45 protein-coding genes, 1 tRNA gene and 2 pseudogenes (2 of these 48 running past the window's edge) are annotated in these 57671 nt (G+C 74.5%); 28 read left to right on the top strand and 20 right to left on the bottom strand.

Annotated elements, in window-relative coordinates:
- The 10 genes from ACSHWO_RS22205 to ACSHWO_RS22160 all read left to right on the top strand — a co-directional run.
- A protein-coding gene (locus ACSHWO_RS22205; protein ID WP_438314144.1) for an ROK family transcriptional regulator crosses the window boundary here: on the top strand, positions 1-343 show its 3' portion. It extends 896 nt beyond the left edge of the window; the window shows 343 of its 1239 coding nt (coding positions 897-1239); its start codon lies off the left edge, out of view; its stop codon occupies positions 341-343.
- Positions 344-424: 81 nt separating this feature from the next.
- Positions 425-1708, top strand: a complete 1284-nt coding sequence (locus ACSHWO_RS22200) for a 6-phospho-beta-glucosidase (protein ID WP_438319222.1) — start codon at positions 425-427, stop codon at positions 1706-1708.
- A complete protein-coding gene (locus ACSHWO_RS22195; protein ID WP_438314141.1) occupies positions 1699-2754 on the top strand; it encodes an N-acetylglucosamine kinase in 1056 nt (351 codons plus the stop codon). The genes ACSHWO_RS22200 and ACSHWO_RS22195 overlap by 10 nt, the downstream gene beginning before the upstream one ends.
- Positions 2755-2966: 212 nt before the next feature.
- Positions 2967-4361: a hypothetical protein gene (locus tag ACSHWO_RS22190; protein ID WP_438314138.1), complete on the top strand. Its 1395-nt coding sequence runs from the start codon at positions 2967-2969 to the stop codon at positions 4359-4361.
- A 149-nt stretch (positions 4362-4510) separates the two neighbouring features.
- The gene (locus ACSHWO_RS22185; RefSeq protein WP_438319220.1) at positions 4511-5458 is read left to right on the top strand and encodes a glutamate ABC transporter substrate-binding protein; all 948 of its coding nucleotides are present in this window, start codon (positions 4511-4513) and stop codon (positions 5456-5458) included.
- 71 nt (positions 5459-5529) lie between these two features.
- Positions 5530-6789: a hypothetical protein gene (locus ACSHWO_RS22180; RefSeq protein ID WP_361084889.1), complete on the top strand. Its 1260-nt coding sequence runs from the start codon at positions 5530-5532 to the stop codon at positions 6787-6789.
- Positions 6786-9608 carry a tetratricopeptide repeat protein gene (locus ACSHWO_RS22175; RefSeq protein WP_438314135.1) on the top strand — a complete coding sequence of 941 codons (2823 nt, stop codon included), beginning with the start codon at positions 6786-6788 and terminating at the stop codon, positions 9606-9608. Before ACSHWO_RS22180 ends, ACSHWO_RS22175 begins: the two co-directional genes overlap by 4 nt.
- Before the next feature lie 438 nt (positions 9609-10046).
- Positions 10047-11480, top strand: coding sequence for a protein phosphatase 2C domain-containing protein (locus tag ACSHWO_RS22170; RefSeq protein ID WP_438314132.1), 1434 nt, complete (start codon positions 10047-10049; stop codon positions 11478-11480).
- A 99-nt stretch (positions 11481-11579) separates the two neighbouring features.
- Positions 11580-12905, top strand: coding sequence for a vWA domain-containing protein (locus tag ACSHWO_RS22165; protein WP_438314129.1), 1326 nt, complete (start codon positions 11580-11582; stop codon positions 12903-12905).
- A gap of 61 nt (positions 12906-12966) precedes the next feature.
- The gene (locus tag ACSHWO_RS22160) at positions 12967-13956 is read left to right on the top strand and encodes an FHA domain-containing protein (protein WP_438314126.1); all 990 of its coding nucleotides are present in this window, start codon (positions 12967-12969) and stop codon (positions 13954-13956) included.
- On the opposite strand, the gene ACSHWO_RS22155 is transcribed toward ACSHWO_RS22160, so the two are convergent.
- Positions 13937-15046, bottom strand: a complete 1110-nt coding sequence (locus ACSHWO_RS22155) for a methyltransferase domain-containing protein (RefSeq protein WP_438314123.1) — start codon at positions 15044-15046, stop codon at positions 13937-13939. The genes ACSHWO_RS22160 and ACSHWO_RS22155 overlap by 20 nt on opposite strands.
- A gap of 129 nt (positions 15047-15175) precedes the next feature.
- On the opposite strand from ACSHWO_RS22155, the gene ACSHWO_RS22150 reads away from it, so the two are divergent.
- Together ACSHWO_RS22150 and ACSHWO_RS22145 are read left to right on the top strand one after the other, a co-directional pair.
- Positions 15176-15580: a globin gene (locus tag ACSHWO_RS22150; protein WP_438314120.1), complete on the top strand. Its 405-nt coding sequence runs from the start codon at positions 15176-15178 to the stop codon at positions 15578-15580.
- 404 nt (positions 15581-15984) lie between these two features.
- A complete protein-coding gene (locus ACSHWO_RS22145) occupies positions 15985-16338 on the top strand; it encodes a DUF1036 domain-containing protein (RefSeq protein WP_361084260.1) in 354 nt (117 codons plus the stop codon).
- Positions 16339-16410: 72 nt separating this feature from the next.
- Here ACSHWO_RS22145 and ACSHWO_RS22140 read toward each other — a convergent pair whose 3' ends face one another.
- From ACSHWO_RS22140 to ACSHWO_RS22105, 8 genes are all read right to left on the bottom strand, one after another.
- A complete protein-coding gene (locus tag ACSHWO_RS22140; RefSeq protein WP_438314116.1) occupies positions 16411-17142 on the bottom strand; it encodes a hypothetical protein in 732 nt (243 codons plus the stop codon).
- A complete protein-coding gene (locus ACSHWO_RS22135; protein ID WP_361084266.1) occupies positions 17139-17615 on the bottom strand; it encodes an acyl-CoA thioesterase in 477 nt (158 codons plus the stop codon). Before ACSHWO_RS22135 ends, ACSHWO_RS22140 begins: the two co-directional genes overlap by 4 nt.
- 7 nt (positions 17616-17622) lie before the next feature.
- Entirely contained in the window at positions 17623-19287 is a 1665-nt protein-coding gene (gene ettA, locus ACSHWO_RS22130; RefSeq protein ID WP_438314113.1) for an energy-dependent translational throttle protein EttA, read from the bottom strand.
- Between the two features lie 162 nt (positions 19288-19449).
- The gene (locus ACSHWO_RS22125) at positions 19450-21375 is read right to left on the bottom strand and encodes a bifunctional phosphatase PAP2/diacylglycerol kinase family protein (protein WP_438314110.1); all 1926 of its coding nucleotides are present in this window, start codon (positions 21373-21375) and stop codon (positions 19450-19452) included.
- Between the two features lie 90 nt (positions 21376-21465).
- Complete coding sequence (locus ACSHWO_RS22120) at positions 21466-22593, bottom strand: thioester domain-containing protein (RefSeq protein ID WP_438314107.1); 1128 nt, start codon at positions 22591-22593, stop codon at positions 21466-21468.
- A gap of 248 nt (positions 22594-22841) precedes the next feature.
- Positions 22842-23249, bottom strand: a complete 408-nt coding sequence (locus ACSHWO_RS22115; RefSeq protein WP_361084277.1) for a single-stranded DNA-binding protein — start codon at positions 23247-23249, stop codon at positions 22842-22844.
- Positions 23250-23407: 158 nt separating this feature from the next.
- Positions 23408-25420 carry a GTPase gene (locus tag ACSHWO_RS22110; protein WP_438314103.1) on the bottom strand — a complete coding sequence of 671 codons (2013 nt, stop codon included), beginning with the start codon at positions 25418-25420 and terminating at the stop codon, positions 23408-23410.
- A gap of 4 nt (positions 25421-25424) precedes the next feature.
- Positions 25425-27059 carry a dynamin family protein gene (locus ACSHWO_RS22105; protein ID WP_438319218.1) on the bottom strand — a complete coding sequence of 545 codons (1635 nt, stop codon included), beginning with the start codon at positions 27057-27059 and terminating at the stop codon, positions 25425-25427.
- Positions 27060-27392: 333 nt separating this feature from the next.
- Here ACSHWO_RS22105 and ACSHWO_RS22100 point away from each other — a divergent pair.
- Positions 27393-27465: transfer RNA gene (locus tag ACSHWO_RS22100), tRNA-Arg, on the top strand.
- A gap of 152 nt (positions 27466-27617) precedes the next feature.
- Here the strand turns inward: ACSHWO_RS22100 and ACSHWO_RS22095 are convergent.
- A complete protein-coding gene (locus ACSHWO_RS22095; protein WP_438314100.1) occupies positions 27618-29168 on the bottom strand; it encodes an AMP-binding protein in 1551 nt (516 codons plus the stop codon).
- A gap of 182 nt (positions 29169-29350) precedes the next feature.
- Between ACSHWO_RS22095 and ACSHWO_RS22090 the strand changes: the two genes are divergently transcribed.
- The gene (locus tag ACSHWO_RS22090) at positions 29351-30103 is read left to right on the top strand and encodes a class I SAM-dependent methyltransferase (protein WP_438314097.1); all 753 of its coding nucleotides are present in this window, start codon (positions 29351-29353) and stop codon (positions 30101-30103) included.
- 43 nt (positions 30104-30146) lie between these two features.
- On the opposite strand, the pseudogene ACSHWO_RS22085 reads toward ACSHWO_RS22090, so the two are convergent.
- Positions 30147-30628 (bottom strand): annotated as a pseudogene (locus tag ACSHWO_RS22085) (phospholipase).
- Positions 30629-30947: 319 nt separating this feature from the next.
- Here ACSHWO_RS22085 and ACSHWO_RS22080 point away from each other — a divergent pair.
- Positions 30948-31529, top strand: a complete 582-nt coding sequence (locus ACSHWO_RS22080; protein ID WP_438314094.1) for a hypothetical protein — start codon at positions 30948-30950, stop codon at positions 31527-31529.
- Between the two features lie 20 nt (positions 31530-31549).
- On the opposite strand, the gene ACSHWO_RS22075 is transcribed toward ACSHWO_RS22080, so the two are convergent.
- A complete protein-coding gene (locus ACSHWO_RS22075) occupies positions 31550-32317 on the bottom strand; it encodes an alpha/beta fold hydrolase (protein WP_438314091.1) in 768 nt (255 codons plus the stop codon).
- A 71-nt stretch (positions 32318-32388) separates the two neighbouring features.
- Between ACSHWO_RS22075 and ACSHWO_RS22070 the strand changes: the two genes are divergently transcribed.
- The 5 genes from ACSHWO_RS22070 (at position 32389) to ACSHWO_RS22050 (ending at position 37673) form a co-directional block, all read left to right on the top strand.
- The gene (locus ACSHWO_RS22070; RefSeq protein WP_438314088.1) at positions 32389-33093 is read left to right on the top strand and encodes a 4'-phosphopantetheinyl transferase family protein; all 705 of its coding nucleotides are present in this window, start codon (positions 32389-32391) and stop codon (positions 33091-33093) included.
- A 137-nt stretch (positions 33094-33230) separates the two neighbouring features.
- Complete coding sequence (locus tag ACSHWO_RS22065; protein ID WP_361084298.1) at positions 33231-33644, top strand: GNAT family N-acetyltransferase; 414 nt, start codon at positions 33231-33233, stop codon at positions 33642-33644.
- Between the two features lie 77 nt (positions 33645-33721).
- Entirely contained in the window at positions 33722-34921 is a 1200-nt protein-coding gene (locus tag ACSHWO_RS22060; protein ID WP_438314085.1) for a S8 family peptidase, read from the top strand.
- Between the two features lie 239 nt (positions 34922-35160).
- Entirely contained in the window at positions 35161-36453 is a 1293-nt protein-coding gene (locus ACSHWO_RS22055; protein ID WP_438314082.1) for a hypothetical protein, read from the top strand.
- A 143-nt stretch (positions 36454-36596) separates the two neighbouring features.
- Positions 36597-37673: a WxL protein peptidoglycan domain-containing protein gene (locus tag ACSHWO_RS22050; RefSeq protein ID WP_438314079.1), complete on the top strand. Its 1077-nt coding sequence runs from the start codon at positions 36597-36599 to the stop codon at positions 37671-37673.
- Positions 37674-37763: 90 nt separating this feature from the next.
- On the opposite strand, the gene ACSHWO_RS22045 is transcribed toward ACSHWO_RS22050, so the two are convergent.
- Genes ACSHWO_RS22045 through iolC form a run of 4 tightly spaced genes read right to left on the bottom strand, consistent with a single transcriptional unit; the run spans position 37764 to position 42964 of the window.
- Positions 37764-39263: a CoA-acylating methylmalonate-semialdehyde dehydrogenase gene (locus tag ACSHWO_RS22045; RefSeq protein WP_385847866.1), complete on the bottom strand. Its 1500-nt coding sequence runs from the start codon at positions 39261-39263 to the stop codon at positions 37764-37766.
- Positions 39264-39276: 13 nt separating this feature from the next.
- Positions 39277-41145, bottom strand: a complete 1869-nt coding sequence (gene iolD / locus ACSHWO_RS22040; RefSeq protein ID WP_438314075.1) for a 3D-(3,5/4)-trihydroxycyclohexane-1,2-dione acylhydrolase (decyclizing) — start codon at positions 41143-41145, stop codon at positions 39277-39279.
- On the bottom strand, positions 41142-42059 hold the full coding sequence (iolB, locus tag ACSHWO_RS22035) for a 5-deoxy-glucuronate isomerase (protein WP_438314072.1): 918 nt from the start codon (positions 42057-42059) through the stop codon (positions 41142-41144). The genes iolD and iolB overlap by 4 nt, the downstream gene beginning before the upstream one ends.
- Positions 42056-42964 carry a 5-dehydro-2-deoxygluconokinase gene (iolC, locus tag ACSHWO_RS22030; protein WP_385847914.1) on the bottom strand — a complete coding sequence of 303 codons (909 nt, stop codon included), beginning with the start codon at positions 42962-42964 and terminating at the stop codon, positions 42056-42058. The genes iolB and iolC overlap by 4 nt, the downstream gene beginning before the upstream one ends.
- 81 nt (positions 42965-43045) lie before the next feature.
- Here iolC and ACSHWO_RS22025 point away from each other — a divergent pair, with 81 nt between their 5' ends.
- The 5 genes from ACSHWO_RS22025 to ACSHWO_RS22005 all read left to right on the top strand — a co-directional run bounded on the left by ACSHWO_RS22025 (position 43046) and on the right by ACSHWO_RS22005 (position 48364).
- On the top strand, positions 43046-43960 hold the full coding sequence (locus ACSHWO_RS22025; protein WP_438314069.1) for a sugar phosphate isomerase/epimerase family protein: 915 nt from the start codon (positions 43046-43048) through the stop codon (positions 43958-43960).
- 66 nt (positions 43961-44026) lie between these two features.
- Entirely contained in the window at positions 44027-45037 is a 1011-nt protein-coding gene (locus ACSHWO_RS22020) for a Gfo/Idh/MocA family protein (protein WP_438314066.1), read from the top strand.
- A gap of 228 nt (positions 45038-45265) precedes the next feature.
- A complete protein-coding gene (locus tag ACSHWO_RS22015) occupies positions 45266-45463 on the top strand; it encodes a helix-turn-helix transcriptional regulator (RefSeq protein WP_361084325.1) in 198 nt (65 codons plus the stop codon).
- Between the two features lie 214 nt (positions 45464-45677).
- Positions 45678-45911 (top strand): heavy-metal-associated domain-containing protein, encoded by a 234-nt coding sequence (locus tag ACSHWO_RS22010; RefSeq protein ID WP_361084328.1) that lies wholly within the window; start codon positions 45678-45680, stop codon positions 45909-45911.
- A 143-nt stretch (positions 45912-46054) separates the two neighbouring features.
- The gene (locus ACSHWO_RS22005) at positions 46055-48364 is read left to right on the top strand and encodes a heavy metal translocating P-type ATPase (protein WP_438314061.1); all 2310 of its coding nucleotides are present in this window, start codon (positions 46055-46057) and stop codon (positions 48362-48364) included.
- Between the two features lie 420 nt (positions 48365-48784).
- Here the strand turns inward: ACSHWO_RS22005 and ACSHWO_RS22000 are convergent, their stop codons facing one another.
- Positions 48785-50074: a citrate synthase gene (locus ACSHWO_RS22000; protein WP_361084331.1), complete on the bottom strand. Its 1290-nt coding sequence runs from the start codon at positions 50072-50074 to the stop codon at positions 48785-48787.
- Positions 50075-50240: 166 nt separating this feature from the next.
- Positions 50241-52484, bottom strand: coding sequence for an SF1B family DNA helicase RecD2 (recD2, locus tag ACSHWO_RS21995; RefSeq protein ID WP_385847835.1), 2244 nt, complete (start codon positions 52482-52484; stop codon positions 50241-50243).
- A gap of 341 nt (positions 52485-52825) precedes the next feature.
- On the opposite strand from recD2, the pseudogene ACSHWO_RS21990 reads away from it, so the two are divergent.
- Positions 52826-53323 (top strand): annotated as a pseudogene (locus tag ACSHWO_RS21990) (GNAT family N-acetyltransferase); the annotation flags it as partial.
- Here ACSHWO_RS21990 and ACSHWO_RS21985 read toward each other — a convergent pair.
- Positions 53274-54269 carry an EamA family transporter gene (locus ACSHWO_RS21985; RefSeq protein WP_438314057.1) on the bottom strand — a complete coding sequence of 332 codons (996 nt, stop codon included), beginning with the start codon at positions 54267-54269 and terminating at the stop codon, positions 53274-53276. The pseudogene ACSHWO_RS21990 and the gene ACSHWO_RS21985 sit on opposite strands and share 50 nt — an antisense overlap.
- 82 nt (positions 54270-54351) lie before the next feature.
- Here ACSHWO_RS21985 and ACSHWO_RS21980 point away from each other — a divergent pair, with 82 nt between their 5' ends.
- Both ACSHWO_RS21980 and ACSHWO_RS21975 read left to right on the top strand, forming a co-directional pair.
- Positions 54352-55308: a LysR family transcriptional regulator gene (locus ACSHWO_RS21980; RefSeq protein ID WP_438314054.1), complete on the top strand. Its 957-nt coding sequence runs from the start codon at positions 54352-54354 to the stop codon at positions 55306-55308.
- Between the two features lie 10 nt (positions 55309-55318).
- Positions 55319-57205, top strand: a complete 1887-nt coding sequence (locus ACSHWO_RS21975) for a glycoside hydrolase family 3 protein (protein WP_385847824.1) — start codon at positions 55319-55321, stop codon at positions 57203-57205.
- A gap of 35 nt (positions 57206-57240) precedes the next feature.
- On the opposite strand, the gene ACSHWO_RS21970 is transcribed toward ACSHWO_RS21975, so the two are convergent.
- Positions 57241-57671: the 3' end of an aminopeptidase gene (locus ACSHWO_RS21970; protein WP_438314051.1), read on the bottom strand. It continues 1036 nt past the right edge of the window; 431 of the gene's 1467 nt are visible here — the last part of the coding sequence; the start codon falls outside the window, past its right edge — the gene reads right to left on this strand; its stop codon occupies positions 57241-57243.

The following is a 57671-nucleotide window of genomic DNA, read 5'->3' as shown; positions in this document are numbered from 1 at the left end:
CGGGGCGACGGTCGGCCCGGCGGTGGCGCTGCTCCGGCACGCCGCCGCGCACCCCGGGGGCGTGCAGCTGAGGCTGCTCCGGCGGTACGCCACCGCCCTGGCGACGGGACTCGCCTCGCTGGTGGCCGTGGTGGACCCGGAGGTCGTGGTCCTCTCCGGCGCGGTGAACGACGCCGGCGGGGACGTCCTGCGCGAGCTGGTCGCTGCCGAACTCGACGACCTCGCCCCCTCCCGGCCCCGCCTGGTGTCCGGGACCGTACGCGAACGGCCCGTGCTGCGCGGTGCGCTGGAGAGCGCCCTCGCCGCCGCCCGCGACGAGCTGTTCGACACCTCCCGCCGCTGACCCCTTCCCCCCGCGCCCGTGCCGGCGCGTCCTTCCGCAGGCGTCACCCGACCCCCGACCGAAAGGCTGGCGACCGTGACCATGAAACTCGCAGTGGTGGGCGGCGGTTCCACCTACACCCCCGAACTGATCGACGGGTTCGCCCGGCTGCGCGAGACCCTGCCGATCGGCGAGCTGGTGCTGATCGACCCCGCCGCCGAGCGCCTCGGACTCGTCGGGGCGCTGGCCCGGCGGATCTTCGCCCGGCAGGGCCACCCCGCCACGGTCACCACCACCGGCGACCTCGACGCGGGGGTCGAAGGAGCCGACGCCGTACTGCTCCAGCTGCGCGTCGGCGGGCAGACGGCCCGGCTGGGCGACGAGACCTGGCCGCTGGAGTGCGGCTGCATCGGGCAGGAGACCACCGGTGCCGGCGGGCTCGCCAAGGCGCTGCGCACGGTCCCGGTGGTCCTGGACATCGCCGAGCGGGTCCGGCGGACCAACCCCGCCGCCTGGATCATCGACTTCACCAACCCGGTCGGGATCGTCACCCGGGCCCTGCTGCGGGCCGGGCACAAGGCGGTCGGATTGTGCAACGTGGCCATCGGGCTGCAGCGGAAGTTCGCGGCCCTGCTGGGCCTGGCCCCGGGCGAGCTCCACCTGGACCACGTCGGCCTCAACCACCTCACGTGGGAGCTGGGCGTGCGCCGGGGCGGCCCGGTCGGCGAGGACCTGCTCCCGGAGCTGCTCGCCGCCCACGGGGAGACCGTGGCCGCCGAACTGCGGCTGCCGCACGCGGTGCTGGACCGGCTCGGCGCGGTGCCCTCGTACTACCTGCGCTACTTCTACGCGCACGACGAGGTGGTGCGGGAGCTGGGCGGGAAACCGTCGCGGGCCGCCGAGGTGGCCGCCATGGAGCGGGAGCTGCTCGCCCTGTACGCGGACCCGGCGCTGGACGCGAAGCCGGCCCTGCTGGCCCGGCGCGGCGGGGCCTTCTACTCGGAGGCGGCCGTGGACCTGGCGGCGGTGCTGCTCGGCGACGGAGCCGGCAGCGCCGCGGGGGCGGCCTCCGTGCAGGTGGTCAACACGCTCAACAACGGGACGCTGCCCTTCCTGCCGGACGACGCGGTCATCGAGGTCCAGGCCCGCGTCGACCGGTCCGGGCCGGTGCCGCTGGCCGTGCCCCGGCTGGACCCGCTGTACGCCGGGCTGATCGGGCACGTGACGGCGTACGAGGACCTGGCGCTGGACGCGGCCCTGCGCGGGGGCCGGGAGCGGGTGTTCCGGGCGCTGCTCGCACACCCGCTGGTCGGCCAGTTCGACCGGGCCGAGGGGCTGACGGACCGGCTCCTCGCGCACAACAAGGAGTACCTGCCGTGGGCGTGAGCCGACCGCCTGCGGCGGAGCGGCCCGCGGTCCTCGCCCTCGACGCGGGCAACAGCAAGACGGACGCGGCCCTGGTCGGCGCGGACGGCCGTGTGCTCGGCACCGGGCGGGCCGGCGGCTTCCAGCCGCAGCGCACCGGGATCGGCGCGGCCGTGGACGTACTGGAGCAGGCCGTCGCGCAGGCCGTCGCGCAGGCATCCGCGTGGATCGGCGCGCAGGCCTCCACGCGGGCCGGCGCGCCGGCTGCGGCGGTCGGGCTCCCGTACGCCGACCTCGTCTCGGCCTGCCTGGCCGGCGCCGACTTCCCGGTGGAGGAGCAGCAGCTCGCCGACGCGATCGCGGCCCGCGGCTGGGGTGCGGCCACCCTGGTCCGCAACGACACCTTCGCGCTCCTGCGGGCCGGTCTGCCGGGGGCGGAGCCGCCCCGTGGGGTGGCGGTGGTGTGCGGGGCGGGCATCAACTGCGCGGGCGTGCTGCCCGACGGGCGCACCGCCCGGTTCCCGTCGGTCGGCCCGATCTCCGGCGACTGGGGCGGCGGGGGCGGCCTGGCGCGGGAGGCCCTCTGGTGGGCGGCGCGGGCCGAGGACGGCCGGGGCGGTCCCACCGCCCTGGCGGCGGCGCTGCCGGGGCACTTCGGGCTCGGCTCCATGGCCGCGCTGATCGAGGCGCTGCACCTGGGGCACCTCGCGCAGCGGCGGATCCACGAGCTGGTGCCGGTGCTGTTCGCGGTGGCCGCGGCCGGCGACCGGGTGGCCGAGGCGCTCGTGGAGCGGCAGGCGGAGGAGGTGGTCACCCTGGCATCGGTCGCGCTGGCCCGGCTGGACCTGCTCGCGCAGGAGGCTCCGGTGCTGCTCGGCGGGGGCGTCCTCACCGCCGGACACCCGCAGCTCGACGGGCGGATCAGGGCGGGGCTGGCCGAGCGGGCGCCGCTGGCCCGGGTGTCGGTGGTCGCGGCCCCGCCGGTGCTGGGAGCCGCCCTGCTGGGGCTGGACGCGGTGGCGGCGCCGCCCGCGGCCCACGCGCAACTGCGTGCCCATTTCGGGTGAACCTCCCCGCGGCGGCCCCGCATCTGGAACCGTGACGGGCGGGCAGACGTATGGACGGCGAAGGGGTGGCGGGCGAGCCGGGGGCGCGCAGGGGGGCGCGCAGGGGGCGGAGGGCGCGGGACGGGGCACCGGGTGCTGTGATCCACCGCCCTTCCGGCCATACTGCTGCGAAGCATTTCAGGACAAGGGGCAGCACCGAGGGGGAGGTCAGGGTGGCCATCACAGCACGCGCTCATGCGCCCGGCGGCGACGCGGGACCACCCGCGGTACCGCCGGGGGGCCCTGCCCGGCCCGGTACGGCCTGGGCCGAGGGCGTGGAGCGGCTGCGCGCCGCCGCCACGACCGAGCCCGGCCGGCTGCGCACCATCGGGGCCGTACTGGCGGCGCTGGTGCTGCTGTTCGGCGTGGTGACGGTGTGGGAGGTCTCCGACCGGGTGGCCGCGGCGGAGGACGTGGTGGGCCGCAGCCAGCCGCTGAGCGCGGACGCGGCGAGCATCTACCGTTCGCTCGCGGACGCCGACACGGCGTCGTCCAGCGGCTTCCTGGCCGGGGCGGACGAGCCGCGCGAGGTCCGGGGGCGGTACGAGAAGGACATCGCCAACGCCTCCCGGCTGCTGGTGAGCGCGGCCGCGAACACCACGGCGGACGAGGACTCCCGCAAGCAGATCGCCCTGCTCGGCGAGCAGCTGCCCCGCTACACCGGGCTCATAGAGCAGGCGCGGGCCACCAACAAGCAGGGGCTGCCGCTCGGCGGCGCCTACCTGCGCCACGCCAACGAGCAGATGAGCACCCAGCTCCTGCCCGCCGCGCAGCGGCTGTACGAGGCGGAGACGGGCCGGCTCCACCGGGACCACGACGAGGCCCGGGCGCTGCCGCTGGCCTCGCTGGGCACCGGGCTGCTCGCGCTGGCCGCGCTGGTGTGGGCGCAGCACCGCACCTACCGGCGTACGAACCGGGTCTTCAACCACGGCCTCGTCGCGGCGACCGCCGCCTCGCTGGTGGTGCTGCTGTGGCTGGTGGTGGGGCACGGGCTGGCGCGTTCGGCGCTGACCGAGGCGCGCACGGACGGCCAGGAGTCCCTGAAGGTCCTCAACGACGCGCGGATCGCGGCGCTCCAGGCCCGCGCGAACGAGAACCTGACGCTGATCGCACGGGGCGCCGTCCTGGCCGAGGACAAGAAGTCCGACAAGTACGACGTGGACTTCGCGGCCGACATGAAGGACCTGGACGCCGGTCTGGCGAAGGCCCTGCGGCTCGCCGACGACGCCCCGGGCCGGGAGCCGGTCACGGCCGCGGCGGACGCCGTCCGGCAGTGGAAGCAGCGGCACGCGACCGCCCGGGAGACGGACCTGCGGGGCGACTACCAGGACGCGCTGCCCCAGGTCATCGGGGACAAGGGCCACAAGGACAGCAGCGGGGCATCGTTCGACCGGGTGGACGCCTCCCTGGAGCGGGCCCTCGCCCACGAACAGCAGGAGTTCACCCTGGCGGCCCGGGACGGCCTCGGCGCGCTGGGCGGTCTGATGGCGGGTTCGGCGGCCCTGGCCGTCGTCGGCGCCGGCGCGGCCCTGCTCGGCATAGGGCGCCGGCTTTCGGAGTACAGGTGACAGCGATGCGGATACGCGTGGGCGGGGACGGAAGCGGGGACGGGCGGGGCGCTGCCGGAGCCGGCGGCGGCCCGGCCGCCGGACGTGCCCGCACGTCCGGGCTGCGCCGTCTGGCGCGCCGGCTGCGGGGCTGGGGCGGCGTCAGCGCGATGGCCGGCGCCTGCGCGGTGACGGCGGCGACCGTACTGCCGCCCCTGGCCCAGGCCTCCCCCGACGGCGGCCGCCCGGCCGTGGTCCACCCGCTGCCCGACGCGGTGCCGGCCGCCCCGCAGACGCCCTGGACGCTCACCGACACCTGCCCGGACCCGGAGGCCAGCCTCCGCCCGTCCGGTGGGGACGGGCCCACGATCGAGCGCATCCGCAAGGCGGGCAAGCTCGTCGCGGGCGTCGACCAGAACAGCTTCAAGTGGGGGTACCGCAACCCGGTCGACGGCCGCCTCGACGGCTTCGACATCGCCCTGGTCAAGGCCATCGCCAAGGACATCCTGGGCGACGAGGACGCCGTCATCTACCGGGCCATCCCCACCAGCCAGCGCATCCCCGCGCTGCAGGACGGCCGCGTCGACGTCGTGGTCCGCACCATGACCATCAACTGCAAGCGGCTGGAGGACGTCGCCTTCTCTACCGCCTACTTCGAGGCCGGGCAGCAGGTGCTGGCCCCCAAGGGCTCGCCGATCACCGGCTACAACACCTCACTGAAGGGCCGCAGGATCTGCACGGCCGCGGGCTCCACCGCCGAGGCCGCCCTGAAGGGCCAGTCCTACGGTTCGGTGCCGGTCACCGTGCCCAACCAGCTGGACTGCCTGGTCCGGCTCCAGCTGGGCGAGGTGGACGGCATCATCACCGACAACGCGCTGGCGGCCGGCCAGGCCGCGCAGGACCCGTCCGTGCGGCTGGTCGGCTCCCCGTTCACCAAGGAGTTCTACGGGGTGGCCATGAACAAGGAGGCCCCCGACCTGGTGCGGCGGGTCAACAAGGTGCTGGAGGGCTACCGCGCCGGCGGTGACGGCAGCCCCTGGATGCAGGCCTACACCACCCACCTCAAGCCGGTGCTGCCCGGTGTGGCCGGGCCGCCCGCGCCCAGGTACCGGGACTGAGGCCGGTGGCACACGGGAAGCCCGACGGCTGGAACGCGGAGGCAGGTCAGGTGGAGACTGGTTCGGCCGTGATGAACCGGGACGACGTCGACCGCGCCCTGGCCCGGCTCGGCGCGGAGCACGAGGCCGTGGAGACCTCGCTGCTCGCCCTCCAGGACCACGCCGGGCGCCGGCTGCTGGAGGGCGCCGACCTGACGGGCGTCACCAAGGAGCGGTGGGCGGCCGCGGACGCCGCGATCACCCTGCTGTGGACGTACTTCGACGCCTACAGCGGGGCGCTGCACGCCGCCCGCGAGATCCGGGAGCGGCGCCGCTGGCCCGCCCGCGAGGAGCTGGTCGAGCTGACCGAGCGGCTGCGCGGGCCCGGCGTGCTGATCGCCGGGGCCGCGGCGGAGGGCGCGGCGATGGCGGAACGGCTCTCGCTCGCCGAGCTGGTGGCCCGGATGAACGAGCTGTACGCACGCTCGCTGGACGTGGTGGTGGCCGCCGACGCGGTGTGGTCGGCGCTGCCCGCCCGGATCGACCTGCTCTCCGCGGAGCTGCGCCGCACCCGCTCCCTCGCCCACTCGGTGGGGGTCCGCCCGGGCGAACACCCCTCGGGCGACGACCTGGAGGCCATCACCGCCGAGCTGACCGGGCTCCGCGCCCTGGTCATCGCCGACCCGCTGGCGTTCTGGCAGCCGGCGGCGGGCAGCTCCGCGCCCGGCGGCGGACGCCCGGACACCACCCGCTACGACCGGGCCGCGCTCGCGCTGGAGGACGTACGCCGGGAGATCGAGGCGGTGCTGTCCGTCCGGCAGGACGCCGAGCAGCGGCTGATCAGCCTGCGGGACGTGCTGTCGCGGGCCGACCGGACCCTCTCGGAGGCCCGCACGGCCCGGACCGAGGTCCTCGCGAAGATCGCGGCGTCGGAGGTCCCGGTGGTGAGCGGGCCGCCGACCGCGCTCCAGGAGCAGCTGGCGCTCGCTTCCGACCACCGGCGCAACGCCCGCTGGCACCGGCTCTCGCCGCTGCTGGACGCGCTGGAGGAGCGGGCCGAGGAGGAACTGCAGCGGGCCCGCGACTCGTTGACCGCGGTGACGGCGCCGCTGGCGGTACGGGCCGAGCTGCGCGGGCGGCTGGACGCGTACCGGGCGAAGGTGGCCCGGCTCGGTCTGGCCGAGGACCCGCTGCTGATCGAGCGGTACGACACGGCCCGGCGGATGCTGTGGAGCGCCCCGTGCGACCTGCGGGCCGCCGAACAGGCCGTGCTGCGCTACCAGCAGGCGGCCGCGGAATCACTGGCACCGCAGCAGGACCGGCCCGCCGGGCCGGATGAGGAGGACGCATGAGCCTGGCCGGAACCGCGTGCGGGCGCCCAGGATGCCCGGGGTCGTACGAGGACATGGGCGGCGGCGGGCTGTACTGCGACACCTGCGGGCTGGCGCCCGTCGGTGCCGTCGCGGGGGGCGCGGAGGACCTGGTGTCGCCGCCGACGGGGATGACGAGCCCGGCGCGCCACGCCGACCCGCGGGGCTCGCAGGGCTCGGGCCGGACGGGGTCCGCGCCGAACTCGTCCTCGGCGCGCTCCTCCCGCTCCTCGGGGTCCGGGCGCTCCTCCCGCTCGTCGCGGTCTTCGCGTTCCTCGTCCTCGCGGCGCTCGGTGTCGGGCCGGCTGCCGTGTGTCGCGTCGACCCGCTCGGTGTCGGTGCGCAGTTCGGGCTCTTCGGCCGGCTCCTCGGGCCGCAGCAGGCTCGGGGCCGGGCTGGTGAACGTACCGGAGGTGCCGCGCCCGGACCCGTCGACGGCGGTGCTGGAGAACCCGGAGGTGCCGGAGCGCAAGCGGTTCTGCTCGCGCTCGGACTGCGGGGCCCCCGTGGGGCGGGCCCGCGGGGACCGGCCCGGCCGGACCGAGGGGTTCTGCACCAAGTGCGGGCACCCGTACTCCTTCGTCCCGAAGCTCCGGCGGGGGGACGTGGTGCACGGCCAGTACGAGGTCGCGGGCTGTCTCGCGCACGGCGGCCTCGGCTGGGTGTACCTGGCGGTGGACCGGGCCGTCGCCGACCGCTGGGTCGTCCTGAAGGGCCTGCTGGACACCGGGGACCAGGACGCGATGGCCGCCGCCATATCGGAGCGGCGCTTCCTGGCCGAGATCGAGCACTCCAACATCGTGCGGATCTACAACTTCGTGGAGCACCTGGACCAGCGGACCGGTTCGCTGGACGGGTACATCGTCATGGAGTACGTCGGCGGCAAGTCCCTGAAGGAGATCGCGAACGAGCGGCGCCGGCCCGACGGCCGCCGCGACCCGCTGCCGGTCGAGCAGGCCTGCGCGTACGGCATCGAGGCGCTGGAGGCCCTCGGGCACCTGCACAGCCGCAACCTCCTGTACTGCGACTTCAAGGTCGACAACGCGATCCAGCAGCAGGACCAGCTGAAGCTGATCGACATGGGCGCGGTCCGCCGCATGGACGACGACCAGTCGGCCATCTACGGCACGGTCGGCTACCAGGCGCCGGAGGTGGCCGAGCTCGGCCCGTCCGTCGCCTCCGACCTGTACACGGTGGCGCGCACGCTGGCCGTCCTCACCTTCGACTTCCAGGGCTACACGACCGTCTTCGCGGACTCGCTGCCGGACCCCGAGCACATCGAGGTGTTCCAGCGGTACGAGTCCTTCTACCGGCTGCTGGTACGGGCCACCGACCCGGACCCGGACCGGCGGTTCTCCTCCGCGCAGGAGATGGCGGACCAGCTGACGGGCGTGCTCCGCGAGGTCGTCGCCCTCCAGACGGGCTCGCCGCGGCCGCAGCTGTCCACGCTGTTCGGGCCCGAGACCCGGGTCCCGGACACCCGGCTGTTCGCGGACCCGGCGGCGGAGGAGGTGTCCCGGCTGGGCGTCCGGGAGGTGGCGGGGCGGGGAGCCGCCGGAACCGGCTGGTCCGCGCTGCTCGGCAGAGCGGGCCGGGCGAGCCGGGCGGGCCGGGCCGGAGTGGCCGGCCGCGGCCCCGGGTCCGGCTCCGGCTCCGGGTCCGGCTCCACCCCGGCGGTGGGGCCGGCCGCCGCTGCCGCTGCCGTGGTGCCCCAGGGGGCTCCCGCCGGCCCCGGATCCGCCGGTGCTGCAGCGCCGCTGGGCTCCGCGGCCACCCGCAGGCACCGCCGGGGCGGAGCCGCCGCGTCCGTGCCCGCCCCTCGGCAGGCCCCGGCCCCCGCCCCCGTTCCGACCCCGGAGCCGCCGGTGCGTACGCGGCTGGCGCCGCTCGACGCCCGCGACACGGCGCTGGCCCTGCCCGTACCGCTGGTCGATCCGGGGGACCCCAACGCCGGCTTCCTGGCCGGGCTGCTCGCGTCCGCGCCGGCCGACCTGCTGACCGCCCTCGGCGCGGCACCCGCCGACTCCGCCGAACTTCGGCTGCGGGAGCTGCGGTCGCACCTGGAGCTGGGCGAACTGGACGCGGCCGGGGTCGTCCTGACGGACCTGGAGGCCCGCCACCCGGAGGACTGGCGGGTGGTGTGGGCCCGCGGCATCGCCTCGCTGGCCGCCGGCGACGACGCGATCGCCGCCCTGTCCTTCGACGCGATCTACGACGCCTTCCCCGGCGAACCCGCGCCGAAGCTGGCGCTCGGCCTGTGCGCCGAGGTCCTGGGGCAGCTGGACAACGCCGCCGAGTACTACCGGCTCGTGTGGATCACCGACCCCGGTTTCGTGAGCGCGGCCTTCGGCCTGGCCCGGGTCCAACTGGCCGCCGGCGACCGGAACGCGGCAGTGCGCACGCTGGAGTCCGTGCCGGAGTCATCCATCCACTACACGGCCGCACGGGTGGCAGCGGTACGGGCACGTCTGCGCGACCGGTCTCCCGAAGAGGCCCTGCTGCCTGACCTGACGGCAGCTGCCGTGCAGGTGGAGGCACTTGAGCGGCTCGGCCTCGACGCGGTCCGCCACCAAAGGCTGTCGACCGAGGTTCTGGGCTCGGCCCTGGACTGGGTACTGTCGGGTAGCCGGGGCAGTGACCCCGGCCGTACCACGCTGCTCGGCAGCCAACTGGACGAGCAGGGCCTGCGCTTCGGCCTGGAGCGCTCGTACCGCGTTCTCGCGCGGCTGGCGCAGCGGGGCGAGGACAGGATCGAACTGGTGGAGCGGGCCAACCGCCTCCGCCCCCGGACGTGGGTGTGAGTGATGTCGATGCATCGGCTGTCTGGCTGCCCCAGCTGCGCGGAGCCCCTGGAGGAGGGGGACCGTTTCTGCGGTTTCTGCGGCTCCCCCGTCAGCGCGTTCCCGCCCCCCCTCCCCCCGGACCAGCCGACGCTCGCCCTCCCGGCGCCGGCGCCGCCCGCCGGTTCTGCCGGAGCCGTCGCCGGCCAGTGGCACCCGGCCCAGGCCCCGGTCCCGCCCCCGACGGCCGGACCTGCCGCGGCGCCCGCCGCGACGCGGGCTCCCGCCCCGTCCGGAGCTTCCGGAACCTCCGGATCGGCCGCGGAGGTGCCGGCTCCTGCCCCGGCACCGGGCCTCCCGGCCGACGGGTATCCGCTTGCGAGCCCCGAGCCCGGGGGGAGCGGGGCCGCGGCCCCGGCCGCCTGGTCCGCTCCGGCGGGGCGGCCCGCGCAGGGCGCGGTGTTCGGCGTCGAGACCCGCCACGACCGGCCGGGCGGCGGTGCGCCGTCCTGGGATGCGGAGGAGTCCCCGTACGGCGGCCGGCCCGCCGGCCGGGACAGCCGTTACGCCGGATCCGCCGCGGCCGGCCACGAGCCGCGGCAGCCGGTCACCCCCGGCGGGCACGAAGACCCGTACGCGGCGGCCCCGACGGCGCCGGAGCCCGGGTACGCCGGTCCCGCGCCCAGCCAGGAGAACCCGTACGGCGCCCCCGCTGCGGCGGCCGCGCCCCCCCATGGAAACGGCCCCGTCGTGTACGACGCCCCGTACGGCCCGAGCTCCCGCCGTGAGGCCGACGTCCCCCCCGCGAGCGGCGAGCCTCCGCACGGCACCGGCCCCGCCGCGTACGAGTCCCCGTACGGCGCGGGCGCCCCGCAGGGGGCCGGTGGGAAGACGTGTGTGGCCTGCCGGGCCGGGCGGGTCGACACCGACGGGTACTGCGAGCACTGCGGGCACGCCCAGCCCCGGGAGCGCGACCACGTCGAGGAGGCCCTCGGCAGTGTGGCCGCCGTCAGCGACCGCGGGCTGCGCCACCACCGCAACGAGGACTCGTTCGCGGTGGCGGCCACCGCCCTGGCCGACGGCTCCACCGCCACCGTGGCCATCGTCTGCGACGGCGTCTCCTCGGCCAGCCGCCCCGACGAGGCGTCGGCCGCCGCGGCCGCCGCGGCCAACGAGACCCTGCTGGACGCGCTCCCCCGCGGCACCCACCCCCAGGAGGCCATGCACGACGCCATCCTGGCCGCGGCGGCCGCGGTGACCGCCCTGGCCCCGGAGGTCCCGGGCGCCCAGAACGCCCCCGCCTGCACCCTGGTCGGCGCCGTCGTCTGCGGCGGCCTGCTGACCGTCGGTTGGGTCGGCGACAGCCGTGCCTACTGGGTGCCGGACGACCGCAACGCCCTCCCGCGTCGGCTGACCGAGGACGACTCCTGGGCCGCCCAGATGGTCGCGGCGGGCCTGATGGGCGAGGCCGAGGCGTACGCCGACGTCCGCGCGCACGCCATCACCGGCTGGCTCGGGGCCGACGCCTACGACCTGGAGCCGCACACGGCCTCCTTCAAGCCGGACCACCCCGGCGTCGCGGTCGTCTGCACGGACGGCCTGTGGAACTACGCCGAGTCGGCGCTGGAGATGGCCCGGGTCCTGCCCGGCGACGCCGCGTCCCGGCCGCTGCACAGCGCGCAGGTCCTGGTGGGCCACGCCCTCGACGGCGGCGGCCACGACAACGTGACCGTGGCCGTGGTGCCGTTCGCGCCGCCGCCCGGCGGCGAGCCGGAGGCCGCCCCGGACGGCACCGCCCGCACGGCCCCGAGCGCAACCCCCGGCGCGGACACCGACGCACGCACCGACGCGGAACCCGAAGCGGAAGCGGAGGCGGCCCGCCCGCAGGCCTGACCGGCCCTGCCGGACCTGACCGGACCCGCTGGATCTGACCGGACCCGACCGGGCCGGAGCCGCCCCGTTCCCCGACACCCCTGCTCTAGGAGTCCCCCGATGGCGAACTTCGCCAAGCCGAGCGCCCCGCGCTTCAGCGTGGAGGTGTACCAGAACGAGTTCCTCCCCGAGGGCGGGCGCGAGGTCCACGCCATCGTCACGGTGACGTCCACCGGCGGCGCCACGGCCACCCGTGCGGCGGTCGCCCGCGGCCCGGCAGCCGTCGTGATCATGGTCGACTGCTCGGGGTCCATGGAGTACCCGCCGGAGAAGATGCGCGGGGCCCGCGAGGCCACCGCCGCCGCGATCGACACCCTGCGCGACGGCACCTCGTTCGCCGTCATCGCCGGCACGCACGTGGCCAAAGAGGTCTACCCCGGCCGGGGCCGCCTCGCCGTCGCGGACCCGGCCACCCGCGCGGAGGCCAAGGAGGCCCTGCACGGCCTCGAAGCGGGCGGCGGCACCGCCATCGGGACCTGGCTGCGCCTCGCCGACGGCCTGCTGCGCGGCTCCACCGCCCCGATACGGCACGGCATCCTGCTGACCGACGGACGCAACGAGCACGAGGACCCGGCCGTGCTGCGCGCCACGCTCGACGCCTGCGCGGGCCGCTTCACCTGCGACGCCCGCGGTGTGGGCACGGACTGGAAGGTCGGGGAGGTCACGGGCATCGCGGGCGCGCTGCTCGGGACCGCCGACATCGTGGCCGATCCGGCGCACCTCACCGAGGACTTCACGCACATGATGGAGAAGGTCATGGGCAAGGAGGTCGCGGACGTCGCGCTGCGACTGTGGACGCCGGTCGGCGCGGAGATCCAGTACGTCAAGCAGGTCGCCCCGGCGGTCCAGGACCTCACCGGCCGCCGCACCGCGGCCGGCCCGCGCGCCGGGGACTACCCGACCGGCTCCTGGGGCGACGAGAGCCGCGAGTACCACGTGTGCGTGCACGTGCCCCCGGCGGCGGTGGGGCAGGAGATGCTGGCGGCCCGTGCCTCGATGGTGCTGCCCGGACCGCCCGGCGGGCAGCCGACCGTGCTCGGCCAGGGCCTGGTCCGGGCGGTGTGGACCTCCGATGCGGCCGCCTCCACCGCCATCAACCCGCAGGTCGCCCACTACACGGGACAGGCGGAGCTGGCGCAGGCTATCCAACAGGGCCTCCAAGCACGCAAACTGGGCGATGTCGGCGGTGCCACGGCCAAGCTGGGGCGAGCGGTACAGCTGGCGAGCGTCTCCGGGAACGCGGACACGGCCAAACTGCTGGCGAAGGTGGTGGATGTGGTCGACGCCTCGGCGGGTACTGTGCGGCTGAAGGCGAAGGTCGCGGATGCCGACGAGATGACTCTCGAAACGCGTTCGATCCAGACCGTCCGAGTGAAGAAGACCTGAAGAAGCAGAAGATCTCAGAAGGCCTGACGCAGTGGCGCAGGCCGAAGGGGGAAGAGCCGCCATGCCGACCTGCCCGAACGGGCACCAGTCCGCCTCCGACGACTGGTGCGAGGTCTGCGGCCACCGCATGTCTGCCGCCCAGGGGGCACCCGCCGCCCCCGCCGCGCCCTCCTACGGCTACGGCTACCCTCCCACCACCGGCGAGCCGACCGCCCAGGCCGAGCTCTGCCCCCGGTGTCGGACGCCGCGCGAGGCCATGGCGCCCTTCTGCGAGGAGTGCCGGTACAACTTCCTGACCCGCTCGGCGACCTCGTACTCCCCGCTCGGACAGGAGGACGGGGCCGCCGCCGTGCCGCCGCCCCCGCCGCCGGCCCCCGCGCCGTCGCCCTTCCCGCAGGACCCGTTCGACTACCAGGGCTCGCGGCCGTCCCGGGTCAACCGGCCCGCCGAGCCGCTGCAGCGGGAGGACGACTGGCTGCTCCAGCCGCCCGCGCACGAGTCGCAGCAGGCCCCGCAACTGCAGCAGTACCGGCAGCCGGAGTACCAGCAGCAGCACGCGTCGCAGGCACAGGCGCAGGCGCAGGTGCACCAGTCGCAGGCGACCCACCAGTCGCACGCATCGCAGCCCTTCCCGGCGCAGAACAACGGCTCCTGGACCGCGACGATCGGCCCCGACCGCTCCTACTTCCTCGCGATGATGCAGCGCAGCGGCCCCGAAGCGGCGAGCCTCAGCCTGCCCGCCTACTCCCCGGAGCAGCACCTTCCGCTGACCGGCGGCCAGATCACCATCGGCCGCCGCCGCGCCTCCACGGGCGAGTCCCCCGACATCGACCTGTCCGTCCCGCCGGAGGACCCGGGCGTCTCGCACCAGCACGCGGTGCTCGTCCAGCAGCCCGATCTGAGCTGGGCCGTGGTGGACCAGAACTCCACCAACGGCACCACCATCAACGGCGGCGAGGACCCGATCCAGCCCTACGTGCCGGTGCCGCTCTCCGACGGCGACCGCGTCCACGTCGGCGCCTGGACCACGATCACCATCCGCCGGGGCTGACCCCCGCGGCCGCACCGGGCCCGCCCGTCTCCCCCAGGGGCCACACGTACGGGCCCCGGGGGTCGTCGAGCCACGACCACTGCCCCTCGGCGCTGACCGTCACCCCGAACCGCTCCCGGGCCGGCCGGCCCTCGCCGCGCCACAGGTCCAGGGCCTCGCGGGGGTGCAGGGCGCCGGCGGTCAGCATCAGCATGAACTGGAACCGCTCGTTGTCCACCAGTTCGTACGGGAGCCCGTGCGCGGTCCACGCCCCCGCGCCCCCATCTGCCCCGTCCCTCCCCCTCGCCCCCCTCCCGGGCTCCGCCGCGGCAGCCTTGGCCGCCGTGGCCCCGCGCAGCGGCACGAAGTAGGCCGCGGTGTGCAGGAACCGGCCCTCCGCGAAGTCGGCGTCGCGGACGCGCAGCGCGATCAGGCCGGTCGACAGCGGGGCCAGGATCCGCGCCCCCGGCCGGCACTGGCCGAGCCAGGCGTGCGGGATCGTCGGCAGCGTGCAGGTCACCAGGATCCGGTCGAACGGCGCCCGGGCCGGGCAGCCGCGCGCCCCGTCGCCGGTGACCACGGTCGGCCGGTAGCCGAGCCGGGCCAGATGGGACCGGGCGGACTCGGTGATCTCCTCGTCGAGGTCCACGGTGGTGACGTGGTCGTCGCCGAGGCGGTGGCAGAGCAGGGCCGCGTTGTAGCCGGTGCCCGTGCCGATCTCCAGTACGTCGTCGCCGTCGCGCACGTCCAGCGCGTCGAGCATCTTCGCCATCAGGGACGGCTGGCTGCTGGAGGAGACCAGCTCGCCGTCGCGCAGCCGGGTCGCGAGCGGTGTGTCCGTGTAGACCCCGCGCAGCCAGCGGGCCCGGCGGGCCGGGTCCGGGTCCTCGCCCCACAGCCGCTCGTGCCCGGCCCCCCGGCCGGTGAAGAACCAGGGGACGAAGACGTGCCTGGGCACCGCCGCGAACGCCGCCCGCCAGGCGGGGTCCTCCAGCACCCCGGCCGCGGTCAGCTCGCGCACCTGGGCGGCGTGCGCGGTGGCCCGCAGGTCCCGCGCCCCGGTGTGCGCGGCCTGCGCGGACCGCGCGGACCGCGGGGAATGTGCGCCCATGGCTCCACTGTCCTGCGGCCGCCCGCCGGAGGCGAACCGTGGTCCGCCGCATGGCCGCCGCCCGGTCCCCCGGGCCCCGGGGGTCCTAAGACCTCCGTCCTCCGTCCGGGTGTCTGAGACGATGGTCGGGTGAATGAGATTCCACGGGAAACGCTTCAGGAGCAGACCTTCTACGAGCAGGTGGGTGGCGAGGAGACGTTCCGCCGTCTGGTCCGGCGCTTCTACGAGGGGGTGGCGCAGGACCCGGTGCTGCGCCCGATGTACCCGGAGGAGGACCTCGGGCCGGCCGAGGAGCGGTTCGCGCAGTTCCTGATGCAGTACTGGGGCGGCCCCACCACGTACAGCGAGAACCGGGGCCACCCCCGGCTGCGGATGCGGCACGCCCCCTTCCAGGTGGACCGGGCCGCGCACGACGCCTGGCTGCGCCACATGCGCGAGGCCGTCGACGAGCTGAGCCTGGCGCCCGAGCTGGAGGCTCAGCTGTGGCGCTACCTGACGTACGCCGCCGCGTCGATGATCAACACCGGCGACTAGCCGGAGCTCTCGTCCCTTCCGCTCCCCCGCGCCGGTGCCACCGGGCCGGCGCACCGCTGTGCACGCGCCCGTACATGCGGCCGTACAACAGCCCCCGTACGAGCGCCCGCACCGGGCCGTACGGGGCACAGGACCGCGGCTCCCGATACGCGGCGCCCGCTCCCGGGAACCTCTCCGCCGGACCCGACCGACGGAGATGGGAGGTCCCATGACCCAGGAGACGGACGAAGCCGTGACTCCGAAGACCGACGCGGACGAAGCAGCGCTGGAGAGTGCTCTCACAGCAGGCCGGTCCGGCGCTCCCCCCGGCCGGACGGACAACGGCAGTCCGGCAGGCGAACTGACCCGGTCCGACGGAAGCCCGGCTGCCCGCAGGCAGCCCGGCGGGGAGTAGGAGGCCGACCATGGCGCTGAGGTTCAAGAACAACTACGAGCGCGAAGTCTGGGCGATGGTCGAGCGCTACCAGCCCAACTGCTCCGCCAGCAGCAACTGGTTCAAGGAGGGCTGGTGGAAGATCGCGCCCCAGCAGACCGTCGTCGTCTACAGCGGTGACGCCCGCGCCGTGAACCCGATCTGGTACTGCTACGCGTACTCCCAGGACGGGGTCGAGTGGCGGGACAAGTACCAGGAGTCGGTCCCGTCCCGGGTCTTCGAGTGGTGCTCGAACGTCTCGGACTCGACCTGCCGGACGATCCACATGCTGGAGTTCACGGCGACCGCCCCGAACTTCACGTTCAACTTCAACCCGCCGTCCTGACCGGACGGACGCACCGCCAGGGCCCGACCCGTCCGCCCGCCCCGCACCCGTCGGGGCGGGCGGCCGGCCGTCTCAGACCGGACGGACCTGGAACGCGCCCAGCCCGCCGAGGCCGCCGGGGCGGCGCAGGGCGACCGAGCCGTACGGGGTGCGCAGGCGCAGCCAGCCGCCGGACGCGAGCAGCGCCACCGGGTCGGTGGCTGCCGGGGGCGCCGGGCAGGCCGCCGCGGCGGGCCCGGCCGCTACGGCGGAACGGACGGGCCGCAGGAAGCCGAGGGACTGCGCGGCGTGCACGGCGCGCAGCGGGAGCTCGGTGTCGCCGAGCGTCCGGGACCAGATGTCACGGCCGATCCGGTCCCGCTCGGACCGGGTGCGGTGCTGCGGGGGCAGGGCCTCGTCACGGGCCCGGAATTCGGAGACGGCGCCGGCCACGGCGGCCCGCATCGCCTCCGCGCCGGGCAGGCCGGCCACCTGCCGCCAGCCGCCGCGGGGCGGGAGGACCCCGGCCCAGGGCGGTCCGGTCACGGCCGCGGGCACGACCGCGCCCGCGGTGTCCTCGTCCACGGATTCCAGCAGCTCACCGGCGGAGACGGTGATGTCCAGCGGGGTCGCGACGGGGACGGCGAGCCGCACCGTGCGGATGGCCAGGACGTCGAACGACGGCGGCCGTCCGAAGACGGCCAGCGCGCCGCCGCCCGCCTGGAGGCGGACCGCGGCGGCGCGGTCGTAGTGCACCAGCCGGCCCAGGAAGGCGGCCAGGTCGGCCGCCTCCCCGGGGTCGGCGAAGCGCAGCTGCCCGGTCATGCCGCCAGGCGCCCTTCGGAACGCTTGGCGGACGACGCCTTGGGCGCGGGCTCGTCGAGGTACTCCTCGAGGAAGCGGCGCTCCTCCTCGCTGATGCGGCGGGGCCGCCCCTCGGCGAGGTTGTACGGCACGACGACGGTCTCGGCGCGCACGTACACCGTCTCGGGACGGTCCTCGGTCGCCTCGTCCTTGACCTCGTAGCGGATGGTCAGGGACGCGGCGCCGATCCGGGTCACCCAGGACTCGATGAGCACCGGCTCGTGGCGGTGGACGAGGGGCAGCTTGTAGTCGATCTCGTGGCGGGCGACGACGGAGCCGCCCGTGAACGAGTCACTGCCCTCGCCCGGCGCGAGGCGGAACATGAAGTCGATCCGCGCCTCTTCCAGGTAGCGGAGGAAGACGACGTTGTTGACGTGCCCGAAGGCATCCATGTCCGCCCAGCGCAGGGGGCACCGGTAGTGGTGTCTGGCCATTGCCTGCTCAGCCCCGGGTGAGCTTCTTGTAGGTCGCGCGGTGCGGACGGGTCGCGTCCGGGCCGAGCCGCTCGATCTTGTTCTTCTCGTAGGACTCGAAGTTGCCCTCGAACCAGAACCACTTCGAGTCGCCCTCGTACGCCAGGATGTGCGTGGCGACCCGGTCCAGGAACCAGCGGTCGTGGGAGACGACCACGGCGCAGCCCGGGAAGTCGAGCAGCGCGTTCTCCAGGGAGGAGAGGGTCTCGACGTCGAGGTCGTTGGTCGGCTCGTCGAGGAGCAGCAGGTTGCCGCCCTGCTTGAGGGTGAGCGCCAGGTTCAGGCGGTTGCGCTCACCGCCGGAGAGCACACCGGCCGGCTTCTGCTGGTCCGGGCCCTTGAAGCCGAACGCGGAGACGTAGGCGCGGGACGGCATCTCGACCTGGCCGACGTTGATGTAGTCCAGCTCGTCCGAGACGACGGCCCACAGGGTCTTCTTCGGGTCGATGTTGGCACGACCCTGGTCGACGTAGGAGATCTTGACGGTCTCGCCGACCTTGATGTCGCCGGCGTCCGGCTTCTCCAGGCCCTGGATCATCTTGAACAGCGTGGTCTTGCCGGCGCCGTTCGGGCCGATGATGCCGACGATGCCGTTGCGCGGCAGGGTGAAGGACAGGTCGTCGATGAGGACCTTCTCACCGAACGCCTTGGAGAGGTTGTTGACCTCGACGACGATGGAGCCCAGGCGGGGGCCCGGCGGGATCTGGATCTCCTCGAAGTCCAGCTTCCGCATCTTCTCGGCCTCGGCGGCCATCTCCTCGTAGCGGGCCAGACGCGCCTTCGACTTGGCCTGGCGGCCCTTGGCGTTGGAGCGGACCCACTCCAGCTCTTCCTTGAGGCGCTTCTGGCGCTTCTCGTCCTTCTTGCCCTCGACCTTGAGGCGCTCGGCCTTCTTCTCCAGGTAGGTGGAGTAGTTGCCCTCGTACGGGTGGGCGCGGCCGCGGTCGAGCTCCAGGATCCACTCGGCGACGTTGTCGAGGAAGTAGCGGTCGTGGGTGACGGCCACGACGGCGCCCTTGTACTGGGCCAGGTGCTGCTCCAGCCAGTTCACGGACTCGGCGTCGAGGTGGTTGGTGGGCTCGTCGAGGAGCAGCAGGTCGGGGGCCTCCAGCAGCAGCTTGCAGAGGGCGACGCGGCGCTTCTCACCACCGGAGAGGTTGACGACCGGCCAGTCGCCGGGGGGGCAGCCCAGGGCGTCCATGGCCTGCTCCAGCTGGGCGTCGAGGTCCCACGCGTTGGCGTGGTCCAGGTCGTCCTGGAGCTTGCCCATCTCCTCCATCAGCTCGTCGGTGTAGTTCGTCGCCATTTCCTCGGCGATCGCGTTGAACCGGTTGAGCTTGCCCTTGATCTCGGCGACGCCGTCCTCGACGTTCTCAAGGACGGTCTTGGACTCGTCGAGCTTGGGCTCCTGCATGAGGATGCCGACGGAGTAGCCGGGCGCCAGGAAGGCGTCACCGTTGGACGGCTGCTCCAGACCCGCCATGATCTTCAGAACGGTGGACTTGCCGGCGCCGTTCGGGCCGACGACACCGATCTTGGCTCCCGGCAGGAAGTTCAGGAAGACGTCGTCGAGGATCACCTTGTCACCGTGCGCCTTGCGCGCCTTGCGCATGGTGTAGATGTACTCAGCCAAGAGAAACCGTCCGGCAGATCGATGGGTGGGCAGATACACCCCATAGTGCCAGCCGTCCACCCCGGGGCGGAAACCCGTATGGTCAGCCCCCCCCTGATCAGCCCCGGAGCCACGCCCCCGGTCACAGCACCGGGTCAGCGGCGGTGGGGGCGGCGAGGGCGGTCACCCGTGGGCGGGCGGGACCGGGGGCGGGGGGGCGTCGCGGTACACGGTCAACGCGCCCGGGAGCGTGTCGAGGACGAGCGAGTCGGGGGCCGGGGCGTACTCGCCGTCGTACGCGAGCGGGGTGCCGGCCGGGATCCCGCCGAGGTGCAGGCTGCGCAGGCGGGTCGCGCTGTGCACGGGCGAGCGCGACAGGGGCCCGGCGAAGGCCGCGGCCAGGAGGCGGAGGCCGGGACGGCCTCCGCCGTGGACGATGCGGACGTCGAGCAGGGTCTCGCCGAGGCCGTTGCGGCGGCGGGGGGTCGCACCGGTGCCGTGGTAGGTGCCGTTGCCCGCGAACAGCAGCCAGACGCTCCGGGGCCGCCCGGCCAGCCGGAGCCGCACGGGGCGCTGGGTCCGCAGCACCCGCCAGGCGGCCAGCACCGCGGCGGGCAGGTACCCGATCCGCGGCTGCCAGCGCATCCGGTAGCGCAGCAGCTCGGGATAGGCCCCGATGCTGAAGGTGTTCAGGAAGTACCCGGGCTCCCCCGGCCCCTCGCTCCCCCCACCGCCTTCCCCTGCCGGGGCCGGCGGTCCGGGCTGGGCCAGCGGCCCGGACCCGGACGGCGCCGCCGCCGCACGGGGCAGGGGCCCCGGATCGAGCGGAGGCAGCGGACTCGCCGGTACCGGACCCAGCGGGGACGCCGGATCGGGCAGGGAGACGGGACCGGTCGCGGGCCCGGGGCCGAGCGGCCCCGGACCGGGCGGCGGGTACACGGGCCCGGACGACGGCTGCGCACCGGGCCAGGGCTGCGGATCGGGCGGGGGCGCCGAGAACGGCGACGGGGCGGCCGGGGGTACCGCACCGGGCCGGGGCGTCGGGCGTTCCGGGTCGGATGCGGCGGGCGGAGGGACGGGCTCGGGCCGGGCGGGCTCTGGCCGGGCGGGCTCTGGTGGGCAGGGCTCGGACGGGGCCGGGGTGAAGCGGCCGACGGCGACGCGGACCGCCCGCCCGGCGGCGACGGCGCGGCAGGTGTCCTCGGCTCCGGCCAGTCCGAGGTCCTGCGCGAAGTGGTTGAGCGTGCCGCCGGGGAACACGGCGAGCGGCACCCCGGCCCGCAGCGCGGCGGTTGCGGCCGCGTTGATCGTGCCGTCGCCGCCGCACACCCCCAGCACCGCCGCCCGGGAGGCCGCGTCCGCGAGCACCCCGGCCAGCTGTTCGCCGTCGCACTCGATCACCTCGGCCTCGGGGAGCCTGGCCCGCAGGACGTCGAGTCCGGTGTCCTCCGCATCGCTGCCCGCCCCGGCGTTGGCCACGACCACGAGCCCGGCCCCGTCCGGCAGGGCGGGGGCGTCGGCGGCCACGGGCTCGTCACCGGGCCGGGAGCGGGCGGCCTCCACCCGCGCCGCGAGACGGCGTACGACGAATCCGGCCGCCACGCCCAGCACCGCCCCCGCAGCCACGTCGGACGGGTAGTGCACGCCCGTGTACACGCGGGAGAACGCCACGGACGCGGCCACCGGCGCCAGCGCGATCCCCCACCCGGGCGAATGGAGCGCCAGCCCGGTGGTGAACGCGAACGCGGACGCCGAGTGCCCGGACGGGAACGAGGTGGTCGCCGGCTGCGTGGCGAGCTGCCGCACCGCGGGCACCCCCTCCAGCACGGGCCGGGCCCGGCGCACGGACCACTTGCCGACGGTGTTGATCGTCGCGGAGGCCAGGGCGAGCGAGCCGAGCGCCCGCACCGCCGCCCCGCGGCCCTGGGAGGAGCCGCATGCCGCGATCACGGCCGCGGCCCCGCCCCACAGCACCCCGTGGTTCGCGGCCCGCCCCAGCCGTGGCAGCACGCGCTCGCCTCCCGGCCAGTGCCGCTGCGCCACCGCATCGAACAGCGCACGGTCCCACCGCGCGGCCACACCCCGCCAGGTCATGTCATGAGCGCTCATTTCCGGCGCTTACCCCCGACGCGCCTGCGGGAATCAGGACGCGGTCCCGGAGCCGGGACGTGGAGCGCTCCGGGCCCGCCCTCGACCTCGTCAGACCCGGTCCTGGTCCTCCTCGTCCTGGGGGCGCTTGCGGACCATGAGGACGACCAGGCCGCCCAGGACCACCAGGCCCACCGCCAGCGCTGCGATCACCGGGGTGGCCGCGGAGCTGCCGCTCGTGGCGAGGCGCTCCTCCTCCGGGCTGGACGGGTTGGCCGCGTCGGCCGCCTGGGTGACCGGGGTGGCGTCGCCGGACGGTCCCGCCTCGGCCACCAGCGGCTGCGGCCAGACCGCAGACGCCCGGGCCGCGGCCGCGGACTCGCTGGAGCCGGCCACGATCTGCGCCTGGGCCGGGAGGCCGCTGGTGAAGACCCGGCCGACCGGCACCTTCGTGGAGCCCTGGACCGCCACCGAGGCGGTTCCGTCCGGGGTGCCCGCCGGCACCTCGAAGTACAGCCGGCTTCCGTTGCCCGCCGCCGTGACCGGCTTCCCTTCGGCGTCGACGACCCGCACCCCCATGGCGACGGCCGCCGCGTCCGGGGTGACCGCGACGCTCTGTGCACCGGTGCGCACGGTGACCGGGCCGATCCGGCCGCCCACGGGCCCGGACACGCTGCCCGGTTCCAGCCGTAGCGAGGCCGGCGGCTCCGGCAGCCGGCCCGCAGACCGCTGGAGGTAGTCGGCCAGCTTCTCCGCGTCCGGGTCGGCGGCCTCCACTTGGGCGCCGTCCGCCAGCCGCCAGATCGCCACCTGCGTCCCCGCCGCAGCGCTCTCCGCGGTGAGCGCCCCGGCACCGGCCGCCTTGGCGAGCCCGGCGAGGTCGTTCAGCTGGGGGTAGGAGTGCTCCAGGACCCACCGGATCCGGCCGGCCTCGGCGTTGCCGCCGAGCGGGCTGCCGCTCCAGCCGCTCTCGGTGTAGCGGGCCTGTGGCTGGGCGTTGCCGGCGACCCCGACCCCGTAGGTCTGGAGCATGCCGCCGCCGTCGACCCGCATCTCGTAGAGGCCGGCGGGAATCTGCCGGACCGACCCGTCGGCGGCGTGGAGGACGGCCTGCCCGTAGGTCTTGAGCCCGTCCAGTACGGCGCTCGCGCCCTCCGCCGGCCGGGGGACCGGGGCCCCGGTATCGGCGGCGGCCCGGACGCCGGGCGCGGCGGTGAGGGCCGCGGCCAGCAGCGCCACCGCCAGCGGCCGCCGTGCGGAGCCCCGCCGGACAGCGCCCGACCCGGCGGCAGCGGAACCGAAGGCGGCCGGGCCGAAGGCGGCCGGCCCGGCAGCCGGAGGCGTCGCAGGATGCAGCGCAGCAGTGAGCGAAGCAGGAGAGGAATCAGAAGCGGAGGATGCGGGAACGCCAATCGACACAGTCTTCCCCTTCGGGCCAATGACCCAGGTGCCCGTGAGTACCGGGGAATCCTAGCCGCCTCGAACACTCAGACCACCGCCGCCTTCTGAGTGGCCATCAGTGCGGGCTCCGCCTTGACGACCCTCCGGAACGCGGCCGTCCCCCGGTTGAGGTCGTGGCCGATGGCGGTCGCGTCGATCTCCGCCGAGAACCAGCGGTTCCCCTCGGCGTCCGGCGGGTCGTCCCGCACCCGTAGCCGCCCGTGCACCACCAGCGGTTCACCGACCGAAACGGAGCCGGTCAGATTCACCGCGAGCGTGCGCCGGGCCCACACGGTGTAGAAACTGGTCGCCCCGTCCGCCCACGCGTCCTTCCGGCGATCAAAATACCGTGGTGTCACCGCGAAACGGAACCTGGCCGACGGCCCGTTGACCGTCTCCTTGTAGTCGATCTGCGTGGCCACGTGGCCGATCAGCGTCACCAGGGTGTCGTTCATCCCGGTCCCCTCCCCGCGTCCGCACGCAGCACCGCGCGGACCCTCATGTGCTGCGCGGACCCGTGCGCTCCGCGCGGACCCGTGCACACCGGGCGGACCTTCCGCACCGGCCACCGCCATGCTGGACCGCCCCGCCCGAACCCGCTCGCCCCTGTGGACTACTGACGGGTTGTGGACAACTCCGCCACCGCCCCGTACTGCTCCCGCACCTCCCGGTAGCGCAGCAGCTCCGCCGCCACCGGCTCCAGCACCCGGGCCCGCCCGCAGCCTGCGGCCGCCTGCCGCAGCCGCCGCTCCGCTTCCTGCCCGTACCGCCGCGCCGGCCCCCGGGCCGCGATCGAGCAGGCCCACTCCACCAGCGGCCCGCCGACGATGCCCGACGCCATCAGCAGCACCGGCGTCATCAGGTTCGGCCCCAGGACCCCGACGATCTGCCCGACGAGCCACAGCCCCCCGTAGACCTGGACCAGCGTCATGGCCGCCTGCGCCAGCACCGCCACCGGCCACCACGCGGGCCGCGGCGGTTTGCCGCCCGGTGCCACGGAGACGGGCCCCAGCGTCACCGCGATCTCGTCCAGTGCCTCCGGCAGCTGTTCGCCGCCGCGCACGGCGGTCTCCCGCACGGCCTGCGCCCAGGGGTCGGGCAGCCCGGAGGCCGCCGCGTCGGCGACGGCCCGTACGGCCTGCTCGACGCGCTGGCGCGCGGTCACCTCCACCTCGGCCGGCGGCTGCGCGCCCGCGCCACCCCGCCCGCCGGCCGTGCCGCCGATCGCGGCCAGGACGGCCAGCCCCGACAGGCTGCGCGGGGCCCGCCAGTTCTCGTACCAACGCCACAGCCGCAGCCACGGGGTCCCGCACGCCTTCCCGGCGTTGCGCCGCCAGGCCCGCTCGGCGGCGAGCCCGGCCGCGTACGCCCCGACCGCCTCGGCCAGGCGGTCCTCGAACTCGGCGCGGGCCCCCTCCCCGATCTCGGGTCCCGGGTGCCCTTCGGCCACGTACAGCGGGCGCAGGCGCGCGGCGGCCCGGTCCACGTCGGCGGCGATCCTTCGGGCGGCCGCGCCCCGCTCCTGGGTGAACTGTGCGAGCAGCTCCCTGAGTTCCCCGACGCCCTCGCCGGTGAGCGCGGACAGCCCGAGGACGGTCGCGCCGGGCTCGTCGTGCTCGCCGAGCGCGATGCCGTCCTCGTCCAGCAGCCGCCGCAGGTCGTCCATGACGAGGTCGGCCGCCTCGCCGGGCAGCCGGTCCACCTGGTTGAGCACGACGAACGTCACCTCGGCGTGCCCGGCCAGCGGGCGCAGGTACCGCTCGTGGAGCACCGCGTCCGCGTACTTCTCCGGGTCCACGACCCACACCACCGCGTCGACCAGCGCCAGCACCCGGTCCACGTGCTCGCGGTGCGCGCCGACCGCGGAGTCCAGGTCGGGCAGGTCCACCAGGACCAGCCCGCGCAGCGCCCCGGTCTCGGAGGTCTCGCGGGGACGGCGGCGCAGCCGTCCCGGGATCTCCAGCCGGTCGAGCAGTCCGGCGGCCCCGTCGGACCAACTGCAGGCGATGGGGGCGGCGGTCATCGGCCGGCGCAACCCGGTCTCGGAAATCTGCACTCCGGCCAGTGAGTTGAAGAGCGTGGACTTGCCGCTCCCGGTGGCTCCGGCGATGGCGACGACGGTGTGCTGCGACGACAGCCCGCGCCGCGCCGAGGCCTCGTCCAGCACCCGCCCGGCCTCGGCGAGGGTCTTGCCGTCGAGCCGGGTCCGGGAGAGCGCGACGAGCTGGCGCAGCGACTCCAGCCGGGTGCGCAGCGCCTGCGCGTCGGGCCCGGACGGGGGCGGGGGCGTGCGGCCCCCGTCGCCGCCGGCCCCGGACAGGGCCCGGACCAGCGCGTCGTCGCCCTCGTAGCCGTCCTCCTCCCCGTCGGTCCGGTCGGGCCGATCAAGCCGGTCGATCCGGTCGATGCGGCCGATCCGGTCGATCCGGTCGCGCCGGTCGCGCCCGGCCAACCTGTCGAGCCCGTTCATGCCGTCGATGTCGTCCATGCCGTCGATGCCGTGCATTCCGTCGATGCCGTCCATCCCGTCGTCGAAGCTGCCGTCGCCGATGGCCCGCGGGCGGCGCGAGCGTGCGATGAGGCCGTCGTCCCAGCGGTCTTCGGCGCGGTCTGCCAAGGCGCTCACCGCGTCACCTCTCCTTCTGCAGTACGGACAGCGCGGCGATCAGCTCCGCCTGCGGCTCGGGGCTCACCTCGAGCGCCTCCAGCGGGGCCAGCCGCCGGTCCCGTTCGGCGCGCAGCACCTCTTCCAGGTGGTCCGCGACGAGCTCGCCGCCCCGGTCGCGCAGCCGTACGGCGGCCTGCGCGCCGACCCGCTCGACGAGCTTCTCGCCGGCGGGCCGGGCCCGCTTGCCGCCGAGGAGGGAGGCCACCAGCAGGGCGGCGACGGCCTCGGGGTCGGGCGGGGGCTGCCGGTCGAGCCGGCCGACCTCCTCCTCGGCGAGTTCCTCCACTACCCGCCGCCAGCGCCGGACCGCCACGCCGATGCGTTCCGCCGCTTCCCGGTCGGGCCCCGGCAGCGGTACGGCCCCGGCGGCCGGTTCGCGCCGCCAGACCTCGGCGATCCGCTCGTCGGCGGCGGCGACCGCGCACTGCAGCAGTGCGGACAGGGACTCGGCCAGCGAGTCGAGCAGTTCGTCGGCCGTGGTGTCGAGCGGGTAGCCGCGCCACCGGGTCAGCGCGTCCCCGGCGAGTACGGCGCCCTGGTCGAGCCGGGCCCGGACCCGCTTGCCCTCCTGCCGGTACGCGTCCTCCACCGCCGTGGTGAGCCGTACGGCGGCGGCGTACTGGGCGGCGACGGCGGAGGCCAGCTCCGGCATCCGGCGCCGCAGCGAGTCCAGCGCGCCGAACGCGGTGCGGCTGACGGCGTACTGGCGGGCGGCCGGGTCCTGGACGTGGTGGGCGAGCCAGGCGCCGAGCGGTGCGACGGCACTGGCCGGCAGCAGCCCGCCCCCGCCGGCCGACTCGGGGAGCTCGGGCACGGTGAAGCGGGGCACGTCGCCGAGCCCGGCCCGGGTGAGCAGGGCCGCGTACTGCCGCGAGACCTCGGCGAGCACCTGGTGCGGGACCCGGTCGAGGACGGTGACGAGGGTGGCCCTGTACTGCTTGGCGGTGCGCAGCAGGTGCCAGGGCACGGCATCGGCGTACCGCGAGGCGGTGGTGACCATCACCCAGACGTCGGCGGCGCAGATCAGCTGGGCCGCGAGGACCCGGTTCTCGACGACGAGGGAGTCGACGTCGGGGGCGTCGAGGAGGGCGAGGCCGCGCGGCAGCCCGGTGACGGTCTCGATCCGCAGCTCCCGCGCCCCGGGGGCGGAGGCGGTGGCGGTGGCGCGGGCCCCGGGGCGCCCGGTGGCGGGCCTCCCGGCGGTGCGGGCGGGCTCGTCGTCCCCGGGCGGCGCCCAGACCCTCAGCAGGTCGGGCAGCACCCGCATGCCGGCGAACCAGTGGTGGTCGTCCGGGTGGCAGACGAGGACGGGGACGCGGGTGGTCGGCCGCAGCACGCCGGCTTCGCTCACCTGGCGGCCGACGAGGGAGTTGACGAGGGTGGACTTACCGGCTCCGGTGGAGCCGCCGACGACGGCGAGCAGCGGCGCCTCGGGCGACTTCAGCCGCGGTACGAGGTAGTCGTCGAGCTGCGCGAGCAGCTCGGCTCTGGTCTGCCGGGCGCGCTCGGCGCCGGGCAGGGGCAGCGGCAGACGCACGGACGCGACCCGGTCGCGCAGGGCGGACAGGGCAACGAGCAGCTGGGGCCGAACATCCAAGGTCACCACATGCGAAGAATGCCCGCTTTGGGACCATTTTTGAAGCTTATAAACCCTCTGCGCGCCGACCGCGACTCCAGAGGGACCTTCCGGTCAGAGCAGAAGGAGTGGGGCACAGGCATAACGAGTGCACAACACCCAGGGCGCCGCGGCGCAAAAGCGGTGCGAGAATCGCACCTGCCTGCGATTATCGGGACCGCTTCACCGAACCTCCACATCGTGGCACGCGGGTGAAGCAACCGGGACAAGGCGACCGGAGCCCTATCCTTGACCCGGCACGGACGACAGTCCCACCCCCACCCCGGGGCTCCAGGCCACCACGGCCACCTTCCGGCCCCCGTAGCTCAGTGGATAGAGCAGGTGCCTTCTAAGCACTTGGCCGCAGGTTCGAGTCCTGCCGGGGGCGCTCTTCGGTTCATCATTTCGGGGCCCTCCCTTCGGGGAGGGCCTTCGTGCGTGTGGGTGGCGGCGCCGGCCCCCGCCGTCCCCCGGGCACGCCCGGCGCCCTCGTCCGCACGGATCGTGCGGTGGGGTGGGAATGGCCGGAAACGGACGCCCTCAGGGGGTCGCCGCCTGGGCGCGCAGGAGGCGTTTATCCGGTTTGCCCTGCGGGGTCAGGGGGATCTCCTCGCGCCAGAACACCGTTGTGGGGCGGTAGGCCGGTGCGAGGGTCCGCTCCACCAGGTCGCAGGCCTCGGCCGCCGCCGCGGCGTCGGGGATGCGGCCGGGCGCCGGGACCAGGAAGGCGCACACCTCCTCGCCCGTACGGGGGCTGGGGCGGCCCACAACGGCCGCCCGGGCGACCGCGGGATGCCGGGCCAGGGCTGCCTCCACCGGCAGGGTGTGGACGTTGTCCCCGTCGACCATCACCGCGTCGGCGATCCGGTCGTCGAGGTGCAGGTAGCCGTCCGGGTCGAGGTGCCCCAGGTCGCCGGTGCGCAGCCAGCCGTCCCGGATCGCGGCGGCCGTGAGATCGGGCCGCCCCCAGTAGCCGGTCATCATCGCCGCGGACCGCGTCCACACCTCGCCCGTCCGCCCCGCGGGCAGCGGCCGCCCGGCCGGGTCGCGCACCTCGACCTGCGCGCCTGCCGCCGGGCGCCCCACCGAGGAGAGCAGGCCGGGCCGGTCGGTGACGGCGGCTTCGTGGTCGGCGGCGGTGAGGCGGCAGATCACCGCGGACTCGTTCATCCCGTAGCCCTGCTGCCAGCGGCCGCCCCAGCGGGTGACCGCCTCCCGCAGCCGCTCGGGCAGGATCGGGGCGGCGCCGTACGAGATGACGCTCAGCCCGGGGATGCCGTCGGCGGTCGCCGGATCGTCCAGCAGCCGGTACACCATGCCGGGCATCAGGTACGTGGCCACGGGCCCCAGCCGCCGGCAGACGGCCGCGAAGGCGCCGGGCTCGAACGGCGTCAGGATCTCGGTCCGACCGCCGGAGCGGAGCTGCTCCAGGCAGCGTCCGCCGGCGCGGTGGGCGAGCGAGGTGACGGATACGTACGCCGGAGGGGCCTCGGTTTCGGCGGCGGGGCCGCTGCCCCCACCGGGTCGGCCACCGCCCGGGCCGGGCCGGTCGGCCTCGCGGCCCGCGCGGCCGTCGGAGCGGGCGGCGAGGGCCCGGAAGGTGGACGCCACGCCCTTCGGCACCCCGGTCGTACCGCCCGTGTACGTCACCCGGGCGATGTCGTCCTCCCGCGCGGCCACCGGCAGCGGCGCCGCCTCCCGCCCGGCCGCGGCCCGCAGCAGCCCGTCCAGGCCCAGCCGGGGCACGCCCGTGTCCGGGACGGGCACGTCGTGCACGACGAGGCCGGGGCGGCAGTCGCGCAGGACGAAGTCCACGCCGACCGTGTACGCGTCCGCGACCACCTGGGTCAGCCGCGCGCCCAGCAGGTGCGCCGCCAGCCGGACCTGCACCACCTCCGGCCGGTTGCCGCCGAAGACGCAGGCCAGCCCGGTGCCGCGGCCGACCCCGCGGTCCGCCAGCTCGCCCGCCAGCCGGTACACGAGGTCCAGCAGCCCGGAGAAGTCCAGCACCGCGCCGCCCGCCCCGAGCGCGGGCCGGGGCCCGTACCGCTCCAACGCCCCGACCAGGTCCGCGACGTACCGTGCCACCACGCCCGATCCCCTCCGTCCTCGCCGCCTTCGCCGCGTCGTCCGCCCTCGCCTCGGTGTCCGCCCGCGTGGAGGCGACCGTACAAGCTCCGCACCCGGTCCGGACCCGCCCGGTGGGGCAGCGGAGTCCGGTGCGGCAGCGCGGTGTTGACGCCGCGGGCGTCCGACGGCCGACGATGGGTGCCATGACGGACGCATCGGACGCATCCCGCGCACGCTCGTTCAGTTCCGCGGCCACGCGCTACGGCGACCACCGGCCCGCCTATCCGCCCGCGCTCCTCGACGCGGTGGAGGACCTCGCCGGGTTCCGGCTGGCCGGTGCCCGCGTCGCCGACGTCGGCGCCGGGACCGGCATCGCGACCGCCCTCCTCCGGGCCCGGGGCGCCCGGGTGGTGGCGGTCGAGCCCGGCGCGGGCATGGCCGCCGAGCTGCACCGCCGCCACCCGGAGGTGCAGCTCGTCCGCGGGGACGGCAACCGGCTGCCGTTCGCGTCGGGTTCCCTCGATCTGCTGACGTACGCGCAGTCCTGGCACTGGACCGACCCTTCCCGCTCGGGGCCCGAGGCGCTGCGCGTCCTGCGGCCCGGCGGGGCGCTGACCGTGTTCTCGAACGACCCGGACGTCGAGGTCGCGTGGATCGCCGGCCAGCAGGAGCGGATCGAGGCGGCCTTCGGGCCGGGCTGGTACCTCAACGAACGCGCCCGCCCGCAGGGCGGCCTGGAGTTCACCACGCGCCTGCTGCGCTGGTCGCGGCGCATCCCGGTCGACGCACACCTCGCCAAGCTGTCCACCCACTCCCTGTTCCTGATCGGCGCACCCGGCACGGACGCCTTCCTCGCCGCCGAACGGGAGCTGCTGCTGGAGCAGTTCCCGGCAGGCTGGGTCGAGGAGCACTACGTGGTGGACCTGAGCCTGGCGGTCCGGCCGGAGGCCGGGTGACGCCACCGGTCCCGCCCGCCGGGGGGACGGGCGGGACCGGTGGTCACGGGGAGGGACGTGGTCGGGGGGAGACACCGAAGGCCTTGACGGCCTGGTAGTAGGTCCAGGCGGTGCCGTCGCAGGAGGTCCTCCTGGCGCCCGCGTACGCGGCGCAGACCCGCATCAGGTCGGCGTGGAGGGCCTCGTCGAGACGGGACTTGTTGGCCGGGAAGGCGCCCGCCGCCTTGTAGTTGCGGTAGCCGAAGTCGTGGCGGGCGCACGCAGCCTGGAAGGGGAAGCCGAAGGGGTTGTCGGGCGAGGAGGAGCAGTAGTCCGTCGACCAGTCGAAGCCGTACGCCGCCCAGCGGCTCTGGTCGGCGCGCCCCGCGGTCCAGGCGTGGTAGCTGGTGGCGCTGGTCTGGGTCCAGCTGCTCACAGCACCTGCGGCTTGTCGGCCGGCGCGGCCGACGCGGGCGCCGCGAAGACGAGGACACCGGCCATGGCCGCGGTCGCGGAGGCGAGGACGGGAGCGGGACGGCGGCGCATGGGTTCCTCCAGGACGGAACTCGGGGAGACCGCCCCGGGCAACTCCGGCGGCGGGGACGGGCCCCAGGTGCGGAGGGGGCCGTTTCGCCGATCCCCACGACGCCTATAACGGAGCTCGCGGCCGCGGGTGTCGGACGGGCTGAGCGGGGGAGGGAGGGTGGGGTCGGGGGCGCGTGGGACGGCACGCGCCGGGTCGGAGGGGCCGGGCGCCGTAGTCGGACCAGTCCTCAGGTACCACTCGGCATCAGACCTCAGGCAGAGCCGACGTTCGTCCTGCGGAGGGACGCGCCCCTCGCACATCCTCCCGACACTGGGTCATATGAAGCGCCGTCCCCTCGTCATCGCCGCCGCCACCGTGGGAGTCCTCGCCACGGCAGCCTTCGCGCTGCCGCACCTCCCGCCCAACCCCGTGACCGACTCGATCAACGACCAGGTGTTCGAGGAGAAGAGCAGGCGGTACGCGACCGCCGCGGAGGCTCCCGTCACCGCCACCCCCGCGCCCGCGCCCGGCGGGCACTCGCGGGGCACGCCGGCCGCGTCTGCGTCTGCGCTGGCACTGCCGTCGTGGGTGCCGAAGGACGCCACGGACATACGCATACGGGCGCGCCGCACCGGCGAGGCCCGGCTGATCCGCTTCACGCTGGGGGCGACCCCCCTGAACGGGCCGCAGTGCACCACCGGCGTGCCGAAGCGGCTGCACGGGCGGGTGCTGGACGCCCGGTGGTGGCCGCGCGGTACCCGGGTCGAGGAGCAGCCCGAGTGCCGGGACGTCCACCAGTACCAGGTGAGCGTGCGCGGCAAGCGTGTCTACGCCTGGACCGACGGGACCCTCTCCCCCGGGGCGAAGGCGCCCGGGGCGAAGGCGCCCGTCCCGGCTGCGGTCGGCACTGCGGCCCGCTAGCGCACGGGCGCTCCAGGGCGTCAGGGCGTGAGCGCGGCCGCGGTGGCCCGGGCGAAGCCCTCCGGGTTGTCGAGCATGATGTTGTGCCCGCAGTCCGGGACGGGAACCACGGTGACGCCGGCGGCCTCCAGCTCCTCGGTCCCGGCGAGGGGGCCGTCCGCCTCGGGCAGCAGGTAGGTGCGCGGCACCTTCAGTTCGAGCAGGAGTTCCCGCATGGTCGGGGTCGTGCCCGCCGCGAGGTGGACGGCGGAGCGGTACAGGGCGGTGCGTCCGGCGAGCCGCATCGTGGACCACCAGTGCGCGCCCACCCGGTCGCGCACCTCGGCCCAGCCGCCGGCCAGGAACTCCTCCTCGGTGTAGGAGGCGATACCGCTGCTGCCGTTGGTCCGGGGAACGACCGGGACGGGGTCCAGGTTGGCGTCGACGAGAACAAGCCGGGAGACCAGCCGGGGGTGCCGGTGGGCGAGGACGATGGCGACGGCTCCGCCCATGCTGTGGGCTATCAGCTCGGCGCCGGCGACACCGGCCGCGTCGAGGGCGGCGGCGAGGGCGTCGGCGTGCGCTTCGAGGGTGTACGGGAACTGCTCGGGGCGGTCGCTGTGCCCGTGTCCGAGAAGGTCGACCAGCAGCGAGCGCCGCCCGGCCAGCAGCGGGTGGAAGGCGCTCGCCGTGAAGTAGGCGGGCGAGGTCGCCCCGAGCCCGTGCACGTAGACCCGGGCAGGCTCCGCGCCGGGCAGTTCGACCCAGCGGATCCGGTCGTCTTCCGGTGTGACGGCGGCACTTCGCACTCTGGCGCTCCCTTGATCGTCGGATGGCCGACCCTAACCGGGATGGTGCGCACCTCGTCTACTCTCATCGGGTGAGTACGTACGTGAACCGGCTCGGCGGGGATGCGCCACGCACCGGCGAGCCGCCCGCGGGGGAGGGCGTGGCGGTGTGGTCCCTCGACACCACCCTCGACGTGGTCGGCGGGCACCCCGTCGAGGAGGGCCTGTCGCTCCTCGACCAGGGTGAACGGGACCGGTGCGGCCGGTTCCTGCGGCCCCGCGACCGCCACCGGTACCTCGTCTCGCACGTCGCGTTGCGCGTGCTGCTGGGCGGCTACCTGGGTCTGGCCCCGCAGGAGGTCGCCCTGGTCCGGGAGGAGTGCCCGTGCTGCGGCGCGCCGCACGGCCGGCCCGCGGTGGCGGGCGGCGGCGTGCAGTTCTCGCTCTCGCACAGCGACGACCTGGCGTACCTGGCCTTCGCGGCGGTGCCCGTCGGTGTCGACGTGGAGGGGTACCCGAGCCCCGCGGCGGTGGCGGACATCCTGGGGACGCTGCACCCGGCGGAGACGGCGGAGCTGACGGGCGTGCCCGAGGCGGAGCGGCAGGCGCTGCTGGCCCGGCTGTGGGCCCGCAAGGAGGCCTGTCTCAAGGGCATCGGCACCGGGCTGGCCCGCGGGGTGGCCGAGCCCTACGTGGGCAGCGGCCCCGCCCCGGCGGAGGTCCCGGGCTGGCGACTGAAGGACCTCCCCGCCCCGGACGCGTACGCGGCGGCCCTCGCCGTCCGCACGCCCGCCTGACGGGAGACCGACCCCGGTCCGGTCCTGCCCCGGCCCGCCACACCGAACCGGCCGGCGCCGAAGCCCGTCCCGGCGGGCCGCCACGCCGCGGCTGCGGCAACGGCCCGTTCCCCGCACGGGCCGTTATCGTGACGGCCATGGACATCCGCCCCGCGCGCACCGTCGCCGAACTCCAGGCCGCGGAGGGCCTCTTCGACGGCCCCGTCCGCCTCGACCGGTCCGAGCGCTTCCTCTCAGCGCCGGGACACCTGATGCTCATCGCGTACGTCGACGACGTGCCCGCCGGCATGGTCACCGGGGTCGAGATGAACCACCCGGACAAGGGCTCCGAGATGTGCCTGTACGAGCTCTCCGTCGACGAGGGCTACCGTCGGCGCGGGATCGGCCGGGCCCTGACCGAGGCGCTCGCCGACGAGGCCAAGGCACGCGGCTGCTACGGCATGTGGGTGGGCGTCGACACCGACAACGAGGCCGCCCTGGCCACCTACTCCGCCGCCGGCGGCCGTGACGAGGGCGTCTTCGCCATGCGCGGCTGGCCCCTGTCGGACTGACTCCCCCGGCGGCGTGTCGTGCCGCCAGTCGGCGCACACTCCGCGCGCCGCGCCCCCGTCTGGCCGAGCATCGGCGCATGACCGCATTCACCGCCCTGCTCCCGGCCGCCGCCCTGCTGGCGGCGGTCACCGCCCTGCCCCCGCACCCCGCAGCCGCGTCCGCGCCCGCGCATGCCGGCGCCGGTAGCGGTGCCCGCGCCGCCTTCGTCGTGGTCCTGAAGGACGGCACCTCCCGCGCCGCGGCCGCCCGCGCCCTGGCCGCCGAGGCCGCGGACGCCGGCGACGAGGTCAGGGCCGTGTACGACACCGCGCTCAGCGGCTTCGCCGTGCGCACCACCGCCGCGCGGGCCGCTGCCCTGGCGGCCGATCCGCGGGTGGCCTCGGTGGAGCAGGACGCCGAGTTCCGGATCAGCGGGACGCAGAGCCCGGCGCCCTGGCCGCTGGACCGGATCGACCAGCCGGACCTGCCGGCGGACGGCTCGTACACGTACCGCGGCACGGGTCGGGGCGTCACCGCGTACGTCGTGGACAGCGGGATCAACACGCTCCACGAGGAGTTCGGGGGCCGGGCCCGGACCGGCTACAACGGGGTCTTCCTGGAGGGCTCGGCCGACTGCAACGGCCACGGCACGCATGTCGCGGGGACGCTGGGCGGCAAGGTGTACGGGGTCGCGAAGGAGGTCGCACTGGTCGCGGTGAAGGTGGCCAACTGCCGTGGGGACGCGACCCTCTCGGCCATCCTCGGCGGTCTGGAGTGGCTGGTGAGGGACGCGGCGAAGGCCCCGAGGACCCCGGCCGTCGCCAACATGAGCATGGGCGGCTCCCGCAGCTACGCCCTCGACGCGGCCGTCGCCCGGGCGGTGGCCGCCGGGATCACGTTCACCGCGGCCGCCGGGAACTCCGCCTCGAACGCCTGCGCCGGATCCCCCTCGGGGGCGTCCGCCGCCCTGACCGTGGGGGCGACGGACTCCGCCGACCGGTGGGCCCCGTTCTCCGACTACGGCTCCTGCGTGGACCTGTCCGCACCCGGCGTGTCCGTGGTGTCCGCCTGGAAGGACTCCCCCACCTCGCTCGCCCGCGCCTCCGGCACCTCCATGGCCGCCCCGCACGTGGCCGGCGTCGCCGCGCTGCTCCTCGCCGAAGGGCTCGCGGGCGGCACGGTGAGGACCCCGGCCGCGGTGGCCGACGCGCTGCTGCGCGGGGCCGTGCGCGGCCGGATCACCGGAGTCCCGGCCGGCACCTCCGACCTGCTGCTGAACGTTCCGGCAGCCGGCTGAGCCGCCCCGCGCACCACACGGGCCACCGGCACCGCATGGGCAGCACGCCGGCACCGCATGGGCAGCACGCCGGCATCGCGCCGAAACTGATGAGACATCAATTTCTGTGTGTTTCGGGCGAAAGGAAGTCATTGACTTCTCATGACCGCGACGCGTCAATGTCGGCCACCGCACCGGCTCGGCCTCCTCCCCACAGCGGGTGGGGGGAGGGGTTCGTCTGACGAAGGAGTCGCGACCCAGTGAGTACAACGTTCCGACGAAGAGTGCTGGCCGGGGTGGGCGCGCTGTCCCTGGCTCTGGCGGGCGGCGCGGTCGGCCTGGCCGGCACGGCACAGGCGGCGACCAGGACCACCCCCGTCTTCGAGAACTGCGACGCTCCGGCGCCGCAGCCGGACGGTTCGGGCACCCAGAACTACACGGTCACCCTGCCGGACACCGCCAAGGCCGGCGATGTCGTGCCCGTCACCATCGACCCGGGTGCGAGCCCGCTGATCCCCGGCTTCTCCGTGACCACGGTGAACACCACCAAGATCACCCTGAAGGTCGGGGCCACCACGCAGGTGGTCACCAGTCCGCCGGAGACCGTCAGCGTCGTGGCCGGCACCCCGCTCGACCCCAAGCCGTTCTCCGGGACCGTCAAGATCCCCGACGGCACCGAGGGGACCACGGTCGACGTCAAGCTCGACCTGGCCGTCACCGACGCCGACCTGAGCGGCTCGGTCTTCACCACGACGTGCACCCCGGCGCCCCGGCCGAGCGCCGCCGTCGGCTCGGTCGCCGTCGAGGCCCTGCCCAAGGACCCGGTCACCACCAGGCTGACGCCGAACAGCGGCAAGGCCGGTACCGCGGTCGTCGTGAACGGCGCCAACTTCCCGGCGGGCCCGGTCACCTGCTCCGCGCTGCTGGCGGGCGCGCCGACCGGCGACACCGGCACCGGTACGGCGGACGCGTCGGGCGCCGCGACCTGCAACGTCACCGTCACCAGGAAGGCCGACGCCCTCCGGATCGACGGCTCGGTCACGCCGTACAAGTCCTTCGTGTTCCTGGAGGAGCAGGCGGGCGTCAAGAACCCGATCGACATCGAGGTCCTCCCCGGCGCGCTCGCACTCGGCCCCAAGGACGGCCAGCCGGCCGTCTCCTTCCCCTCCGTCACCATCAACGGCAGGTCACAGTCGGTGGTCGGCGTCTTCAACGCCGCGACCGTCCAGGACTTCCGCGGCGGCACGCTCGGCTGGGACGTGACGGCGACCCGTACGCCGTTCCTGAACCAGACGACCGGCCACTCGATGGCGAGGGCGCAGCTCGGCATCCAGCCGTCCTGCACCGTGACGAACCCGGACAGCCCGAGCACCTGCACCGCGGGCGCGCCGGGCTCGATCACCGACACGCCGATGAAGGTGGCCTCGCAGGCGGCCGGCGGGGAGGAACTGACCGGCGGTGAGTTCGCCGTCGGCGGCGCCGGGATGATCCAGCTCCCGCCGTTCATGTTCGCCGACACCTACCAGACGGTCGTCACGTTCTCGATCGCCTGACCCGGCAAGGGCCCGCAGGACCCGGCCGGCCCGGGGTGGTGCGGCGCCGCGAGCGCCGCACCACCCCCCGTTTCCCGCACGTCCCGTGCACCCCCGTCCGACATCCCCCTCCGACGCCGACGCCGCCGCCGACGGGAGAGCCCATGCGCCGCCCCACCCGTACGACTCCGCCCGGCCCGCGCCGCCTCCCGCTCCTCGGCCTGCTGGCCCTGCTGGCGGCGCTGCTGCTGCCCACCGCCGGCGCCCACCCGGCCGCGGCCGCGGACAACGGCACCTGGGGGGTGTTCCCGACACCGCCGGCCGGCGCCGCGATGACCGACCGCGCCTACTTCTTCCACCAGGGGGCGGCGGGCACCACCGTCAGCGACAGCGTGACGGTCGTGAACTCCTCCGACCGGGAGCGGACGTTCCGGCTCTTCGCCACCGACGCCGTGAACACCCCGCTCGGCGGGGCCTTCGCCCTGCTGCCGGTGGACCGCGCACCGCAGGACGTCGGCGCGTGGGTCGCGCTGGCCCCGCAGGCCGCGACCACCGTGACCGTGCCGGCCCGGGGCCGCCTGGACGTCCCGTTCACCGTGCGGGTCCCGCAGGACGCCGCTCCCGGCGACCACGTCGGCGGCATCGTGGCGCTCGGCACCGAGGTGGAGGGCGTCCAGCAGGACGGCAGGGTGCAGGTGGGGGTCAAGCGGCAGGTCGGCGCCCGGCTGTACTTCCGCGTGCCGGGGCCGCTGGCGCCCGGGCTGAGCGTGGAGGACGTACGGGTGCGGCGGTCCGCACCACTGCTGCCGTGGGTCGGCGAGGCCCGCGCCACCGTCTCGTACACCCTGGTCAACCGCGGCAACGTGGTGGTCGAGCCGCGGGTGGCGGTCAGGGCCGAGGGCCTGTTCGGCCGCACCCTGCTGGACCGGCCGGCCCGCGAGCAGCGGCTGGTGCTGCTGCCGGGGCAACGCATCGAGCTGGCCGAGCCGTGGCCGGACGCACCGCAGTCGGACCGGGTCACCGTACGGGTCTCCGCGGGGGCGGCTGCCTACCCGGACCTGGCCGCGGAGTCCGTCGTACGGTTCACCGCCGTGCCGTGGCCGGCGCTCGCCCTGCTCCTGCTGCTCGCGGCCGGGGCCGTCACCGCCCGCGCCCTGCACCGCCGCCGCGGCGCATCCGCTCCGGACAGCGACACCGGCACCGACGCCGATCCCGCCCCGGACCTGGCCCCGACCCCCTGAACCGCGGGAACCCCGGCCGTGAGGGCGGCCGGGGCTCCCGCGGGGGTCCTGCGGGTCAGCGGGCGGGTCGGGGGCCCGCCCGCCGGCCGGTCAGTGGTTGCGGGGGAAGCCGAGGTCCACGCCGACCGGGGCCTCGGACGGGTCGGGCCAGCGGGTCGTGACGACCTTGCCCCGGGTGTAGAAGTGGATGCCGTCGTTGCCGTAGATGTGGTGGTCGCCGAAGAGGGAGTCCTTCCACCCGCCGAAGGAGTGGTAGCCCACCGGCACCGGGATCGGCACGTTGACGCCGACCATGCCCGCCTGGATCTCCAGCTGGAAGCGGCGGGCGGCGCCGCCGTCCCGGGTGAAGATCGCGGTGCCGTTGCCGAACGGCGAGGCGTTGATGAGGGCCACGCCCTCCTCGTAGGTCTCGGTGCGCAGCACGCACAGGACCGGGCCGAAGATCTCGTCGCGGTAGGCGTCGGAGTCGGTGCGGACGTGGTCGAGCAGGGACAGGCCGATCCAGTGGCCGTTCTCGTAGCCGTCGACCGTGTGGCCGGTGCCGTCGAGGACGACCTCGGCGCCCTGGTCGGCGGCGCCCTTGACGTACGAGGCGACCTTGTCGCGGTGGGCGGCCGTGATCAGCGGGCCCATCTCGGACGTGGGGTCGTTGCCCGGGCCGATCTTGATCTTCTCGGCGCGCTCGCGGATCTTCTCGACGAGGGCGTCGCCGATGGCGCCGACGGCCACGACCGCGGAGATCGCCATGCAGCGCTCGCCGGCCGAGCCGTAGGCGGCCGAGACCGCGGCGTCGGCGGCCGCGTCCAGGTCGGCGTCGGGCAGCACCAGCATGTGGTTCTTGGCACCGCCCAGGGCCTGGACGCGCTTGCCGTTGGCGGACGCGGTGGTGTGGATGTAGCGGGCGATGGGGGTGGAGCCGACGAAGGACACGGCCGCCACGTCCGGGTGCTCCAGCAGGGCGTCGACGGCGACCTTGTCGCCGTGCACCACGTTCAGCACGCCGTCCGGCAGGCCGGCCTCCCTGGCCAGCTCGGCCAGCTTGTTCGCGGCCGACGGGTCCTTCTCGCTCGGCTTGAGGACGAAGGTGTTGCCGCAGGCGACGGCCAGCGGGAACATCCACATCGGCACCATCGCCGGGAAGTTGAAGGGGGTGATGCCGGCGACCACGCCGATCGGCTGGCGGATGGCGGCGACGTCGACCCGGTTCGACACGGACGTCGACAGCTCGCCCTTGAGCTGGGTGGTGATCCCGCAGGCCAGTTCGACGATCTCCAGGCCGCGCGCGACCTCCCCGAGGGCGTCCGAGTGGACCTTGCCGTGCTCGGCGGTGATCAGCTCGGCGATCTCGTCGCGGTGCGCGTCGAGCAGCGCCCGGTAGGCGAAGAGCACCTTGGTGCGGGCGGCCAGCGAGGACTGGCCCCACGTCTCGAAGGCCTCCTTGGCGACCCGTACGGCCGCGTCGACCTCGGCCGTGGAGGCGAGGGCGACCTGCGTGGTGACCTCGCCGGTGGCGGGGTCGGTGACCGGGCCGTAGTTGCCCGACGCGCCCTCGACGGTCTTGCCACCGATCCAGTGGTTGACGGTCTTCATTGCCTTTGCTCCTTCACAGATGGCGACGTCGCTGAGCGGCTTGCCGGTCGTACTCCTCGCGGGCCCGGACCGCTGCCGCACGGGTCGCGGTCTCGGCCACAGGAACATCCCACCACGCCTGTGCCGGGGGCGGGCCCGACACAGTGTCGGGTGTTCGGGTCTGTGCGTAGACACATGTGGGACGGTCGGCCTCCCGCGCCTCGGCGAGGGCTTTGCGCAGGTCACCGATGGTGTGGGCGCGGATCACGGCCATTCCGAGGGAGGCGGCGTTGGCCGCCAGGTCCACCGGCAGGGGTGGTCCCGTGTACGAGCCGTCGTCCGCCCGGAAGCGGTACGCGGTCCCGAACCCCTCCCCGCCCACGGCGTCGGAGAGGCCGCCGATGGAGGCGTAGCCGTGGTTGTCGAGGACGACCACCTTGATCGGGACCCTCTCCTGCACCGCGGTGACGATCTCGGTGGGGTTCATCAGGTACGAGCCGTCGCCGACGAGCGCCCACACGGGCCGGTCGGGGTCGGCGAGGGCGACGCCGAGGGCGGCCGGGATCTCGTAGCCCATGCAGGAGTAGCCGTACTCGACGTGGTACTGGTGCGGGGAGCGGGCCCGCCAGAGCTTGTGCAGGTCGCCGGGGAGCGACCCGGCCGCGTTGATGACCACGTCGGTGTCGTCGACCAGGGCGTCGAGGGCGCCGAGTACCTGTGCCTGGGTGGGGCGGGCCGTGTCGTCGGGGGCGTGGAAGGCCTGGTCGACGAGGGCCTCCCAGGAGGTCTTGGCCTTGCGGTAGGTCTGCTCGTAGGCGGGGTCCACCCGGTGGCCGGCGAGCTCGGCGCGCAGCGCGTCCAGGGTTTCGCGGGCGTCGCCGACGAGGGGCAGCGCGGCCTGTTTGTGGGCGTCGTACGGGTCGAGGTTGAGGCCGAGGAAGCGGACCCCGGGGTCCTGGAAGAGGGTGGAGGAGGCGGTGGTGAAGTCGGTGAGCCGGGTGCCGGCGGCGATGACCAGGTCGGCGGCGCGCGCGAGGTCGTCGGCGGTGGCGGTGCCGGTGTGGCCGACGGCTCCGACCTCGGCCGGGTGGTCGTGGCGCAGCGCGCCCTTGCCTGCCTGGGTGGCGGCGACGGGGATGCCGGTGGCCTCGGCGAATGCGCGCAGGGCGTCCTCGGCGGCGCTGTGGTGGATGCCGCCGCCGGCGATCAGCAGGGGGCGGCGGGCGGCGCGGACGGCCTCGGCGGCGGCCCGCAGCTCGGCGGTTCCGGGCCGGGGCCGGCGTACGGTCCACACCCGCTCGGCGAAGAACTCCTCGGGCCAGTCGTAGGCCTCGGTCTGGACGTCCTGCGGCAGGGCCAGGGTCACGGCGCCGGTCTGCACGGGGTCGGCGAGGACCCGCATGGCCTGGAGGGCGGCCGGGACGAGGGCCTCGGGGCGGGTGACCCGGTCGAAGTGGCGGGAGACCGGCCGCAGGGCGTCGTTGACGGAGACGTCGCCCGCGTGGGGCACTTCGAGCTGCTGGAGCACGGGGTCGGCGGGCCGGGTGGCGAAGGTGTCGCCGGGCAGCAGGAGGACGGGGATCCGGTTGATGGTGGCGAGGGCGGCGCCGGTGACCAGGTTGGTGGCGCCCGGGCCGATGGAGGTGGTGACGGCGTGCGCGGAGAGCCGGCCGCTGTGGCGGGCGTAGCCGACGGCGGCGTGCACCATGGCCTGCTCGTTGCGGCCCTGGATGAAGGGCATGTCCGACCGGCCGGTCTCCAGGAGGGCCTGGCCGATGCCGGCGACGTTGCCGTGTCCGAAGATCCCCCAGGTGGCCGCGACCAGCCGCCGGCGGCGGCCGTCCCGCTCGGTGTACTGGCGGGTGAGGAAGCGGACGAGGGCCTGGGCGACGGTGAGCCTCATCGGGTCGGGTCCTCCGCTCGGTGGAAGGGCAGCCGGGGGTCCACGTCCTGGCCGGGCCAGGTGTCGCGGATCCAGGCGTGGTCGGGGTGGTCCCGGATCAGCCACTCCCGGGCCCGGTCCGGTCCGGCCATCACGTTGAGGTAGTACATGTCGTGTCCGGGGGCGGCGATGGACGGCCCGTGCCAGCCGTCCGGGATGAGGACCGCGTCACCGGTCCGCACCTCGGCGAGGACGTCGGTCTTCCCCGCCGGGGAGGGGCTGACACGCTGGTACCCGAAGCCGGGCGTGTCCCCGTGCGGGGCGATCTCGTAGTAGTAGACCTCCTCCAGGCGGGACTCCCGGCCGGGGTCGTGCTCGTCGTGCTTGTGCGGCGGGTACGAGGACCAGTTGCCGCCGGGGGTGAGCACCTCGACCGCGATGAGCCGGTCGCAGGCGAAGGCGTCGGCGGCGGCGAAGTTGTTGACCTGGCGGGAGCAGCGGCCGGCGCCGCGCAGTTCGACGGGGACGCCGCCGGCGGGACCGTAGCGGGCGGGCAGCACCCGCTCGCACACGGCGCCGGCCAGCGCGAACCGGCCTCCCCGCGGGGCGGTGATGCTGCTGCGGCTGTCGCGCGGCAGGTAGGCGAAGTCGCTGACCTCGTCGAAGACGCTGGCGCGGCCGCGCAGCTGGAACGTGCTGGTGCCGCCGCCCCCGCCGTCGCGCGGGCCCGACCCCGACTCCGGGTCCGGCTCCGCGCCCGCCCCGCCGCCCGACTCCGCGTCCGGCTCCGGCGAGGTGCAGCGGACCGCCGCCGGGCCGGCCAGCGGCAGGACGATCCACTCGCACTCCCCCGCCTCGTGCTCGTACGTCCCGCCGGGTTCGAGGGACAGGATGCGCAGCCGTGCGTGCGGCAGCGCGTGCTCGACCAGGGTCATCCGAGCAGCTCCTCGATCTCGGCGGGGAACGGCATGGCCGAGGAGCACGCCAGCCGGGAGGCGACGATCGCCCCGGCCGCGTTCGCGTACCGGAGCACCCGGGGCAGCTCCCAGCCCTCCAGCAGGCCGTGGCACAGCGCGCCGCCGAAGGCGTCGCCCGCGCCCAGCCCGTTGACCACCTCCACCTCCAGGGGTGGGGCCTCGGCCACGGTCCCGTCGCGGTGCACGGCCAGGACGCCGTCCGGACCCCGCTTGACGACGGCGAGTTCGACCCCGGCCGCCAGCAGCGCCCGGGCCGCCGCGTACGGGTCGGACTCCCCGGTCGCGACCTCGCACTCCTGCGTGTTGCCGACGGCCACCGTGGCCAGGCCCAGGGCCTGCGCGTAGGGCTTCGCCGGGTCCTCCTCCCACAGCATGGGCCGCCAGTCCAGGTCGAAGACGGTGATCCCGGCCTTGGCCCGGGCTTCGAGGGCGGCCAGCGTCGCGGCCCGGCTCGGCTGCGCGCTCAGGCCCGTGCCCGTCATCCAGAACACGCGGGCCGCCCGCAGTGCGGCGGGGTCGAGTTCGTCGGCCGCGATCTCCAGGTCCGGCGCCTTGGGCAGGCGGTAGAAGTACAGCGGGAAGTGATCGGGCGGGAACACCTCGCAGAACGTCAGCGGGGTCGGGTACGCGGCCACTTCGCTCAGCCAGCGGTCGTCGACCCCGAACCGCCGCAGCTCGGCCCGCAGGTACGCCCCGAAGGGGTCCGCGCCGGTCCGGCTGATCAGCGCGGCGCGCCGGCCGAGCCGTGCGGCGGCGACGGCCACGTTGGCGGGCGAGCCGCCCAGGAACTTCCCGAAGGTGTCCGCCTCCGCCAGCGGTACGCCCGTTCTGAGCGGGTAGAGATCCACCCCGATCCGCCCCATCGTGATGAGGTCGAAAACGACATCCCCGGCTGTGGTCACAGTCAAGTCCTCCCACTCGTCTCGCACCCTAAGGTGGCCGTCATGACGTCCTCCCCGCCCGCGTTGACCCGTATCCGCATCGGTTCGGCTCCGGACTCGTGGGGTGTCTGGTTTCCCGAAGATCCGCAGCAGACCCCGTGGAACCGCTTCCTCGACGAGGTCGCCGGGGCCGGGTACGAGTGGATCGAGCTCGGCCCGTACGGCTACCTCCCCACCGATCCCGCCCGGCTCGCCGACGAGACCGCGAGGCGGGGCCTGCGCGTCAGCGCGGGCACCGTCTTCACCGGACTCCATCACGGGCCCGCCGTGTGGGAGGAGACCTGGGAGCACGTGTCGCGGATCGCCGCACTGACCGGGGCCATGGGCGCGGAGCACCTGGTCGTCATCCCGTCCTTCTGGCGGGACGACAAGACCGGCAAGGTGCTGGAGGACCGGGAACTCACTGCCGGGCAATGGCGCGAACTGACCGCGCAGACCGAACGGCTGGGCCGGGAGGTGCGGGAGCGGTACGGATTGCGGATCGTGGTCCACCCGCACGCCGACACGCACGTCGACACCGCCGCGAACGTGGCCCGCTTCCTGGACGCCACCGACCCCGACCTGGTCTCCCTCTGCCTGGACACCGGGCACTACGCATACTGCGGCGGCGACAGCGTCCGGGCGATCGAGACGTTCGGCGAGCGGATCGGCTACCTGCACCTGAAGCAGGTCGACCCGCGGATCCTGGCCGAAGTCGTCGCGCAGGAGCTGCCGTTCGGCCCGGCCGTCGCCCGGGGCGTGATGTGCGAACCGCCGGCGGGCGTGCCCGCGCTGGAGCCCGTGCTCGCGGCCGCCCAGCGGCTCGGTGTGGACCTCTTCGCCATCGTGGAGCAGGACATGTACCCCTGCCCGCCCGACCGCCCGCTGCCGATCGCCCGCCGCACCCGCGCCTACCTGCGCTCCTGCGGCGCCCGTTGACCGCAGGGCCCCGGCAGTCCGACAGCCGACCACTGACCGCTGACCGCCCGCCTGGAGGGAAACGACATGAGCACGCTCGGCATCGCCGTCATCGGGACCGGGAAGATGGGCTCCGACCACGTCCGCCGGATCGGGCGGACGGTCGGCGGGGCCCGGGTGGTCGCCGTGGCCGACCCGGACGGGGACCGGGCCAAGGAGGTCGCGGCCGGCCTGGACGGGGTGAGCGCCCACACGGACGCCGCCGCCGCGGTCGCCGCGCCCGGGGTGCAGGCCGTCCTGATCGCCTCGCCCGGGGCCGCGCACGAGGAGGCCATCGGGCTGGCCCTGGAGCGGAGGCTGCCGGTGCTCTGTGAGAAGCCGATGACGCCGGACACCGCGGGGGCGCTGCGCGTGATGGAGGCCGAGCAGCGGCTGGGCCGGCGCCTGGTGCAGGTGGGGTTCATGAGGCGGCACGACACGGAGTACGAGGAGCTCAAGGAGCTGCTGGACGCGGGCGGGATCGGTCGGCCCCTGTTCCTGCACTGCCGGCACCGCAACGCCACCTCCCTGCCCTTCTTCACCAGCGACAGCCTGATCAACGACTCCCTGGTACACGAGGTCGACGCGACCCGCTGGCTGCTGGGGCAGGAGATCACCGCGGTGTCGGTGTTCTCCCCGCCGCCGACGTCGGCGGCCCCGGCGGAGCTGCACGATCCCCGGTTCGTCCTGATGGAGACCTCCGGCGGGACCCTCGTCGACGTGGAGGTCTTCGTCAACTGCGGCTTCGGCTACGAGGTCCGGTGCGAGGCGGTGGGCGAGTCGGGCAGCGCCTCCATCGGCGAGGTGCGGGCGATGACCCTCCGGCGGGCGGGCGCCCGGTCCGGCGCGATCCCGCAGGACTTCACCGTCCGCTTCGCCGACGCGTACGACCGCCAGTTGCGGCGGTGGGTGGCCGCGGCCGCCCGGGGCGGGGTCGACGGGCCCGATGCGTGGGACGGCTACGCGGCGGCGGCCGTCTGCGAGGCCGGGGTGGCCGCGTCGCGCAGTGGGGCCCGTACCCCGGTGGAGCTGGTGGAGCGGCCGGCCCTGTACCGCTGAGCCGCGGGGTGGGGCGCCCCCGGGTGCCCCACTCGTCACAGGAATCCCCCGCGGCTCAGGTATGTCCGCATGAGGCCATCTTTTCGTCACAGGCATTCGACAAGCCCTCCCCCGCCCCCGCACCGCGTCGTTGTCCGGGCACCAACCGAGTGATCGTCTGTGTCCACGCGCCGGCTCCCCCCGACGGCCTTCCGGCCGGCCCGCCACGTGGACGAGGAGGTGTCGTCGATGAGCGACGGACAGCTGTGGTCGTACAAGGAGATCGCCGCCCACATCCGGGTCAAGCCGGACTCGGTCCGCTCGTACCGCAAGCACGGACTGCTTCCCGCACCCGACCACGTGGAGGGCGGCAAGCCCTACTGGCTCGCCGACACGATCCGGGCGTGGGCGGCCCGCCGCCCCGGCAACCGGCGCCGCGGCGACTGACCCGGCCGCCCGCGCCCCTCCCCCACCGCCCCGTCCGGGATCACCCGGGCGGGGTCCGTCGTACCGGACCGCCGCACCGGGAAATCGCCGGCACCTCTCGCATTCATACCCCCTAGGGGTATAGTCTCGGAGTGTCGGGAGGACGGTGGAGTGACAGCCCCGCTGCCACACCCCTTCCGGCAGCACCGGACGCACCTTCGAAGAGGAGAACGACATGACCGCCGAGACGGACACCCGGACCACCACCGTCTACCGGGTGACGGGCATGACCTGCGGCCACTGCGAGGGCGCGGTGACCACCGAGCTCTCCGCCCTGCCGGGCGTCACCTCGGTCAAGGCCGTCGCCGCGACCGGCGAGGTCACCGTGGTCTCCGCGGCGCCGCTCGCGGACGAGGACGTCCGCGCCGCCGTCGACGAGGCCGGTTACGAGTTGACCGGCCGCGCCTGAGGCCCAAGGCCTCCGCGGCAGGGCTCCCGAGTACTTCGAGCACCCCTGACGCACTTCCCGCACCTGCACAGCAGCACCCGACCGGGCCGTACCTCCAGCTCATACTGGATCCGTACGGCCCGGACCCCCCTTGGAGCCGGATCATGAGCATGAGCACGAGTACGAGCAGCAGTACGGTGCACGACGGACCCATAGCGGCGGCGCCCGCCGGCACCACCGAGGTCGAGCTGACGGTCGGTGGGATGACCTGCGCCTCCTGCGCGGCCCGCATCGAGAAGAAGCTCAACCGGATGGACGGCGTCAGCGCCACGGTGAACTACGCCACCGAGAAGGCGCGGGTCTCCTACGGCCCCGGCACCTCGGTGGCCGATCTGATCGCCACCGTCGTCAAGACCGGGTACACCGCCGAGGAGCCCCCTGCGCCGACCCCGCTGCCCGAGGCCGAAGCGGAAGCGGAAGCAGAGGCCCCGAAGCGGGCTACGGACCCCGAGACGGCCGCCCTGCGCCAGCGGCTGCTGGTCTCCGCCGCGCTCTCCCTGCCCGTCGTCCTGCTCGCCATGGTCCCGGCCCTCCAGTTCGACAACTGGCAGTGGCTCTCGCTCACCCTCGCCGCCCCCGTGGTCGTCTGGGGCGCGCTGCCCTTCCACCGGGCCGCCTGGACCAACGCCCGGCACGGCGCCGCCACCATGGACACCCTGGTCTCCGTCGGCACGCTCGCCGCCTTCACCTGGTCCTTGTGGGCCCTGTTCTTCGGCCACGCCGGCATGCCCGGCATGCGCCACGGCTTCGACCTCACGGTCTCCCGCGCCGACGGCGCCTCCACCGTCTACCTGGAGGTCGCCGCCGGCGTCGTCAGCTTCATCCTGCTCGGCCGATACCTGGAGGCCCGCTCGAAGCGGAAGGCGGGCGCCGCGCTGAGGGCCCTGATGGAGCTCGGCGCCAAGGACGTCGCCGTGCTGCGCGGCGGCCGGGAGGTGCGGATCCCCGTGAGCGCCCTCGCGGTCGGCGACCGGTTCGTCGTCCGCCCCGGCGAGAAGATCGCCACCGACGGCACGGTCGTCGAGGGCAGCTCCGCCGTGGACGCCTCCATGCTGACCGGCGAGTCGGTCCCGGTGGACACGGGCGTCGGCGACGCCGTCACCGGCGCCACCGTCAACACCTCCGGCCGCCTCGTCGTCGAGGCCACCCGGATCGGCGCCGACACCCAGCTGGCCCGCATGGCCAAGCTCGTCGAGGACGCGCAGAACGGCAAGGCCGAGGTGCAGCGGCTCGCCGACCGGATCTCCGGGATCTTCGTCCCCGTCGTCCTGCTCCTGGCCCTCGGCACCTGGGTCACCTGGCTGCTGCTGACCGACGACGCCACCGCCGCCTTCACCGCCGCCGTGGCCGTCCTGATCATCGCCTGCCCCTGCGCCCTGGGCCTCGCCACCCCGACCGCGCTGATGGTCGGTACCGGGCGCGGCGCCCAGCTGGGCATCCTGATCAAGGGACCCGAGGTGCTGGAGTCCACCCGCCGCGTCGACACGGTCGTCCTCGACAAGACCGGGACGGTCACCACGGGCCGGATGGCCCTGGTCGGCGTCCACCCCGCCGATGGCACGGACGAGGCGGAGCTGCTGCGCCTGGCCGGCTCCCTGGAGCACGCCTCCGAGCACCCGATCGCCCGGGCCATCGCCTCCGGGGCGGCCGAGCGGGCCGGCGCGCTGCCGGTCCCGGAGTCCTTCGAGAACCTCGCCGGGCTCGGCGTCCAGGGCGTCGTGGAGGGCCACGCCGTCCTGGTGGGTCGCCCCCGGCTGCTCGAGGACTGGTCGATGCCCCTGCCGGAGGGGCTCGCCGAGGCCAAGGCGGCCTCGGAGGCCGAGGGCAGCACCGCCGTCCTGGTGGCCTGGGACGGTGCGGCGCGCGGGGTCCTGACGGTGGCCGACGCGGTGAAGGACACCAGCGCGGAGGCGGTCTCCCGGCTGCGGGCGCTGGGCCTCACGCCGGTCCTGCTGACCGGTGACAACCGGGCCGTGGCCGAGACGGTGGCCCGTGAGGTGGGCATCGACGAGGTGATCGCCGAGGTGCTCCCCCAGGACAAGGCCGACGTCGTACGCCGCCTGCAGGCCGAGGGGCGTACGGTCGCCATGGTCGGCGACGGCGTCAACGACGCGGCCGCGCTCGCCCAAGCCGACCTGGGCCTGGCCATGGGCACCGGTACGGACGCCGCCATCGAGGCGAGCGACCTGACCCTGGTGCGCGGGGACCTGCGGGTCGCGGCGGACGCGATCCGGCTCTCGCGCCGCACCCTCGGCACCATCAAGGGCAACCTGTTCTGGGCCTTCGGCTACAACGTGGCGGCGCTGCCGCTCGCCGCGGCCGGCCTGCTCAACCCGATGATCGCGGGGGCAGCGATGGCTTTCTCCTCGGTTTTCGTGGTGACGAACAGCCTGCGACTGCGATCCTTCCGCTGAGGCCATTCTCCTCACTCTGCACACACTTCCTTCACAGGAGACGCAGATCACACTGTTGACAACGTAACCATCGGGCCCCTCAGTGGGTCTAATGGGGCGATGCCGGAACGTCTTGGGGGACGTTCGACGGGGGTCTTGGGGGACATCCGTGGCATCGGCCGGCCGGGACGCGTGCTCAACGGGGTGCTTTGAGCGGCCCTCCCGACCCGTGCGGGTCCCGGCAGACACCCGACCGGAGCGCAACCGGCCTGCGCTCCTCGCCGACACCCGGCTCGGATCCCGTGGGGGGAATCCGGTGCCGGGGACAGGAAAAGCGCCCCGACCGTCGACCCGTGGGGGGATCGACGGCGGGGCGCTTTTCGCTGCTCCGGGACCGGGCCGGCCGCGTACGGCCGGCCCGACGGCTCGGGACCGCTGGGGTCAGCGGGCCTCGACCGGCACGAAGTCGCGCTCGACGACACCGGTGTAGATCTGGCGCGGGCGGCCGATGCGGGAACCCGGCTCCTTGATCATCTCGTGCCACTGGGCGATCCAGCCGGGCAGCCGGCCGAGCGCGAAGAGCACGGTGAACATCTCGGTCGGGAAGCCCATGGCGCGGTAGATCAGACCCGTGTAGAAGTCCACGTTCGGGTACAGGTTGCGCTGGACGAAGTAGTCGTCGGAGAGCGCGTGCTCTTCGAGCTTCAGGGCGATGTCGAGCAGCTCGTCGGACTTGCCGAGGGCCGAGAGGACATCGTGGGCCGCAGCCTTGATGATCTTCGCGCGGGGGTCGAAGCTCTTGTAGACGCGGTGGCCGAAGCCCATCAGGCGGACGCCGTCCTCCTTGTTCTTCACCTTGTTGATGAAGGAGTCGACGTCGCCACCGTTGGCCTGGATGCCCTCGAGCATCTCCAGCACGGACTGGTTGGCGCCACCGTGCAGCGGGCCCCACAGGGCCGAGATGCCGGCGGAGATCGAGGCGAACATGTTCGCCTGCGAGGAGCCCACCAGGCGGACCGTGGAGGTGGAGCAGTTCTGCTCGTGGTCCGCGTGCAGGATCAGCAGCTTGTCGAGCGCGGAGACCACGACCGGGTCCAGCTCGTACTCCTGGGCCGGCACGGAGAAGGTCATGCGCAGGAAGTTCTCGACGTAGCCGAGGTCGTTGCGCGGGTACACGACCGGGTGGCCGACCGACTTCTTGAACGCGTAGGCCGCGATCGTCGGCAGCTTGGCCAGCAGGCGGATCGTCGAGAGGTGGCGCTGCTTCTCGTCGAACGGGTTGTGGCTGTCCTGGTAGAACGTCGACAGCGCGCTGACCACGGAGGACAGCATGGCCATCGGGTGCGCGTCGCGCGGGAAGCCGTCGTAGAACCGCTTGACGTCCTCGTGCAGCAGGGTGTGCTGGGTGATCTCGTTGCGGAACGTCGCGAGCTGGTCGACGGTCGGCAGCTCACCATTGATCAGCAGGTACGCGACCTCAAGGAAGGTCGAGCGCTCGGCCAGCTGCTCGATCGGGTAGCCGCGGTAGCGCAGGATGCCCTGCTCACCGTCGAGGTAGGTGATCGCGGACTTGTAGGCGGCGGTGTTGCCGTAACCGCTGTCCAAGGTGACGAGCCCGGTCTGGGCCCTCAGCTTCGAGATGTCGAAGCCCTGGTCACCGACGGTGCTCTCGACCACCGGGTAGGTGTATTCACCGTCCGCGTACCGGAGTACTACAGAGTTGTCGCTCACGTCATCCCTCACCGACGTAGTGCCTCTTCTTCGAGGTGCCCTGACTTCCTCTACCTTCCCCCATTTGGCGCAGGAGAGTGCACTCGGGGTCGGCCTTAGGCATTTTGGCGGCACTGAGTGCCGCCAACCTGCTTATCCTGCCCCCTCCGCGCCAAATGCGGAAACCCTAGGCGCCGTTTCCCACCGGGATGCGGCCGGACAGCCTAGGGGCGACCGCCGTGAACCTCCTGCCTGCGGAAACCGTACGCACTGCCTGCGCCAGGGCCTTGCGGGACCCGACCAGGACGACCAGCTTCTTCGCCCTCGTCACCGCCGTGTAGAGCAGGTTGCGCTGGAGCATCATCCAGGCCCCGGTGGTGACAGGGATCACGACCGCCGGGTATTCGCTCCCCTGGGACCGGTGGATGGTGACGGCGTACGCGTGCGCCAGCTCGTCCAGCTCGGAGAAGTCGTACCCGACCTCCTCATCTTCCTCCGTCCGCACCGTCAGGCGCTGTTCGACCAGGTCAAGGGCGGTGACCACGCCGACGGTGCCGTTGAAGACGCCGTTCGCGCCCTTCTCGTAGTTGTTCCGGATCTGGGTGACCTTGTCGCCGACCCGGAAGACCCGGCCGCCGAACCTCTTCTCGGCGAGGTCCGGGCGGGCCGGGGTGACGGCCTGCTGGAGCAGGCTGTTGAGGTTCCCCGCGCCGGCCGGGCCGCGGTGCATGGGGGCGAGTACCTGCACGTCACGGCGGGGGTCGAGGCCGAATCTGGCCGGAACCCGCCGCGCGGCCACGTCCACGGTGAGCCGGCCGGCCTCCTCGGTGTCCTCCTCGGCGAAGAGGAAGAAGTCCGGGAGACCGTCGGTCAGGGGCGTCAGGCCGGTGTTGATCCGGTGGGCGTTGGTGACCACGCCCGACTGCTGGGCCTGGCGGAAGATCCTGGTCAGGCGGACCGCGGGCACGGGGCTGCCGTCCGCCAGCAGGTCGCGCAGCACCTCCCCGGCGCCGACCGAGGGGAGCTGGTCCACGTCCCCGACGAGGAGCAGGTGCGCACCCGGCGCCACGGCCTTGACCAGCTTGTTCGCCAGCAGGAGGTCCAGCATCGAGGCCTCGTCGACGACGACCAGGTCGGCGTCGAGCGGTCGGTCCCGGTCGTAGGCGGCGTCCCCGCCCGGCTTGAGCTCCAACAGCCGGTGCACGGTGGACGCCTCGGCCCCGGTCAGCTCCGACAGGCGCTTCGCGGCCCGGCCGGTGGGCGCGGCCAGCACGACCTTGGCCTTCTTGGCCCGGGCCAGCTCGACGATCGACCGCACGGTGAAGGACTTGCCGCAGCCGGGCCCGCCGGTCAGGACGGCGACCTTGCGGGTCAGTGCCAGCTTGACGGCCTCGCGCTGCTCGGGCGCCAGATCGGCCCCGGTGCGGCCGGCCAGCCAGCGCAGGGCCTTGTCCCAGTCCACCTCCCGGAAGGACCCCATCCGGTCGTCCTCGGCGTTCAGCAGCCGGCGCAGCTGGCCCACCAGCGACAGCTCGGCCCGGTGGAAGGGCACCAGGTAGACGGCCGTCAGGTCGGGTCCGCCCTCCGGGTCGGGCACGGCTTCCCGTACGACGCCCTCCGGGTCGGCGGCGAGCTCGGCGAGGCACTCGATGACCAGCCCGGTGTCGACCTGGAGCATCTTGACCCCGTCGGCGATCAGCCGCTCTTCGGGGAGGAAGCAGTGGCCCTGGTCGGTCGACTGGGACAGGGCGTACTGGAGGCCGGCCTTGACCCGGTCCGGGCTGTCGTGCGGGATGCCGACGGCCTGCGCGATGCGGTCCGCGGTCAGGAAGCCGATGCCCCACACGTCGGCGGCGAGCCGGTAGGGCTGGTTCTTCACCACCGAGATGGAGGCGTCGGCGTACTTCTTGTAGATGCGGACCGCGATGGAGGTGGAGACGCCGACGCCCTGGAGGAAGACCATGACCTCCTTGATGGCCTTCTGCTCCTCCCAGGCGGCGCCGATCAGCTTCGTCCGCTTGGGGCCGAGGCCGGGCACCTCGACGAGCCGCTTGGGCTCGCTCTCGATGACGTCGAGGGTGTCGGTGCCGAAGTGCTCGACGATCCGGTCGGCGATCCTCGGGCCGATGCCCTTGATCAGGCCGGATCCGAGGTAGCGGCGTATGCCCTGGATGGTGGCGGGCAGCACGGTGCGGTAGTTCTCCACGGTGAACTGCTTGCCGTACTGGGGGTGGGAGCCCCAGCGGCCCTCCATGCGCAGCGATTCGCCGGGCTGGGCCCCGAGCAGTGCGCCCACGACGGTCAGCAGGTCGCCGCTGCCCCGGCCTGTGTCGACGCGGGCGACCGTGTAGCCGTTCTCCTCGTTGGCGTAGGTGATGCGTTCGAGCACCCCCTCGACCACCGCCAGTTGCACCGCCCCGTTGGTTGTCATGGCACGAAGTTACCGTCCGGCTCGGACAGCCCGGCAGCCCTGTGGAAAACCCCCCGCCGCGACGCGAGAAGGGGGCCCGGCCTCCCCGGCCGGACCCCCTCACGGTTACCCCTCCCTCGTCGGACTTCCCGATCCCCCCAGATCCCTCCCCGGAAGCACCGACGCACCCTACGACCCGCCTGTGCGCCCGGGGGTTGCACCCGGAATCGGAACTTTACGTTTCCATTACCTCGGATCGGTTCCGGGTGCCTGCGCAATGCCTGCAAGCCACCGCGAACCAGGCGTTTCGGCCGGGCTCCCGGGCGCTATCCTCGGTCGTCATGGACACCTCCGGCGGACAGGTGAGGCTGCGGGATCCGGAACCCGGCGAGCTGGGCTGGATCGTGCAGCGGCACGGCGCGCTCTATGCCGCCGAGTTCGGATGGAACACGGACTTCGAGGCCCTGGTGGCCCGTATCGTCGCGGACTTCGCCGAGGACCACGATCCACATCTGGAACGGGTCTGGATCGCCGAGCTGGACGGCAGGCCGGTCGGCTCGGTGATGTGCGTCCGCGAGGACGGATCTCCCGGCACGGCCCGGCTGCGCCTGCTGCTGGTGGAACCGGAGGGCCGCGGGCGCGGCGTCGGGACCCTCCTGGTCGACACGGTCGTCGCGTTCGCCCGCTCGGCCGGCTACCGCGAGCTCGTGCTGTGGACCAACGACGTGCTGGCCGCGGCCCGGGCCCTCTACCGGCGCGCCGGGTTCACCCTGGTCGCCGAGCGGCCGCACCGCTCGTACGGCGCCACCCTCACGGGGCAGGACTGGCGGCTGCCCCTGCAGGAGGACTCCCCGCGCTGACGGCGGAACTGACGGCGGACGACGATGCCGCCGGCGCCCGCACCCCGCCGGACGCGGACGGGTCCGCACCCGCCGCACCCGTCCGCGGCTGCCGCGCCGGGGCCAGCGAGGTCAGCGCGACGCCGCCGACCAGCAGCACCGCCGCCACCCAGCGCAGCCCGGACACGCTCTCGCCCAGCACCAGGGCCGCCGAGGACATCCCGAACACGGGCACGAGCAGCGAGAACGGGGCGACGGCCGAGGCCGGGTAGCGCCGCAGCAGGTACCCCCAGGCGCCGAAGCCGAACACGGTCGAGATCCAGGCGACGTACGCGATGACGCCCACCCCGGACCAGTCCAGGGCACGCAGCGCGGCCAGGTCCCGCTCGGCTCCCTCCAGCAGCAGCGACAGCCCGAGCAGCGGCAGCACGGGCACCGTGCACACCCAGACCATGAAGTTCAGCGCGTCGGGCGGGGCCGCCTTGCGGGTGAGCACGTTGGACACGCCCCAGCAGGCGGCGGCCGCGACGACCAGGGTGAAGCCGAGCACCGGCCCGGAGGTGCCCCCGTCGACGGCGGCCACGGCGATCCCGGCGAGCGCGACGCCCATGCCGGCCAGCCGGACGGGCCCGGGCCGCTCCCGCAGCACCGCGGCCGCGAGGACGGCGGTGAACACGGCCTGGACCTGGAGGACGAGGGAGGACAGCCCGGCCGGCATCCCTGCGGCCATCCCCGTGAAGAGCAGGCCGAACTTGGCGATGCCGAGGGCGGCCCCGACGCCGAGGATCCACTTCCACGCGACCTTGGGCGGCCCGACGAAGAACACCGCGGGCAGCGCGGCGGCGAGGAAGCGCAGGGCGGACAGCAGCAGGGGCGGGAAGTGGCCGAGCCCGATCTGGATGACGACGAAGTTGACGCCCCAGACGGCGGCGACGAGGACGGCGAGAGCCGTGTGAACTGGACGCATGCTCCGAGCATCGGCGGCGCGACCATGTAGCACCAGCGCGGATCCCTTCCGGGATGGATGAAGCATTGCTTACGGTTGGACCATGCTCGACCTCTCCCGGCTGCGCGCCCTGCACGCCGTCTCCGTCCACGGCTCGGTCGCGGGCGCGGCGGCCGCCCTCGGATACACCCCCTCGGCCGTCTCCCAGCAGATCGCCAAGCTGGAACGCGAGACCCGCACCACGCTGCTGGAGCGGCGCGGGCGCGGGGTCGCCCTGACCGAGGAGGCCTGGCACCTGGCCCGTACCGCCCGCGAGTTGCTGATGATCGTGGAGCAGGCCGAGACCACCCTGGAGGAGCGCCGCGGCCGGCCGAGCGGACTGCTGACCGTGGCCGCGTTCGCCTCGGCGGCGCGCGGCCTGCTGCCCAGTGTGCTGGCCGACCTGGCGCGCCGTCATCCCGCCCTGGACGTACGCCTCACGGAGGTGGACCCCCACCTGTCGGTGGACCTCGTGGCCCGGGGGGTGAGCGACCTGGCGGTGGCCCACGACTGGGACATCGCCCCGCTGCCGGCCCCCGAGGGCGTCGACCAGGCCGTGATCGGCGACGACCCGTGCGATCTGGTGGTACCCGAGGGGCACCCGTTCACCACCCGTGGAGTGATCCGCAGGTCGGACCTCGGCGGCCAGCGGTGGGTGTGCCAGCCGCCCGGCCGGGTCTGCCACGACTGGCTGGTACGCACGCTGCGCACGGCCGGCTTCGAACCCGACGTCGCCCATGTGGCCGAGGAGAACCACACGATCGTCGCCCTGGTCGCGGCCGGGCTCGGCGTGGCCGTCGTACCCCGGCTCGGCACCGGTGCGCTGCCGCCGGGGGCGGTGGCGGTGCCGCTCGAACCGGGCCCCGTACGCAGGCTGTACGCCCTGTGGCGGACGGGGGCGGCCCGCCGGCCGGCGATCACCGAGGTCGTACGCACCCTGCAGCAGCACTGGGCCCGGGCAGAAGCCCGTCCGGGGGACCCCGGCCGTGTCCTCGACGGCGGGAGCACGCCCCCGCAGTAGGGTCCGGCGCGTGCCGAACCACGCCTCCCGCCGGTCCCTGCTCACCGCGGCCGCCGTGGCCGCAGCCGCAGCCGCCGGGGCCGTCTCGTACGCCCTGGGCAGCTCCGCAGACCCCACCGCCGCCTCCGGTCCCCCCGCCCCCTCGGGCTCCCCGGGCCGATCCGGGGGCACCCGCCGCGGGGACGGCCGCCCCGGCGACCGGTCCCCCGGTCCGGCCCCCGACCGGGCCGAACTGCGCCGCGTGGTGGCCGGGATGAGCCTGACCGAGCAGGTCGGGCAGCTCTTCGTGTCCCGGGTCTTCGGGCATTCCGCGACCGAACCCGAGCCGGCCGACGCCGAGAAGAACCAGAAGAACTTCGGGGTGCGCACCGCCGCCGAACTGATCTCCCGCTACCACCTCGGCGGGATCGTCCTGTTCTCCTGGGCGGGCAACACGCGGGGGCCGCAGCAGATCGCCGACCTCTCGGCCGGGCTCCAGCAGGCGGCCTCGGCCACGGGGGCCGGGATCCCGCTGATGCTCTCCATCGACCAGGAGCACGGCGCGGTGGCCCGGATCGGCAAGCCCGCGACCCTGCTGCCCGGGGCGATGGCCCTGGGCGCGCGCGGCGGCAGGGCGTCGGCCACCGCCGAGGCCCGCCGTGCGGCGCGCATCGCGGGGGCCGAGCTGGCCGCGATGGGCATCCGGCAGGACTACGCGCCGGTGGCCGACGTGAACGTGAACCCGGCCAACCCGGTGATCGGCGTCCGGTCCTTCGGCTCCGACCCGAAGGCGGTGGCCGCGCTGGTCGCCGCCCAGGTGCGCGGCTACCAGGGCGCGGGGGTGTCCGCGACGGCCAAGCACTTCCCCGGCCACGGCGACACCGAGACCGACAGCCACATCGGGCTGCCGGTGATGACGCACAGCCGGGCCCGCTGGGAGGAGCTGGACGAGCCGCCGTTCCGGGCGGCGGTGGAGGCGGGCGTGGACGCCGTGATGACGGCGCACATCGTCTTCCCCGCGCTCGACCCCTCGGGGGACCCGGCGACCCTCTCGCGGCCGATCGTCACGGGCATCCTGCGCGAACGCCTCGGCTTCCGCGGGGTGGTGGTCACCGACGCCCTCGACATGGCCGGCGTCCGCCAGAAGTACGGGGACGACCGGGTGCCGGTGCTGGCCCTGAAGGCGGGCTGCGACCAGCTGCTGAACCCGCCGGACCTGGGCCTGGCGTTCCGCAGCGTGGTCGCCGCGGTGGAGTCCGGCGAGCTGACGCAGACCCGGATCGCCGAGTCGGTGCTGCGGATCCTGGAACTCAAGGCGCGCCGGGGCCTGTTCGACCGGCCGCAGACCACGGCGGGGCGGATGGACGGGGTTGTGGGCACCACGACGCACCTGGCCGCCGCCGACGAGATCGCGGCGGGTACGACGACCCTGCTGGCCAATCCCGTGAAGCTGCTGCCGCTGGACCCGTCGGCCGCGCCCGCGCTGCTGGTCACCGGGACCGACCCGGCCTCCGCCAGCGGTACGACGGGTCCCCCGACGGTGGTACTGGCCCGGGAGCTGACCGCCCTGGGCTGCCGGGCGACGGCGGTGCCGCCCGAGCGGGCGGTGGCCGCGGCCGAGGGCAACGCGGCGGTGCTGGTGTGCACGTACAACGTGCCGGAGGGGGACAGTCCGCAGCGCACGCTGGTGGCGGACCTGGTGGCGACCGGGGTGCCGGTGGTCACGGTGGCGATCCGCAACCCCTACGACCCGGCCCGGCTGCCGGAGTGCGCGGCCGAGCTGGCGACGTACACCTGGTCCGACGTGGAGATGCGGGCGGCGGCCCGGGTGGTGACCGGTAGGGCGCGGCCGGTGGGCCGGCTGCCGGTCCCGGTGCCGGACCGCTACCCGCTGGGCCACGGGCTGGCGTACGGCTGATCCCGTACGCCAGCCCGCGGCGCGGGGGACCGGGGTTACGGCCGCAGCTGCGGCTCGCGCTCCAGGTCCCTCTGGTCGAGCTGGGCGTCCGGCTTCGCCAGCGGCGCCGCCCGGCCCGCGTCGAGGGCCGCGGCGGACGTGGCGACCCCGGCCCACTGCAGGATCCGCTGCGTGGCCAGCGCCTTCTCGCCCTCCTGGAGCTTGGCGACGTTGGCCCCGTGGTTGGCGCCGGGCGCGATCATCACGTAGCTGTCGTGGGTCCCGTAGCCGAGATGGAACGGTTCTGCGCCCCACGGGTCGTTCTGCCCGTAGACGAAGAGCATCTGGTGGGCGTTGTTCTTCACCCAGTTGTCCACGTCCGCCATGACCCCCGGCTGGAAGGTCATGGGGATGTCGCGCGGCACGAAGTTGCGCGGCGGCTGGTAGCCGTACCGGGTCAGGCCCTTGAGGTGCGGCTGCTTGATGT

Source organism: Streptomyces pallidus (ex Mingjun et al. 2026) (assembly GCF_051550185.1).
GTDB lineage: Bacteria > Actinomycetota > Actinomycetes > Streptomycetales > Streptomycetaceae > Streptomyces.
This window is presented reverse-complemented; position numbering and strand designations above follow the sequence as displayed.

Coding starts and splice junctions, on each gene's coding strand:
- ACSHWO_RS22200 (WP_438319222.1), top strand. CDS start 425: ATGAAACTCGCAGTGGTGGGCGGCGGTTCCACCTACACCCCCGAACTG.
- ACSHWO_RS22185 (WP_438319220.1), top strand. CDS start 4,511: ATGGCCGGCGCCTGCGCGGTGACGGCGGCGACCGTACTGCCGCCCCTG.
- ACSHWO_RS22180 (WP_361084889.1), top strand. CDS start 5,530: ATGAACCGGGACGACGTCGACCGCGCCCTGGCCCGGCTCGGCGCGGAG.
- ACSHWO_RS22175 (WP_438314135.1), top strand. CDS start 6,786: ATGAGCCTGGCCGGAACCGCGTGCGGGCGCCCAGGATGCCCGGGGTCG.
- ACSHWO_RS22165 (WP_438314129.1), top strand. CDS start 11,580: ATGGCGAACTTCGCCAAGCCGAGCGCCCCGCGCTTCAGCGTGGAGGTG.
- ACSHWO_RS22160 (WP_438314126.1), top strand. CDS start 12,967: ATGCCGACCTGCCCGAACGGGCACCAGTCCGCCTCCGACGACTGGTGC.
- ACSHWO_RS22155 (WP_438314123.1), bottom strand. CDS start 15,046: ATGGGCGCACATTCCCCGCGGTCCGCGCGGTCCGCGCAGGCCGCGCAC.
- ACSHWO_RS22145 (WP_361084260.1), top strand. CDS start 15,985: ATGGCGCTGAGGTTCAAGAACAACTACGAGCGCGAAGTCTGGGCGATG.
- ACSHWO_RS22140 (WP_438314116.1), bottom strand. CDS start 17,142: ATGACCGGGCAGCTGCGCTTCGCCGACCCCGGGGAGGCGGCCGACCTG.
- ACSHWO_RS22135 (WP_361084266.1), bottom strand. CDS start 17,615: ATGGCCAGACACCACTACCGGTGCCCCCTGCGCTGGGCGGACATGGAT.
- ACSHWO_RS22125 (WP_438314110.1), bottom strand. CDS start 21,375: ATGAGCGCTCATGACATGACCTGGCGGGGTGTGGCCGCGCGGTGGGAC.
- ACSHWO_RS22115 (WP_361084277.1), bottom strand. CDS start 23,249: ATGAACGACACCCTGGTGACGCTGATCGGCCACGTGGCCACGCAGATC.
- ACSHWO_RS22090 (WP_438314097.1), top strand. CDS start 29,351: ATGACGGACGCATCGGACGCATCCCGCGCACGCTCGTTCAGTTCCGCG.
- ACSHWO_RS22080 (WP_438314094.1), top strand. CDS start 30,948: ATGAAGCGCCGTCCCCTCGTCATCGCCGCCGCCACCGTGGGAGTCCTC.
- ACSHWO_RS22065 (WP_361084298.1), top strand. CDS start 33,231: ATGGACATCCGCCCCGCGCGCACCGTCGCCGAACTCCAGGCCGCGGAG.
- ACSHWO_RS22060 (WP_438314085.1), top strand. CDS start 33,722: ATGACCGCATTCACCGCCCTGCTCCCGGCCGCCGCCCTGCTGGCGGCG.
- ACSHWO_RS22050 (WP_438314079.1), top strand. CDS start 36,597: ATGCGCCGCCCCACCCGTACGACTCCGCCCGGCCCGCGCCGCCTCCCG.
- ACSHWO_RS22045 (WP_385847866.1), bottom strand. CDS start 39,263: ATGAAGACCGTCAACCACTGGATCGGTGGCAAGACCGTCGAGGGCGCG.
- iolD (WP_438314075.1), bottom strand. CDS start 41,145: ATGAGGCTCACCGTCGCCCAGGCCCTCGTCCGCTTCCTCACCCGCCAG.
- iolB (WP_438314072.1), bottom strand. CDS start 42,059: ATGACCCTGGTCGAGCACGCGCTGCCGCACGCACGGCTGCGCATCCTG.
- iolC (WP_385847914.1), bottom strand. CDS start 42,964: ATGGGGCGGATCGGGGTGGATCTCTACCCGCTCAGAACGGGCGTACCG.
- ACSHWO_RS22025 (WP_438314069.1), top strand. CDS start 43,046: ATGACGTCCTCCCCGCCCGCGTTGACCCGTATCCGCATCGGTTCGGCT.
- ACSHWO_RS22020 (WP_438314066.1), top strand. CDS start 44,027: ATGAGCACGCTCGGCATCGCCGTCATCGGGACCGGGAAGATGGGCTCC.
- ACSHWO_RS22015 (WP_361084325.1), top strand. CDS start 45,266: ATGAGCGACGGACAGCTGTGGTCGTACAAGGAGATCGCCGCCCACATC.
- ACSHWO_RS22010 (WP_361084328.1), top strand. CDS start 45,678: ATGACCGCCGAGACGGACACCCGGACCACCACCGTCTACCGGGTGACG.
- ACSHWO_RS22005 (WP_438314061.1), top strand. CDS start 46,055: ATGAGCATGAGCACGAGTACGAGCAGCAGTACGGTGCACGACGGACCC.
- recD2 (WP_385847835.1), bottom strand. CDS start 52,484: ATGACAACCAACGGGGCGGTGCAACTGGCGGTGGTCGAGGGGGTGCTC.
- ACSHWO_RS21985 (WP_438314057.1), bottom strand. CDS start 54,269: ATGCGTCCAGTTCACACGGCTCTCGCCGTCCTCGTCGCCGCCGTCTGG.
- ACSHWO_RS21980 (WP_438314054.1), top strand. CDS start 54,352: ATGCTCGACCTCTCCCGGCTGCGCGCCCTGCACGCCGTCTCCGTCCAC.